This window comes from Streptomyces sp. NPDC001714 (assembly GCF_042892755.1).
Taxonomy (GTDB): Bacteria; Actinomycetota; Actinomycetes; order Streptomycetales; family Streptomycetaceae; genus Streptomyces.
In genome coordinates this window covers 1-57671 of sequence record NZ_JBIAUL010000004.1, presented here as the reverse complement: position 1 = coordinate 57671, position 57671 = coordinate 1, and the positions used below count along the sequence as shown (strand labels likewise).

Here is a 57671-nt window from a genome sequence, read left to right as displayed (position 1 = left end):
CTGGCCCACATGGCCTGTATGGACACCGAACTGGACGTCTGGCAGACGCCGGAGGCGCAGGCCAAGCTGCGTGCGGTCACCGAGGTCTACGAGCCCGGCATGCCGCAGACCTGCCGGGCGCCGGGCATGTTCTGGTTCTTCGCCGTGATGCTGACCGGCGGCATGGACCGGCTGCGCGAGATCCTCGACGCGAGCGTCCGCACCTGCCGGGAGACACCCGGCTACGAGTGGGAGCTGGCCGGCAGCCTCGCCATGCGCGCCAACCTGCTCGCCAACCGCGCCGCCTGGGCGGGCGACGCCACCCGGGACGCCGACGAGGCACTGGAGATCTTCCGGCGCCTCGGGGACGACTGGGGCACCGCCGAGGCCTTCTCCGGGCGCGCCGAGTCCCGGGAGCGCAGAGGCGACTACCTGGCGGCGGCCGTCGACTACGAGGCCGCGATCGAACGGGTCGGCCGGCTCGGCGCCCGCGCCCAGGGCGCCGTGCTCAACGCCCGCCTGGGCAGCGTGCTGATCGAGTCCGGCGACACCGAGCGCGGGGAACGGCTGCTGCGGCAGGTCATCGCCGACAACGAGAGCCTGAGCAACGAGGCGATGCCCGCCGCCCGGCTCTTCCTCACCACCTGGCTCCTGATCAGCGGCCGCATCGCCGAGGCCCGCGAGCAGGTCCGGCTGCTGCGCAGCGAGTTCAAGATCTCCCACTTCGTGGTCTTCGACGCTCTGATCCTCACCCAGGAGGCCTGGGTGGACGCCCTCGACGGCTGCCACGCGGAGGCCCTGGACAAGCTGCGGAACGCGCTGCGGCTCGCCGCCGACCCGCTGAGCGAGGCCATCACCCCGCATCTGCCGTCCGTCTGCCTGACCGTCGCCGCGGTCGCCCTGGCCGGCCTCGACGGGGGCGTGCGCGCCGCGGACGCCGCCCGCTGCCTGGGTGCCGCCGACGCCCTGCTGCCGGCCGGCCACCTCCAGGTCGGCCTGGAGCGCACGGCACGGGACCGGTCGGAGACCCGGGTCCGGGCCGTTCTCGCCGACGACCCGGCCTACGAGTCGGCGTACGCCGAAGGCGGTGGCCTCTCCCGCGCGGAGGCCACCGCCCTGCTCTGAGGTCCGTCGGAGAGCCTCAGCTCTTCGTACGGAACTTGTAGATCGCATACGGTGCCGCGATCGCCGTGATCCCCACCGACCAGGCCAGCGTGATCCACAGGTCGTGGGCGACCGGCCCGCCGACCATCAGTCCGCGCGCCGCGTCGGCGAGCGTGGACAGCGGGTTGTAGTCGGTGAAGGCCTGCAGCCAGCCCGGCATCGAGTTCGTCGGCGCGAAGATCGACGAGCCGAACTGCAGCGGGAACAGCACCAGGAACCCCATGGCCTGCACGGACTGGGCGTTCTTCAGGATCACGCCCAGGGTGAGGAACACCCACATGATCGAGGAGGCGAACACCGCGGACAGCCCCACGGCGGCGAACAGCCCGGCCCAGTGGTTGATGTGGAACCCGACGAGCACGGCGACGATCATCAGTACGGCGGTCGCGAACAGCATCCGCACGAGTTCGACGGAGATCTTCGCGAACAGCACCGAGCCGCGCCCGATCGGCAGTGACCGGAACCGGTCCATCACACCGGAGTTGAAGTCCTGGCTGAACCCGGTGCCGACGCCCTGCGAGAGCGTCATGCTCATCATCGCGATCATGCCCGGGATGACGTACTGGACGTATCCGTCCTGACCGCCGCCGAGCGCCTGGCCGATCGAGCCGCCGAAGACGTACACGAACAGCAGCGTGAAGACGACCGGCATCAGCAGGGCGTCGAACATCGACTCCGGGTCCTGCCTGATCCACAGCAGATTGCGGCGGATCAGGGCCCCGGTGTGCCGCAGGTGCCCGCGCAGCGGGATCCGGACATCGGTGGCGGTGGCGGTGGCGGTCGTGGCGCTCATACGGCGACCTCCTGACGGTCGTCGGCGGTCTTGGTGTCCTGCGGGGCACTGGCGCGGTGGCCGGTGAGGGACAGGAACACCTCGTCCAGGCTGGGCAGTTCGGTGACGATGGAGCTGATGGTGATGCCGCGGGCGGTGACGGCGCCGACCACGGCGGTCAGCTGCTCGTCGCTGAGGATCGGCACCAGCAGCGTGCCGTTCTCGCCGTCCACGGTGGTACCGGCGAGCCCGGTGATCCCCAGCTCGTCGATCATGGCGGCGAGCGGCCGCACCTGCAGCGGGTCGACCGGCCGCACCCGCAGCGTCCGCCCGCCGACCTTCGCCTTCAGCTCCTCCACCTTGCCGCCGGCGATGACCTTCCCGCGGTCCACGACGGTCAGCTCGGAGGCGAGGTACTCGGCCTCCTCCATGTACTGGGTGGTGAGCAGCACGGTCACCCCGTCGCCGACCATGGCCTTGACCTCCTGCCACACCTCGTTGCGGGTGCGCGGGTCGAGACCGGTGGTCGGCTCGTCCAGGAACAGCACCTGGGGGTGCCCGATCATCGAGGCGGCGAGGTCGAGCCGGCGGCGCATACCACCGGAGTAGGTGCTCGCCGGGCGCTTGGCGGCCTCGGTCAGCGAGAACCGCTCCAGCAGCTCGTCGGCCCGGGCCCGCGCGTCCTTCCTCGGCAGGTCGAGCAGCCGCCCGATCATGTACAGGTTCTCCCAGCCCGGCAGCTTCTCGTCCACGGAGGCGTACTGCCCGGTCAGTCCGATCACGCGGCGCAGCTGGCGGGGCTGGCGCAGCACGTCGTACCCCGCGACGGTCGCCTCTCCCGCGTCGGGCTGCAGCAGCGTGGACAGGATCCGCACCAGGGTGGTCTTGCCGGCCCCGTTCGGTCCGAGCACGCCCATCACGGTGCCCTGGCGGACGTCCAGATCAACTCCGTCGAGTGCCTTGGTGTCGCCGTAGTGCTTCACCAGCCCCCGTACGGACACGGCGTTGTTGTCGATTCGCGTCATGGGAAGTACGGTGCCAGGCCCCACCGACAAACCACCGACAGGCCGCCGACACCGGCCGACAGTCCGCCGATAGCCCACCGATAGCTCGCCGAGGGATCGGTGACAGCCGACACGCGGGCAGCCTCGGTACCCGGCCGGCCGTTTCGCCGAGGGCACGGCGAGTCCTGTTCGCGGCCCGGCGGGACGGCCCACCTGGGTCGTCGGTGCGCGGACGTACCGACCCGTTGTCTCCGTCTGGAACCGTCCAGCGCCGGCGCGGGGAGGGGGCACGCGCCCCGCACCGACTCCGTCACCGGGCAGAAGTCCTGGCGTGTCGGGGGCGGCCGTTCTCTTCGCCGGGGTCCGGGGATGTCCATCGGGTCCGGCGGTGTCCTTCACGACGCGGGACAGCCCGCCGACGGGGGAAGATCGGCGGGCTGTCCTTGGTGTTGCGGCAGTGGCTCCGGGGTGTGCGGTGGCGGGCCTAGTGGACGGAGTGCTCCTCCAGCGGGAACGTACCGCCGACGACGTCCTCGGCGTAGGCCTTGGCCGCGTCGCTCATGACCTCGCGCAGGTTCGCGTACTTCTTCACGAACTTCGGGACCCGGCCCGACGTCAGGCCGAGCATGTCCGTCCAGACCAGCACCTGCGCGTCGGTCTCGGGACCGGCGCCGATACCGATGGTCGGGATGTGCAGCACCCGGGTCACCTCGGCCGCGAGCTCCGCCGGGACCAGTTCGAGCACGACCGCGAACGCGCCCGCGTCCTGGACCGACTTGGCGTCGCGCAGCAGTTGCTGGGCCGCCTCCTCGCCGCGGCCCTGCACGCGGTAGCCCATCGCGTTGACGGACTGCGGGGTCAGGCCGATGTGCGCCATCACGGGGATGCCGGACTCGACGAGCAGCCGGATCTGTTCGTGCGACCGCTCGCCGCCCTCCAGCTTGACCGCGCCGACGCCCGCCTCCTTCACCAGCCGGGTCGCCGAGCGCAGCGCCTGCACCGGGCCCTCCTGGTAGGAGCCGAACGGGAGGTCGCCGACGATCAGGGCACGCTGGGTGCCGCGGACCACGGCCGCCGACAGCATGGCGATCTCGTCGAGGGTGACGGGTACCGTCGTCTCGTACCCGAGGTGGCAGTTGCCCGCCGAGTCGCCGACCAGGAGCACCGGGATGCCGGCCTCGTCGAAGACGGACGCGGTCATCGCGTCGTACGCGGTGAGCATGGGCCACTTCTCGCCGCGTTCCTTGGCGAGGGCGAGGTCGCGAACCGTGATGCGGCGGGTGCCCTTCCCCCCGTACAGCGCCTTACTGCCGTCGGAGGGCCTGTTCTGCACAGTCTGGGCAGCCGAAAGCTGCGTCATGACAACGGCTCCTTCAAGTCATCTCGAGGCACCCTGACGGTGTCCCCGGATCCCTCCCATGGTGGCACTTCGTGCCGCCCTCGGCCAGAGGACCCCCGTGTGATCCATCGGTCACCGCCCGTCTGCCGCCGTCCGCCGTCCTCCCCGCCCCTGTCGCGTTGTGTAAGGCCTGAGTAAAGGAATTCAGATACGAGACGGTCTCGTATTGAAATGGCCTTAGGGTCGTTCGTATGACAACTCCTGCCGACCACGCTCCACCCGGCCCGCGCATACCCGAGGCCGTGCACCGGCGCCGCTGGGCGATTCTCGGCGTGCTCATGCTGAGCCTGCTGATCGTGGTGCTCGACAACTCGATCCTGAACGTCGCCGTCAAGACCATCTCCACCCCGGCCCCGGTCGGCCTCGGCGCCACCCAGAGCCAGCTGGAGTGGGCGATCAACGCCTACACCCTTGTCTTCGCCGGCCTGCTCTTCACCGCCGGCCTCGTCGGCGACCGCCTCGGCCGCAAGAAGGTGCTCATCGGAGGCCTCGTGGTCTTCGGTGTCGGCTCGGCCCTCGCCGCCGAGTCCGGCTCCGCGGACCAGCTGATCGCCTTCCGCGCCCTGATGGCCCTCGGCGCCGCCTTCGTGATGCCCGCCACCCTCGCCGTCCTGATGAACGTCTTCGAGCGCCAGGAGCAGCCGAAGGCGATCGGCATCTGGGCCGGCGGCGTCGGCCTCGCCATCGCGATCGGCCCGATCACCGGCGGCGTGCTGCTCGACCACTTCTGGTGGGGCTCGGTCTTCCTCATCAACGTGCCGATCGTGATCATCGCGCTCGCCCTGATGTTCTGGCTGGTCCCCGACTCGCGCGACCCGCGTCCCGGCCGCCTCGACCCCGTCGGCGTGGTGCTCTCCGTCGTCGGCCTCGTCCTGCTGGTCTACGGCATCATCAAGGGCGGCGAACTCGCCGACTTCACGGACGCCAAGGTGCTCGCGACCAGCTTCGCCGGCCTCGCCGTCCTCGCCGGCTTCGTGATCTACGAGAAGCGCAGCGACCACCCGTCCCTGGACGTCACCTACTTCAAGAACAAGGTCTTCTCGGCCGCCATGGCCGCCATCGCGCTGGTCTTCTTCGCGCTGATGGGCGTGACCTTCTTCTCCGTCTTCTACACCCAGAGCGTGCGCGGCTACTCGCCGCTGCAGTCCGGTCTGCTGCTGCTCCCGCTCGCCGCCGCGCAGATGATCTTCGCGCCGCGGGCCCGGCTGGTGGTGGAGCGGTTCGGCAACAAGGCCACCACCGCGGGCGGTCTGGTGCTGATCGCCGCCACCCTGGGCGCCTTCGCCACCTTCGAGGCCGACACGCCGATCTGGATCCTGGAGGTCGTCTTCTTCCTGATGGGCACCGGCATGGCGCACATCATGACGCCGACCTCGGTCGTCATCATGCAGGCCCTGCCCCGCGAGAAGGCCGGTTCCGCCTCCGCGCTCAGCAACACCTTCCGCCAGGTCGGCGGCGCCCTCGGCATCGCCGTGCTCGGCTCGGTGCTGTCGACGTCGTACCGCAACGGCATCGAGGGCAAGCTCGGCGCGCTGCCGCCCGGGCTGCGCGAGACCGCCGGCGAGTCGATCGAGGCCACGCTCGGCGTCGCCTCGAAGCTCGGTGCGCAGGGCAAGGCCCTGGTCGCCCCCGCCAACGACGCCTTCCTGCACGCCATGCACACCACCGCCCTGTGCGGCGCGGGCGTCGCGCTGATCGGCGCCGTGATCGTGGCCCTCTTCCTGCCGGGCAAGCCGCCGGCCGGTCAGCGGGGCGACCGGGAGCAGGAGTTGGTCGTGGCGGCGGAGTGAACATGAACGGCTGAACCACCGAATGGCTGAACGGCTGAATGGCTGAACCACTGAACGGCTGACACGGCTGAACGGACCGGCCGGCACCGGCAGGAACCACGGGGGGACACCGGGGGACACCCCGGAGCCGCGGGGGAAACCTCGTGGGCAACCACGGGGGGAGGCTTCGGCTGCGGGAGAATTCCCGCAGCCAGTGCAGTGAGAGGACGGTACGACGTGACGCTTGCCGACAGCGGACCGCGGTCCATTACCCCGGCCCGCGGCCGCCCCCGCAGCGAGGCGGTGGAGAACGCCATCCTGGAAGGCGTGATGAAGCTCCTGGAGGACGGCGTTCCGCTCGCCGAGCTCTCCATCGAGCGCATCGCCCGGACCGCCGGCGTCGGCAAGGCCACCATCTACCGCCGCTGGAACGGCAAGGAGGAGCTCTTCGTCGACGTCATGCGCGCCGCCGAGCCCCCCGACCCCGAACTCCCCGGCACGTCCATGCGCGACGACCTCGTCGTGCTGCTCGAATCGCTGCGTCAGCGCGGCCTGATGAACCGTTCGTCGGCCATCCTGCACAACGTCTACGCCCAGATGAAGAGCAGCCCCCGCATCTGGAACGCCTACCACGCCAACGTCGTCAACCCCCGGCGTGAACTCGGCAAGGAAGTGCTGCGCCGGGGCCAGCGCAACGGCGAACTCCGCGCCGACGTCGACATCGAGCTGGCCAACGACATGTTCACCGGCCCGATGCTGCTCAGGGCCATACTGCGCCCGGACGCGGAACTCCCCGAGGGCCTCGCCGAACAGCTCGTCGACGAGGTGCTGGCGGGCCTGGGACCCGCCACTTCGCCGTAACCGGTGTTCGCGTTTCGTCACAGACCCCGCCGACCCACCGGTAACCGGAACCCCTCCCCCCGGCTTGTTCGTCATCGTCTTGCGTACGGCCGTCATGTGACGGCGGGAGAGGAGCCGATCATCCCCTAGGGTCGTGTCGGGGGACGACGGTGTGCACGGCAGGTTGTGAGGCAGGCGGTATGGCGCAGCAGGCGTACATGACGGAGACGGACAACGGCGGCTCGGGGCCCGAGCGTCGGGGAGACCGGTTCCGGCGCCTGGTGAACCGCTTGCTGTCCGGTTGGCGCGACGATCCGCGGATCTGGCGCCGGGGCGTCGTCACCGCCGTGGTGGCGCTCCTCCTCGCCGGCGTGATGCTGATGCACTCCCGCATCCCCAACGCCGTCGGCAACCTCGGCAGTCTCACCGAGACGTTCCTGCCCTGGCTGGGCCTGCTGATCCCGTTCCTGCTGCTGGTCGGCATCCTGCGCAAGTCGGCGACCGCGTTGATCGCGGTCCTCCTCCCGGCGATCGTCTGGCTGAACATGTTCGGCGGACTGCTCACCGACAAGCAGGGCACCGGCGGCGACCTCATGGTGGCCACGCACAACGTCAACGCCGACAACCCCGACCCGACCGGCACGGCAGCTCGGCTCGCCTCCTCGGGCGCCGGGGTGCTGGCCCTGGAGGAGCTGACGGCGACGGCCGTACCCACGTACGAGACGGCGCTGGCGTCGACGTACAAGTACCACGCGGTCGAGGGCACCGTCGGGCTGTGGAGCAAGTACCGCCTCACCGGGGTGAAGGCCGTCGACATCAAGCTGGGCTGGACGCGCGCGATGCGGGCCACGGTCGCCACCCCGGACGGCCCCCTCGCCGTCTACGTGGCCCATCTCCCCTCCGTACGCGTCAAGATGAACGCCGGCTTCACCGCCCGGCAGCGCGACAAGAGCGCGGACGCGCTGGGCGAGGCCATCGCCGACGAGACCCTGCCCCGGGTGATCCTCCTCGGCGACCTCAACGGCACGATGAACGACCGCTCCCTCAACGCCGTCACCTCGCAGATGCGCTCCACACAGGGCGCGGCGGGCAGCGGCTTCGGGTTCAGCTGGCCGGCCGCGTTCCCGATGGCCCGCATCGACCAGATCATGGTCAAGGGCGTGGAGCCGGAGAGTTCGTGGACCCTCCCGAGGACCGGCAGCGACCATCTCCCGATCGCCGCACGTGTGAACCTGACCACATCCGGTTCGTAAAACCCCCTGGTCAGCGCAGCCATGCTGGCTTTGTAAGGACAACCGGACACTGCGCCGTAACCTGGCGGAATACTTGGGCTGGGACACTTTGTTCCGTAGCTGAACTTAGAACGCACGGAACCCTGCTCCCCGAAAGGCACAGCCCTTCATGCCTCTGGCCCTGCTCGCCCTGGCCGTCGGCGCTTTCGGTCTCGGCACCACCGAATTCGTGATGATGGGCCTGCTGCCCGACGTCGCCGACGACCTGCACATCTCGATCCCCGCCGCCGGCCACCTGGTCTCGGCGTACGCGCTCGGAGTCGTCGTCGGTGCCCCGCTCCTGGCCGCGCTCACCGCGCGTCTGCCCCGCCGCACGGTCCTCATCTCCCTGATGGCCCTGTTCGTCGCCGGCAACGCGCTCTCGGCCCTGGCCCCCGGCTACGACTCCCTTCTCGCCGCCCGCTTCCTCAGCGGCCTCCCGCACGGCGCCTTCTTCGGCGTCGGCGCGGTGGTCGCCACCAACCTGGTGGCACCGGAGCGCAAGGCCCGCTCGGTCTCCCTGATGTTCATGGGCCTGACCGTCGCCAACATCGCGGGCGTCCCGGTCGCCACCCTCATGGGCCAGCACCTCGGCTGGCGGGCGACCTTCCTGGGCGTGAGCCTGATAGGCATCGCGGCGATGGCCGCGGTGTTCTTCCTGATCCGCCCCGCACACGCCCCGGCCCCCGCCTCCGGCCTGCGCGGCGAACTCTCCGCCCTGCGCTCCCTCCCGGTCTGGCTGGCCCTCGCCACCACGGTCGTCGGCTTCGGCGCGCTCTTCTCCGCGTACAGCTACATCACCCCGATGCTGACGGACGCCGCCGGTTACGCCGATGCGAACGTCACCCTGCTCCTCGCCCTCTTCGGCGTCGGCGCCACGATCGGCAACCTCGTCGGCGGCCGCCTCGCCGACCACGCGATGCGCGGCACGCTCTTCGGCGGCCTGGTGTCGATGGTCGCGGTGCTGCTCCTCTTCCCGGTCCTGATGCGGACGGAGTGGAGCGCGGCCCTCGCCGTCGTCCTGCTCGGCATCGCGGCGTTCATCACCGGCTCGCCGCTCCAGCTGATGGTCATGGAGCGCGCGGTCGCCGGCCCCTCCCTCGCCTCCTCCGCCAACCAGGCGGCCTTCAACCTCGCCAACGCCGGCGGCGCCTGGATCGGCGGCGTGGCCCTGGCCGCGGGCTTCGGCGTCACGTCCCCGGCGCTGGCGGGCGCGGCCCTCGCCGTCCTGGGCCTGGGCGTCGCGAGCGTGGCCTACGCGGTGGACCGGCGCCGGGACGTCCCGGCGCCGACCGGCCACGTACGGGTGGTCGCCTCGCACGTACCCGAGCCGGCGGAGCCGGTCCACTCCTCCTGACCTTCCGTGCCCCGCTGAACGTCGGGGCACTGCTCTATGCAGCGCATCCGGCGGTCAACGGGCGGGCCTGGTGATCACCTTCGGGTGAACCGGTTCAGACGGGGCGTCGGCGATCGGATCTGCCTACGATGATGCTCTCGACACCAGCCCCTGGGAGGCATGCGATGTCCGCCGCAGCCATCGAGCAGCCCTTCGACGACGAGCCGTTCTCGCTCACGGCCATCGCCGACGAGATCATGGAACGGCATCCGGGCTACCGAGTCGAGATCATCGGAGGCCACCTCCTCGTGACCCCACCACCGGATGTCGATCACGCATTCGCTTTGACCGACCTCATGATCCCGTTCATTGCCGCAGGTCTGCACGGAGCGGAAACCAAGGTCGCCCAGAACGTCGGCCTCTGGCTGCCCACCGGAGCCGAGGACTACGCCATCCCCGACCTCGCGATCGTGGACGCCGACATCGGCGACCACCTGGTCGAGAACAACGCCTACGACCCGGTCTGCTTCCGTCTCGTCCTGGAGGTCACCTCCAGCAACTGGAAGGACGACCTGAAGACCAAGGCCGTCGCGTACGCCCAGGCCAAGGTCCCGGTCTACGTCGTCGTCGACCGCAAGCACCAGCGCGTGCACGTGCTCACCGATCCCAGCGGGGAGCAGTACGAGCACCACCGGCCGTACTCGCCCGGCGAGACCGTCACCCTGCCCGGGTCGATCGGCGCCGAGGTCACCCTCGACGTCGACCAGATCCTCAAGGCCGCCCAGAAGAAGGCGAACTGACCGCGTCCGTCTCCCGGTGACGAGCCTCACGTCGTGCACGGGAGCCGCCCCTCCTGTCCCGGAGGGGCGGCTCCGCGCTTGCTGGGATACCAGGACTCGAACCTGAACTAACGGAACCAGAAACCGTCGGGCTGCCAATTACCCCATATCCCATTCGCGCCGAAGACCGCGGGAGCTCGGTCAGCCGGGCGTAGCCCTACCGCGTGTCGCTGTGGGGCCGCGCCCAACCTATCCGCGCTCTCCGCGGTGCGCCGTGAGGTGCGCGGGGTGTGTCGACCAGAGTCTTGGCCGTGCTCTGCTCCCGGACCCGCCGAGGACTTCGGCCGGTCCCGCACGCCGCCGGTCCTCGAAGCCCCCTGCCGTCCGCACCGACAGCGGCGGGGCGAGGTCCGCGCGGCCGTTCGGCGCCTTCGGACAGAAGCTCATCCCGCGGGGCCGGCGCCGGTTCCGGTCACTGGGGCCGATCGGGGGATTCCGTGCACCGATCGGCTCGCCCGAGTGCGGGACGGAGCGGCATGTCCATAAATTCGGCATGTCGGAAATATTCCGACAAGGTAATCAAGGGCTCATGTGTTTACCTTCCCGTGACATCGAACGGAGCATTCATGTCGGTGATGACCGGTACCCCGCCCCTGCAGCAGTTCGGCCAGCAGTTCGCCGGGCCGCAGCAGCAGATCGCGCAGGTCGTCCAGCAGTCCATCCAGCAGGCCTGTCAGCAGGCCGGCCAGCAGATCGCGCAGCGCATGCAGCAGACGCTGCAGCAGCTCCACCAGGTCCAGCAGCAGTTGCAGCAGCAGGGCATCGCCCACCACGCCCACCCCTACCTGGCCGTCGCGCTGCAGCACACCCTGGTGCAGGGCGTGCGCAGCGCCGTGGAGCAGGCCGTGCAGCAGGCGCTGCCGACCGCGATCCTGACGCTGGTTCAGCAGGGCCAGCAGGGCCAGCAGGGTCCGCAGGGCCAGCAGGGCCAGCAGCAGTGGAGCGGCGGGTTCGGCCAGCAGTCGTTCGGCCAGCAGTACCCGCAGCAGTACCAGCAGCCCGGCTTCGGCTTCGGCCCGATGGGTCAGCACTTCGGTATCGGCTGACGCAAGGCAGGTGACCTGTGCGGTGTGCCCGGGACCGGTTCCCGGGCACACCGCACAGCCACGGAAGGCACGAGCCGCCCGTCGTACGGATCAGAAGCGCAGAAACCCACGTAGGCATGGTTGAGGTGGATGTAATGGTCAAGGACAGGCCCGGAAGCAAGCCCAGGAGCAGCCGCCAGAGCGAATCCGAGGGCGCGGGGGCCGGCGGGCCGGGCCCCGAGGAAAGAACGGCGCCGCGCAGGAAGGGCGGACCGTCGCCGATCGCGGTGCAGCCGCGCCGGTCGCGCTACATGGTGACCCCGCTGCCGCAGCAGCTGCTGCCCATGGGAGTGCCCGAACTCGGCATGGACGCGGTGTGCGACCACCTGGAGCGGATGCCCGAGGTCACGGTGGTCCGCAGACTCACCCCGTCGGACAAACTGCAGTCGGCCGGAGTGCAGCCCTCCTGCCCCGAACTCGTGGTCGTCGAGGCCGCCGAAGCCCAGGTACCGGCGATGCGGTCGCTGCATGTGCACATCGAGCCGGATCTGCCGCTGTCCACGGCCGTACCCGTCGCCATGCCGGCCGCGGGGTTGCTGCCGGTGCGCGACCCGGGGCTGGTCATGCCGCTGGCGGAGCCCCTGCAGGTCTCGATCAGTGTCTGCGGTCCGGAGGGCGAACCCCTGGCCGGTGCGGGGGTGTTCCTGATCGGGGCGGCATGGCCGAGCCAGGGTGTCACCGGCCCCGACGGGAGGGTCGCCCTCACGCTGGCGACGGAGACCGCGCAGTCCGTGCAGGCACTGTACGTCCGGCCCGCGGGCGGCTACACGGACCGCTGGATCCACCGCCCCGAACTCTCGGCGACCCAGGACAACCTGGTCACCCTCACCCCGCTGTCCAAGGTCTACCCGGAACTGGAACAGCGGCAGAGTTACGGCTGGGGTCAGCAGGCCATGAGGCTGGACCGGCTGCCCCCCACGTTCCGTGCCTTCGGCACCAAGATCGCCGTCATCGGTACGGGCGTCGGCGTCGACCACCCCGACCTGAAGCAACGGGTGCGATCCGGCGTCGACCTCGTGCGCGGCACGAAGGAGGGCTGGGCCCACGATCCGGTCGGCACCGGCACCCACGCGGCAGGCATCATCGTCGGGGCGGACACGGGCAAGGGTGTCATCGGCATCGCCGTCGACGCCGAACTCGAGGTCTTCGAGATCATGCCCGACGGCCACTTCAGCGACCTGATCGCAGCCCTGGACCACTGCGTGGAGCACGAGGTCGACATCGCCCACATCCAGGTGGCGTCCCCGTACCCCTCGGCGCTGGTCTCCCGCAAACTCGCCGATGCCACCGCGGCGGGCATCGCCTGCATCGCTCCGGTCGGCGACAGCGGCGGACCGGTCTCCTTCCCCGCCTCCCTGCCCACCGTCTTCGCCGTGGGCGCCCTGGGAGCCCTCGGCACCTACCCGCCCGACACCTCCCACGCCACCCACATCGGGCCGCAGTTGAGCCCGGAGGGGCTGTTCGCCGCGCCGTTCAGCTGCCACGGTCCCGGAGTGAACGCGGCCGCCCCCGGCGTCTCGGTTCTGTCCTGTTCCCCGGACGGCGGCTACACCGCCCTCGACGGCACCGGCACCGCGTCCGCCCACATCGCGGGCCTGGCCGCGCTCGTACTGGCCCACCACGAGGACTTCCACGGCCAATCGCTGCCCCGGGGGCCGGGCCGCGTGCAGCACCTCTTCGGGATTCTCGCCGCCAGCTGCCGCCCCCTCGCCGCACCGGGAACACTGGACGCGGCCCGTACCGGGTGCGGCGTGCCCGACGCCCTTGCCGCCCTCGGCCTGGCCCACGGCACCCAGCTCGGCCCGGCCCTGTCTCCCTTCGCCCCGTCCATGACCGGGTAGCTCCCGCTCACGGCCCGTGAGCCGGATACTCCGGGCACTCCGGCCAGGGCGAAAGCCTTCCGCTCGTCGTCATGCGGAGGGGGTGAGGTCACCAGGACCAGGACCCCACGCCCCTCCGCTCGGCGAGTCGGCCGATCAGCGGCTCCCACGACGACCTGTCGGCGTACGCGCACATGAACGGCCTCTGGGCGCACCAGGGTCGGCGTTCAGGTGCGACCACGCGAATCGACCGTTCGTGAAGTGGCCGAGCGGAACGGGGACCGGTCGGTCTTCTTCATCGTCTCATCGTCCTCGATACCGGCCTGCTGTTGCGTGCGGCGAGAGCCGCGACGGGGATTTCTCGCAAAGGACCGGATGACTGACGTCAAAACGGCCCCCACGGTCCCGCCCTCCTCCTCCCGGCCGCCGCGTGGGCGCCGTTCGTCGCCTCCCTCGGACAGGCGCAGCACAAAGGGGCGTGAGGTCTGGAAAGACCTCACGCCCCTTCGTCGGCCGAGCCGCGCAGCGGGTCAGTGCTTGCGGTGTGCCTTCGCCGGCTTGTACGACGCGACGTAGCCGTTCGCCGGGCTGCCGACGCCGGTGACGTCGTCGTAGCCCTTGACCGCGGACAGCGAGCTGTCCTTGCCGAGGCTGCGGACAGAGGTCAGCAGGCCGTTCGTGTTGTCGTAGCCGTTGGCGAAGTCGACGCGGGCGACCGCGAGGTCCTTGCCGGTCGGCTTGTCGGTGACGTCGTGGAAGACGCCCTTCTCGCCGTACTTGGCGTAGATCGACGGGTTGGCGAAGCCGATCGCCTTGCCGCCGGCCGCCTCCTGGGCGAGTGCCTGGACCGCCGCGATGGTCGGCGCGGCCAGCGAGGTGCCGCCGATGCGGTACTCGCTGTACGCCTCGGTGCCGTCCGCCTGGGTCTGCGTCTGGCCGACGAGGAAGCCGGTGTTCGGGTCGGCGATCGCCGAGATGTCCGGGACCACGCGGTTGCCGGTGCTGCTGTTGGCCTTCGCGAGGGAGTCCGGGACGACGCCCTTCTGGTAGTACGGCTCGTTCACCGTCTTGCTGGTGCCGCCGCCCGCGCCCGAGGTGAACGCGCCGGGGAAGTTGGTCCAGCTCTTGCCGTCGGCCGACAGCAAGGCCTTCTCGGTGCCCCAGCCGGTCTCCCACAGGTACTTGTCGCCCTTGCCGACGGCGAGCGAGGTACCGCCGACCGCCGTCACCCAGGCGGAGTTGGCCGGGGTGTCGACCTGCTTCGTCTTGGTGTTGGCGACCTCGTCGCCGTTGTCACCGGAGGAGAAGTAGAAGCCGATGCCCTGCACCGCGCCCAGCTGGAAGACCTGGTCGTAGGCGGCCGCGAGGTCCGGGGTCTGGTTGGCCTCGATGTCGCCCCACGAGTTGGAGACGATGTCGGCGAGATGGTTGTCCACCACCTTGCTGAGCGAGTCCAGCAGATCGTCGTCGTAGCAGGAGGCGGCGCCCACGTAGGTGACGTCGGCGTCCGGCGCGACCGCGTGCACGGCCTCGACGTCCAGAGTCTCCTCGCCGTACCAGCCGGCGGCCTGGCACTCGTCGGTCTTGGTGTAGGTGTCCGGCAGCACCTGGTGCAGCTGGCTGGTCTTCCAGGCCTGGTCGCCGTTCTTCTTGGCGTAGGTGCCGGCGTCGAAGGCGATGGTCGGCGAGGCGTACGCGTCGGTGATCGCGACGCGCACGTGCTTGCCGGTGTACTTGCCGGCGCCGTAGGCCGCGCGCAACTGCTTGCCGGTGTAGCCCTTGATCGCGTACGGGATCTTGGTGCCGTACGCGTCCGGCAGCGTGGTCGCGATGTTCGAGCCGTAGTACGACGAGAACGGCCCGGAGTTCTTGAACACGGAGTCCGGGGGCGGCAGCGTGTCGTCGTGGCTCGCCGTGTGCGGCGCGTTGTCCAGGCCGGTGACGGTCAGGACGGAGCTGCTGACGGCCGCCGGTACCGACGCGGTCTGCGCCGGGGCGCGGTAGGTCTTCGAGCCCTTGGCGAAGTTGTGCAGCTGCGTGCCGAACGCCTTCTCGGCGGCGGACACGTCGCCGGAGACGGCGATGTAGTGCTGCGTGACCTCGGTGACCGTCAGGCCGGACGCGGTCAGCCAGGACTTGACGGCCTTCACCTGGGCCTTGGTGGCGCCATAGCGGGCCTGTACCTGCTTGGCGCTGAGGTACTTGCCGTACAGCGGCGAGCTGGGGTCGGACACCGCCTTCGCGTAGGCCGCGAGGCCCTTGGCGTCCTGGCCGGCCAGGTAGACCCGGGCCTTGACCGTGGCGCTGTTCGAGGTGGCGCCCTTGTCCGCCTTGGCCGTCGCCCAGGTGGGCTTGGTGCCCTTCAGGGTGTCACGGGCCGGGCTGTCCGCGGCGTGCGCCGCGGGTATGCCGAGTGCGAGCGCGCCGGCGATCATCGGCAGTGTCGCTGCCATGCTCACGCTGGCCCGCACCTTGGCACGGTTGGATCTCATACTGCCCCCTGCTATGCGGTTCGACGCATGGAGTGGTCGGTCGTCCGTGGTCACCAGGAGGCCTGCGGCGGAACGGCCCGTGAATGGATCACACGGTGGACGTCACTCTTGCGGTGAACAGTTCATGCCAGGGGAATGAGAAGCCCAAGGAAGTCCCAAGTGGGCGTTGATTAGGGGCTTTTGGTCCACTTTCGGCGGCGCGCAGAACATTACAGATCGGTTGCGATTGTTGTTGAATACTTGCGGTGCCGTTAAGTCGACAAATCCCCCGTCTTGTAAGGCGGCTTGCAAGGATGTTCAGTCGCGCGGCTTCGCGCCCCGCTCCTTCAGCATCTGCTTCATCGTCGTCAGCTCCGACTGCTGCGCGTCCACCATGCCCTGCGCGAGGCTCTTCTCCACCGCGACGGTGCACTTGGCCACGCACCCCTCGGCCATGTGGATGCCGCCCTTGTGATGGTCCGTCATCAGCTGGAGGTAGAAGATCTCCGCCTGCCTGCCGTTCAGGGTCCCCAGCTTCTTCAGCTCGGTGTCGGTCGCCATGCCCGGCATCAGCGAACCGTCCCCGCGCTCGGGCATGTCGCCCATGCCCATCCAGGACATCGGCGGCTTCGCCGACACCTTCGGCAGCTCCCACAGGGTCAGCCAGCCCAGCAGCATGCCGCGCTGGTTGGCCTGCGTCTGTGCGATGTCGTAGGCGAGCCGCCGTACTTCCGTGTTCTTCGTGCGGTCGCGGATGATGTACGACATCTCCACGGCCTGCTGGTGATGGACCGCCATGTCCCGCGCGAACCCGGCGTCCGCACCGTCCGCGCTCGGGACCTCCGGGCCGCCACCACCGCCGTCGCCGTCCTCGGCGACCGCGTAGGTGATCGCGCCGGCCGCGACGAGCACCGCGGCCGTCGTGCCGGCGACCCAGCCGATGTGCTTCCTCACGTCACATCGTCCCGCCGGTGCAGGAGGCCCCCGGCTCCGGGGTCTGCTTGCCCTGCACGTACGTCTCGAAGAACTTGGCGACCTTCGGGTCGTCCGCGCTCGTCACGCTCAGCTGGTGCCCCCACGCCGACAGCTCGATCGGCGAGGTCTGGTCCGCGTACGGGCTCATCAGCGAGTACGGCGTCTGTTTCACCTTCGCCGCCAGCGTGTCCACGTCGGACTTCTTCGCCTTGTCGGTGTACGTCACCCAGACCGCGCCGTGCTCCAGGGCGTGCACGGCGTTCTCGTCCTTCACGGCCTTGGTGTAGACGTTGCCGTTGCAGTTCAGCCACACGGGGTTGTGGTTGCCGCCGACCGGCGGGTGCATCGGGTACTTGACCGTCCCCGCGACGTGGGTGCGGGACAGCTTGCCCGTCCAGGTGCGCACGCCGTCGCTGCCATTGACGAAGTGCCCGGAGTCCCCGGAGTCGCCCTTCGCGTCGCTCGCGCTGTCGCTCTTGCCCGACTGCGAGTTGACGAGCACCACACCGCCGACGACGAGACCGGCCACGACCACCGTGCTGGCGGCGATGGTGAGGATCCGGTTGCGGCGCTCGCGGGCACGCTCCGCCCGCCGCATCTCCTCTATGCGCGCCTTGCGCTCGGCGTTGCTGCTCTTCTTCGCGGAACCCATGGAATGTGTCCTTCTGGGGGAAAGAGACGTGGACGGTGGGGCTCGCTGATCGTAATGGGGGAGATGGGGTCAGCCGTAGGCAGGGCACAGGAAAGTCCTGTAAAGACCCGGGATCCGACAGGAAACCGATAATTTGAATGACGGATGCGTATTACCTACCCTGACCGGTATGCGGCTGCTGCGCTCCACCGACCTGGCTCTACGCCTCCTGATGCGGCTCGCCGTCGCGGGCGACGCCAGCCCCACGACCCGCGAGGTCGCCGCGGACATGGACGTGCCGTACACGCACGCCGCGAAAGTGGTCGCCGAACTGCAGCACCTGGGGCTGGTCGACGCCCGGCGCGGCCGGGGCGGCGGGCTCACGCTGACCGAGAGGGGCCGTACCGCCTCGGTGGGGGCGCTGGTGCGTGCCTTCGAGGGCGACGGCGACGTGGTGGACTGCGAGGGTGCGACACCCTGCCCGCTGAACTCCGGGTGCCGCCTGCGGGGTGCCCTGCGCCGCGCCCAGGAGGCGTTCTTCGCGGCGCTGGACCCCGTGACGGTGACGGACATCGTGGCGGAGCCGACGGGGGCGTTGCTGCTCGGTATCTCCAAGGGGCCGGGGGCGGTCTAGGTCCCCGAGGGGCCGGGGGCGGTCCAGATCCCCGAGGGGCCGGGGGCGGTCCAGATCCCCGAGGGGCCGGGGGTGGTGTAGTGCCACCCGGTCGGCGTGCGATGCCGACAACCAAGCGCGGGCCATGACTTGCCCTCCATAGGTCCCGCTGTGTTCAAACATTCAACAAAGGGATCTCCGCTACCGACAAAGGGCTCTACCCGCATAGATGATCCCGGTGCTGTCATGCCCACGACCGCCCGGAATTCCTGCCGGGCACCCCACCGGGAGATCCCCCATGCCCCGAATATCCCGCTCCCTGGTCACCACCCTCTCCTCCCTCGCCCTCGCCGCCGCCGGGCTCACGGTCGCCACCGGCACCGCGCACGCGCAGAGCTGCAGCCAGGACTACCTCCCCCTCCCCGACCCCAGCTGCCAGCCCGGCGACTTCAACCCGGACGTCACCCAGTCCACCATCGACTCCACCATCTGTGTCTCCGGGTGGACCGCGACCGTCCGGCCCTCCAGCTCCTACACGACCGCGCTGAAGAAGAAGCAGATCGTCGAGTACGGCTACACGGACACCAGCACCTCGGACTACGAGGAGGACCACTTCGTCCCCCTCGAACTCGGCGGCGCCCCCAAGAGTGAGCTCAACCTCTGGCCCGAACCGGAGTACGGCACCAAGACCGCCGCCAACAAGGACACCGTCGAGAACAAGCTCAAGAAGGCCGTCTGCGCCGGTACCGTCACCCTCTCCGACGCCCAGGACGCGATCGTCACGGACTGGACGACCGCGCTGGCGGACCTCGGCCTGAGCTGATCCCGTCCGCCCGACGCGGGGGCCGGTCTCCTCCTCGGGGAGGGACCGGCCCCTCTCGGTGGTGGCAGGGGTGCTCAGGCCGCCGCCAGCCACAGGTCCGGGCCGAACACCTCGTAGTGGATGTCCGCCGGAGCCACGCCCTTCTCGATCAGCTGGCCGCGTACCGCGCGCATGAAGGGGAGCGGTCCGCACAGGTACGCGCGCGTGCCGGGGTGTACCGGGACGTCGGCGAGGTCGACCAGGCCGCTGCGGGTACCCGGCTCCCCGTCCCGCTCGTAGAAGAAGCGCACGGTGGCGTCCGGCAGCTTCGCCGCACAGGTCTCGTGGTCGGCGCGCAGGGCGTGGTCGGCGGGGGAACGGTCGCCGTGTACGACGGTCACCGGGGCCGAGTGGCCGTCGGCCGCGAGTGCGGCCAGCATCGCCACCATCGGGGTCACGCCGATGCCGGCGGAGGCGAGCAGGAGCGGGCGGCCGGCGGTGCCGTCGAGCACGAGGTCGCCGAACGGCTCCGACAGTTCGAGGACGTCGCCCTCGCGCACGCGCGCGTGCAGGTGACGGGAGACCTCGCCGTCACGCTTGACGCTGAACTGGCGGACCGACTCGCCCGGCGCGCCGGAGAGGCTGTACTGGCGTATCTGGCGGGCGCCGTCGGGGAGGGTGACGCCCACGGAGACGTACTGCCCGGCGCGGAACCCGCGCACCGCCGTCCCGTCGTCCACGGGGCGCACCCGGAAGGTCACGACGTCCGCGGTCTCCGTCACCCGCTCGACGACCTCCCACGGCCGCAGCCCCCGGAGGCCGCCGCTCTCCTCGCACAGCCGCTTCTCGATCGCGACGAGCGCGTTCGCCATCAGCCAGTAGACCTCGTCCCAGGCGGCCGCGACCTCGGGGGTGACGGCCTCGCCGAGCACCTCGGCGATGGCGGCGAAGAGGTGCTCGTGGACGACGTCGTACTGCTCGCGCGTGACGCCCAGGGAGGCGTGCTTGTGGGCGATGCGGCTCAGCAGGGCGTCGGGTCGCCGGTCCGGGTGGTCCAGCAGATGCGTGGCGAACGCGGCGATGGAGCCGGCGAGGGCCTGCCGCTGGGTGCCGGCGGCCTGGTTGCCGCGGTTGAAGAGGTTCCTCAGCAACTCGGGGTGGGCGGCGAAGGGGCGGGCGTAGAAGCGCTCGGTGATCTCGCCGATGGCCTCGCCGACGGCGGGCAGGGTGGCGCGGACGGTGGCGGCGGACGGCTCGGACAGCATCGGGGCTCCTTGTGGCTCGGCCGAACGGCTCGGTGCTCCGCACGCTATTAAAACTTGCATCTGAGATTCAAATTTAAAGTCCGTGGCGTCCGTCACCTGCCTGACGGCCGGGAAACCGAATCGGCCATTACGGATGTCGGTGCGAGCAGGCAAGATGGGCGGCAAGGCAGGACACCTGCCGTACGAGAGCCGTTCAGGCCGAGGTCGCTCGGGCGATCAAGGTGCGCAACGCGCATGAAATGCTGTTGTGGTGTGATGCTCAGGTGCCCGACCGCCTCCTGAGGGACCGGGAGCAGGCGGCCTGACCAGCAAGGATGGGGAAGCGGAAGATGGACAAGCAGCAGGAGTTCGTGCTCCGGACCTTGGAGGAGCGCGACATCCGGTTCGTACGCCTGTGGTTCACGGACGTGCTGGGCTTCCTCAAGTCGGTCGCCGTGGCCCCGGCCGAGCTCGAGCAGGCCTTCGACGAGGGCATCGGCTTCGACGGCTCCGCCATCGAGGGCTTCGCCCGCGTCTACGAGTCCGACATGATCGCCAAGCCGGACCCGTCCACCTTCCAGGTCCTCCCGTGGCGCGCGGAGACCCCCGGCACGGCCCGCATGTTCTGCGACATCCTCATGCCGGACGGCTCCCCGTCCTTCGCGGACCCCCGGTACGTCCTGAAGCGGGCCCTGGCCCGCACCTCCGACCTGGGCTTCACCTTCTACACCCACCCGGAGATCGAGTTCTTCCTCCTGAAGGACCGCCCGCTGGACGGCTCCCGCCCCACCCCGGCCGACAACTCCGGCTACTTCGACCACACGCCCACCAACGTCGGCATGGACTTCCGCCGCCAGGCGATCACCATGCTGGAGTCGATGGGCATCTCGGTCGAGTTCTCCCACCACGAGGGCGCCCCCGGCCAGCAGGAGATCGACCTGCGCTACGCCGACGCGCTCTCCACGGCCGACAACATCATGACGTTCCGCCTCGTCATGAAGCAGGTGGCGCTGGAGCAGGGGGTGCAGGCGACCTTCATGCCGAAGCCGTTCTCCGAGCACCCCGGCTCCGGCATGCACACCCACCTCTCCCTCTTCGAGGGCGACCGCAACGCGTTCTACGAGTCGGGCGCGGAGTTCCAGCTCTCCAAGGTGGGCCGTTCCTTCATCGCGGGCCTGCTGAAGCACGCCGCCGAGATCGCCGCGGTCACCAACCAGTGGGTGAACTCCTACAAGCGCATCTGGGGCGGCTCCGAGCGCACGGCCGGCGCGGGCGGCGAGGCCCCGTCCTACATCTGCTGGGGCCACAACAACCGCAGCGCCCTCGTCCGCGTCCCGATGTACAAGCCCGGCAAGACCGGCTCCGCGCGCGTCGAGGTCCGCTCCATCGACTCCGGCGCCAACCCGTACCTGGCCTACGCCGTCCTGCTGGCCGCCGGCCTCAAGGGCATCGAGGAGGGCTACGAGCTCCCGCCGGGCGCCGAGGACGACGTCTGGGCCCTCTCCAACGCCGAGCGCCGCGCCATGGGCATCGAACCGCTCCCGCAGAACCTCGGCGAGGCCCTCACCCTGATGGAGAACAGCGACCTGGTCGCCGACACCCTCGGCGAACACGTCTTCGACTTCTTCCTGCGCAACAAGCGCCAGGAGTGGGAGGAGTACCGCAGCGAGGTGACCGCGTTCGAGCTGCGGAAGAACCTGCCGGTGCTGTAGGCGCACAACGGCCGCGGGCCGGGGCTTTCCCGCTCGTCAGGACGCCGTCCGGTCGCGCTGGAGGACGATCATGGCCAGGTCGTCGTTCAGCCGGCCGCCCGCGTACGCCCGGACGTCCGCGGCGAGCCGTTCGACGAGCGGGCCGGGCGCCTTGTCCGCCCAGGCCGTGGCGCGCTCGGCGAGCGGGTAGAAGTCGCCGTCCGCGTTCCGGGCCTCGCTGACGCCGTCCGTGTACAGGAGCAGTCTGTCGCCGTGCTCGAACGGGAAGGTCGCCGGTGCGTAGCAGCCGGCTGCGCTGTCCGTGCCGTGCGCGTCGGCGGGCCACACGCCGAGGCCGAGCGGGGGCGACGGTTCGGGGACCGTCAGTGCCAGCGCCGTCCTGGCGGGGCCCCGCAGCAGAAGGGGCGGAGGGTGACCGCAGCTGATCAGACGCACCACGGGCTCGTCGTCTGGGATGTCCATGACGGCGGCGGTCACGAAGCGCTCGGCGGCGTCCTCGTTCGGCTCCGAGAACTCGGAGAGTGAGTCCCCACCGGACGGCGTCCTCGATGTAGGCGACCAGTTCCGGCAGCGGGATCCGGCGGTGTGCGGCGGCGCGGAAGGCGCCCAGCACGATCGCTGTGTCGCTGATCGAGGGGAGCCCCTTGCCCCGGACGTCCCCGATGAGCAGCCGCGTGGCGCCGGGGATCCGGGCGGCGGCGTACAGGTCGCCGCCGATCGTCGCGTCCGCTTCGGCGCTGCGGTAGTGCGAGGCGAGAGTGACGGGTCCGGCCTGCTTCGGCAACGGCCGCAGTACGACCCGCTGCGCCGCGTCGGACACCCGGCGCGCCCGGAGGAGTTCCCGTTCGCGGCTGTCCCGCAGCCGGGTGAAGAGGACGAGGAAGACGCAGACGGCGAGGAGGGCGGCGAGTTCGACGAGGACGCTCTCCGTGGCCAGGGTCTGCCGCTCCAGGCCGGCGAAGACCAGTGCGAGGACCGCCAGCGACCCGATCAGCGCGGTGGCGCGCGGCCCGTTGCGGACCGCGGTGACCGCCACGGCGACGACCAGGAGGTGGGCGAGGTGGATGTCCGGCGGCAGGAACCGGTCGGCCACCGGGATCGCGATGATCAGCAGGAGGGGTCCGGCCAGCCACCGAGGCCCCGGCGCGCAACGGCGCCATGCTCGCAGGGTGTCGACCACGGATGCCGTGATCGTGGCAGCGCTCACGTCGTGCTCCGGTGCTCGTCTGCTGCTCGTCCTGCACCCACCAACCCATGGTGACATGCCGCCCATTCCCGGCATTCCCTGCCGGGGTCAGCCCACGTACGCCGGCGACACCGCCGAGACGCTGATCCGCCGCGCCTTCCCGGTGCCGTCCGCCGGGACCTGGTAGAGGTCAGCCCCGTAGTCGCCCGGCAGCGCGTACACGACCGTGTGGGCGTCCTTCCACACCGCCTGGTCGTCCACGCTGCGGGTCTCGGCGAGCGGGGTCTCGCGCATCGTCCGGAGGTCGAGGACGTAGAGGCGCCAGGGCGCGTCCTTCGGGAGGCCCTTCACCCGCTTCTTGTACGCGATGCGGGTGCCGTCGGGGGAGAGGGACGGGCATTCCACGTTCGGGTGGAGGGTGGTGACCGTGCGGGTGCGCAGGTCGCCCCGGACCAGGTAGGTCGAGCCCTTCGTCGCCAGGGTCGCGTAGAAGGTGTTGTCGTCGGACGCGAACGTCACGCCCCAGAAGTTGACGTCCGAGGACCGGTAGGGACGGCCGTCCCTGACGATGTGGAACTCCTCCAGGGAGGGGATCAGGGCGCCGGTGCGGGTGTCGGCGATCGCCGTGCGGGTCGAGAAGTTCGTGCCCGCGTAGGAGTCGCCGCCCACGAACGCGGTCCAGGCCGCGTAGTGGCCGGTGGGGGAGACGCGGGCGCGGGACGGGATGCCCGGGACGTCGTAGTGGGCACGTTCCTTCAGGTGGGCGTCCAGGATCAGGGCCCGGTACGTGTCCGAGACCGGGCCGTGGACCGCCTGGAGGCAGACGCCGGTGCCCGCGGCGGCGTAGAAGCGCAGACATTTCACGCCGGAGGCGGTACGGGGGCCGGCGGGGGCGGCGGCGGGGACCGTGGTCAGCTCGTCGCGGTGCGGGCCCCACGCCATGTTGCGGAAGACCATGCGGCCGGGGGCCGTCAGCGTCACCGTCCCCGGGGTGACCTTCGGGCCGCCGGCCTGGGTGTGGTCGCGCCGCTCCGCCCGGGCGGAGGCGTGCAGGACGGCGGCCAGGGCCACGGCGGCCAGGACCGCGAGCGCCGAGAGGAGGATCAGGAGGCGGGAGCGGAGGGTCATGCGGCGGCCTTCCGGAGGGAGCGGAGGGTCATGCGGCGGCCTTCCGGAGGGGGCGGAGGGTGAGGGCGTATGCCGCGCACACCGCCAGGGCCACCGCCGACACGCTCAGCGCCGTACGGTCGCCCCACAGCGTCCACGCCGCCCCGAACCCCAGTGAGCAGGCGAAACGCGCCCCCGCCTGACCCGTCTGGACGAGGGCCAGGCCCGACGAGCGCAGCGCCTCGGGGACGCTGTCGGACGCGGCCGCCATCAGGACGCCGTCGGTCGCCGCGTAGAACGCGCCGTGCAGGGCCAGCACCGCGTAGGGGAGGGCGGTGCCGTGCCAGGACGTCAGCAGCAGCGCGTACGCGAGCAGCAGGGCCGCGTGGCCGGTCAGGAAGACGTGCCAGCGGCCCCAGCGGTCGGCCAGGCGGCCCAGGGGGACGGCCAGGAGGAGGAACGCGGCAGCCGTGCCGAGGGGGAGAAGGGCGAACCAGCGGTCCGGGACGCCGAGCCGGCGTTGCAGCAGCAGGTAGACGAAGGAGTCGCTCACCGTCGCGAGGCCGAGGAGGAGGGCGCAGACGGTGATGCGGCGCAGGTCGCGGTGGGACAGGAGGCCGAGTGCCGCGCGCAGGGTGGGGCGCTCGCCGGGAGCGGTCGCTTCGGCACGGCCGCCCGGTACGAACAGGACCAGGATCAGCACGCCCAGCACCGCCACGCAGAAGCTCACCGTGAACACCGCGTCGTAGCCGTCCACGGTCGCCCGGAGGATGAGGAACGCGGCCAGGGGGCCGAGCAGGGCGCCCGCCGTGTCCATGGCGCGGTGCACGCCGAAGGCGCGGCCCCGCGTCTCCGGGGTGGAGGAGAGCGAGATCAGGGCGTCGCGGGGGGCCGTGCGCAGGCCCTTGCCCGTGCGGTCCGCCGCCAGGATCAGGCCGATGGGCGTCAGTGAATGCGCCACCAGCAGCAGGGGTTTGCACAGGGCCGAGAGGGCGTAGCCCGCGCCCGCCACCCACTTGTGGCGGCCGCCGCCGCGGTCGGCCAGGTGGCCGCCTACCAGGCGTACGACGGCCGAGAAGCCGTTGTAGACGCCGTCGAGGAGGCCGAAGCCCAGCGGGGACAGGCCGAGGCCCGCCACCAGGTACAGCGGGAGGACCGCCGTGACCATCTCGGAGGACACGTCCGTGACCAGGCTGACCGTGCCGAGGGCGAGGACGGTGGGCGCGATCGTGGTGCGGTACCGCCCGGCCGTTTCGGGCCGGGCGGTACCTTCCACGGACGCCGTCGTCGGAGTGCTCGCGCGGCTGTCCGCTACGTACACGTCAGGACGCCCAGATCCCGGTGATGTCGGACGAGGACGCCGCGTTGCCGGCGTGTGCGCTCAGGCCCTGGCTGTCCTCCAGGGTGCGCAGCAGGTCGTAGTGGTCGTACGTGGTGGACGAGGTCGAGCCCGCCGTGACCGGCTGGCCGTACAGGACCGTCGGGATGCGGTTGCCGGCCAGGCGGTTGTCCTCGTCCATGGTGACGACGAGGAGGCTGTTGTGGGTCTTGGCCCAGGTGGCGTACGCGCCCAGGTTGTTCTTCAGCCAGGTGTCACCGGTGGACACCGAGCAGTCGTGCATGTCGCTGCACAGGTTGGGGGTCACGAAGGACAGCTGGGGGAGGGTCGAGTAGTCGGTCGGGAACTGGGCGAACGTCTTTGCGGTCGAGGTCGGCACGTTGCTGAAGCCGAACCACGGGTTGTGCTTGCGCGCGTAGTTGCCGCTGCTGCACGTGGTCGAGCCCTGGCTGGGCAGGCTCTCGTTGTAGCTGGCCCAGGTGCGGCCGGCCGCGAGCTGCTCGGAGGCCAGGTTGGCCGCCGAGGAGAAGCCCGGGGTGTAGCAGCTGTCGTCGGTGATGCCCTGGGTGGAGCCGGAGAACAGGGCGAAGTAGTTGGGCTGGCTCGGGTGGGTCTCGGCGTACATCTGGGTCAGGTTGGCGCCGCCGGTGGCCAGCGAGTTGATGTACGGGGCGCTGGACGAGCCGATGACCTGGCTGTAGGCGTGGTTCTCGAAGACCACGACGATCACGTGGTCCGGGGTCGGTACGGCACTCGCGGCGTGCGCGGACGTGCCGCCGAGCCCGGTCCACAGGCCGACCGCGGCCGCGGTGAAGGCGGTGGCGGAGGCCACCGCCGTACGGGCACGGCGCAGCTTCCCGGAACGTGCGGAACTGCCGGACACATCAACCTCCGGTACTGGGGAAGGGAGGGGCGGGGGTGGCGGTGCGGACTGAGCATGCACACGCCAATAATCCCCTGTCCCACCGGACCCGGCCAGGGGGATGAAGAGCGGGTGAACTACTGGCCCTGGTGGACTGCTCCACTTCGTCTGGACCAGCGGCTCGCCCTTGCCGAAGCCGAGGGCCCTGCGCGGCCGCACCGCGAGGACCAGGACCCGTCCCGGCCCGTGCCGGAAGTACCCGCCGGGGCCGGTGCCGAAGTGCAGGGCGCCGTCGTGCCACACCGCGAGCAGGGGAGTGACGTGCGGGCGGCCGTCCGGGCGTACCGTCGAGATCCAGGACAGCCCGGACTCCGTCAGGACCTTCTCCGTCTCCGACCAGTGGTGGGCCGAGGTGCCCTCGCTGCCGTACCGGGCCGTCCAGTACGCCCTGGGGTTCACGCATGGCGCCTCCCGTGGTCGTCCGCCCGTACGGACCACGATCCCGCGTGAAACTCGTCGGCGCCGGTGCCGGGCTCTGCGGTTAGGCTCGTCTGGCCAGCATGATCGTGATCCCAAGGGGAGGCCGCACATGACGCCGGGGCGCAGGAGCAGTACCTTCACGCGACTGCTGCGGCACGGCTTCACCGATGCCTCGGCCGCCGAGCGGCTGCTGGACAGCGTCGAGCTGGCCGCCGTACGCGACGACCCGGTGCTCCTCGAAGCCCTGGGCGCCACCGCCGACCCCGACCTCGCCCTGCACGGTCTGGTACGGCTCCTGGAGGCACAGCCAGGACCCACCGCCCGCCAGGAGCTGCTCGACACCCTGATAGCCGCCAAGCCGCTGCGGGACCGTCTGCTGGGCGTCCTCGGCGCCTCCGCCGCCCTCGCCGACCATCTCGCCCGGCACCCGCGCGACTGGGAGGCCCTGGTCACCTACGAGCCTCGCGACCTGCACCCGGGCCTCGCGGAGTTCGAACGCGGGCTCGCCGAGGCCGTCGACCCGGTCTCCCTGCGCGTCGCCTACCGGCGCTGCCTGCTGTCCATCGCCGCCCGGGACGTGTGCGGCACCACGGACGTCGCCCAGACCGCCGCCGAGCTCGCCGACCTGGCCACCGCCACCCTGCGCGCCGCCCTCGGCCTCGCCGAGGCCGCCGCGCCCGGGGACGCCGCCGCCTGCCGGCTCGCGGTGATCGCCATGGGCAAGTGCGGCGGTCACGAGCTGAACTACGTCTCCGACGTCGACGTCATCTTCGTCGGCGAGGCCGCGGACGGCGCCGACGAGGCCAAGGCGCTGCGGTCCGCCACCAAGCTCGCCTCGCACATGATGCGGATCTGCTCCGAGACCACCGTGGAGGGGTCGATCTGGCCCGTCGACGCCAACCTCCGCCCCGAGGGCCGCAACGGCCCCCTCGTGCGCACCCTCAGCAGCCACCTCGCCTACTACCAGCGCTGGGCCAAGACCTGGGAGTTCCAGGCCCTGCTCAAGGCCCGCCCGGTCGCCGGCGACCTCGACCTCGGGCAGGAGTACGTCGCCGCGCTCGAACCCCTGGTCTGGAAGGCCGCCGAGCGCGAGAACTTCGTCGCCGACGTGCAGAAGATGCGCCGCCGCGTGGTGGAGAACATCCCCGTCGCCGAGCTCGACCGCGAGCTGAAACTCGGCCCCGGTGGTCTGCGCGACGTCGAGTTCGCCGTCCAGCTCCTCCAGTTGGTGCACGGCCGCGCCGACGCCTCGCTGCGCTCCGGCACCACCCTCGACGCCCTCCAGGCCCTCGCCGCCGGCGGCTACGTGGGCCGCGCCGACGCCGTCCAGCTCGACGACGCCTACCGCTTCCTGCGCTCCATGGAGCACCGCATCCAGCTCTACCGGCTGCGCCGCACCCACCTGGTCCCCGAGGACGAGGCCGACCTGCGCCGCCTCGGCCGCTCGCTCGGCCTGCGCACCGACCCGGTGACCGAGCTGATCCGTGAGTGGAGGCAGCACACCGGCGTCGTACGGCGCCTGCACGAGAAGCTCTTCTACCGCCCGCTGCTCGACGCCGTCGCCCAACTCGCCCCGGGCGAGGCCAGGTTGAGTGCGGAAGCCGCCCGGGAACGTCTTGAGGCGCTCGGCTACGCCGACCCCGCCGCCGCCCTGCGCCACCTGGAGGCCCTCGCCTCCGGCGTCACCCGCAAGGCCGCCATCCAGCGCACCCTGCTGCCCGTCCTGCTGGGCTGGTTCGCCGACTCCGCCGACCCGGACGCGGGCCTGCTGAACTTCCGCAAGGTCTCCGACGCCCTCGGCAAGACACCCTGGTACCTGCGGTTGCTCAGGGACGAGGGCGCCGCCGCCGAGAACCTCGCGCGCGTGCTGTCCGCCGGCCGCCTCGCCCCCGACCTGCTGATGCGCGCCCCGGAGGCGGTGGCCCTGCTGGGCGACGGCGACGGGGGAGGCCTGGAGCCGCGCGGCCGCGCCCAGCTGGAGCAGGAGATCCTCGCCGCCGTCGGCCGCGCCGACAACGCCGAGGACGGGGTGCGGGCGGCGCGCGGCGTGCGCCGCCGCGAGCTGTTCCGTACGGCCGCCGCCGACATCGTGGACTCCTACGGCACCGAGACCAAGCCCGTCGAGGCCGACCAGGGCGCCCTGGTCGACCGGGTGGGCGGCGCGGTCTCCGACCTGACGGCGGCGACGCTGGCGGGGACCCTGCGCGCGGTGGTACGGGACGGCTGGGGGGACACCCTGCCGACCCGGTTCGCCATGATCGGCATGGGCCGGTTCGGGGGCCACGAGCTGGGCTACGGCTCCGACGCCGACGTCGTCTTCGTGCACGAGCCGCGGGACGGCGTGGCCGAGCGGGAGGCCGCCGACGCGGCCAACAAGGTCGTCGCCGAGATGCGCAGGCTGCTCCAGATCCCCAGCGCCGACCCGCCGTTGCTCATCGACGCGGACCTGCGCCCCGAGGGCAAGTCCGGGCCGCTGGTGCGGACGCTCAAGTCCTACGAGGCGTACTACCGCCGCTGGTCGCTGGTGTGGGAGTCGCACGCCCTGCTGCGCGCCGAACCGGTCGCCGGGGACGAGGAGCTGGGGCGCAGGTTCATCGAGCTGGTCGACCCGCTGCGGTATCCGGCGGAGGGGCTCGGTGAGGACGCGGTGCGCGAGATCCGGCGGCTGAAGGCCCGGATGGAGTCCGAGCGGCTGCCGCGCGGCGCCGACCCGAAGCTGCACACCAAGCTGGGGCCGGGCGGACTGTCCGACGTGGAGTGGACCGTGCAGCTGCTGCAGCTGCGGCACGGCTGGGCCGAGCCCGGGCTGCGCACCACCCGGACCCGTCAGGCGCTGGCCGCGGCGCAGGCGGCCGGGCTGCTGGGGACCGAGGAGGCCGCGATACTCGACGAGGCCTGGGTGCTGGCGACACGGGTGCGCAACGCCGTGATGCTGGTGCGGGGGCGGGCCGGCGACACGTTCCCCACCGAGAGCCGGGAGCTGGCCGCCGTGGGGCGGTACCTGGGGTACGGGGACGGGCACGCCGGGGACATGCTCGACGCGTACCGGCGTACCACGCGCAGGGCCCGGGCCGTCGTGGAGGAGCTCTTCTACGGGGCCTGACGGGGCTTGGCGGCCGTTCCGCAGGGGGCGGGAAGCCGGACGGTGACGAGGAGGCCCCCGGCGGGGCGGGGCACGAGGTCGAGGGTGCCGTCGTGCGCCCGGACGACGCTGTGCACGATGGCCAGCCCGAGGCCGACGCCGGCGTGCTCGTCGGTGCGCACGCGTTCCGCTCCGCGCTGGAAGGGTTCGGTGAGGGTCGGCACCAGTTCCGGCGGGAGCGGACGGCCCGTGTTCTCGACCCGCAGCACGCTCGCGCCGTGCTGCCGTTCGGTGTGGACCGTCACGGTGCCGCCGGCGGGGAGGTTGTGGACGAGGGCGTTCTGGACCAGGTTCGTCACCATCCGCAGGATGAGCGCCGCGGAGCCGACGGCATGGGCTGTCCCGCCGGTGACGTCGAGCGCGATCCCGCGCTTCTCGGCGAGGGGCAGCAGCGTCTCGGCGGCCTCCTCGGCGACGAGGGAGAGGTCGACGGGCTCGCGGGCGAAGCTCCGGCCGTCGGCGCGGCTGAGCAGCAGGAGGGCCTCGGTGAGGTCGATCGCCCGCGTGTTGACGGTGCGCAGGCGTTCGATGAGTTCGTCCTGGTCCCGCGTGGGGTCGTTGCGGGCGGCGTCGAGGAGCGTCCGGGAGACGGCCAGCGGCGTGCGCAGTTCGTGGGAGGCGTTGGCGGCGAACCTCTGCTGTTCGGCGACGTGGGATTCGAGTCGTTCGAGCATGGTGTCGAAGGCGTCGGCGAGTTCGCGGAACTCGTCCCTGGGGCCCGTCATGCGGATCCGGTGGGAGAGCGAGCCGTTCGAGGCCATCCGCGCCGCGGACGCGATCCGGGTGAGCGGCGCGAGCATCCGGCCGGCGAGGATCCATCCGCCCAGCAGGCCGAAGACGAGGAGGAAGGCCAGTGCCGTGGCGGCGGCCGGGGCGAAGCCGCGCAGCAGGTCGGAGCGTCTGGGCCCGATGATGATCACGGCGCCGAACGTCTTCTGGATGGACCTCGCGTCGTCGTTCGGCAGCCAGCGCAGCACGAACACCCACATCACGGCCAGCAGGAGGACGCCGGCGACGAGGAGGAAGCCGGCGTAGCTGATCGTGAGCTTCAGTCGGGCGCTGAGGTCGGGGCGTCTGTTCACGGTGTCCCCAGCGTAGGCAGCACGACAGGTCGCCGACGTGTGCGAGGGCGCGTGCGGACCGGCACGTGAGTCAGCCCGCCGGTGTCAGCGCGGGGGGCTGCCGGTCCGACGGCGCCGGTGCCGTGGTGCGCCACCAGCGGCGCGACGCCAGCCCGGCCAGCAGGGCGCCGACGGTGTTGACCAGTACGTCGTCCACGGAGGACACCCGGTCGAGGCGCAGGACGTACTGTGCGGTCTCGACCAGGACCGAGCAGCCCGCCCCGAGCGCCAGGATCCGCGGCACGGACGCCAGCGCCGCGAACCGCATGGGCGCGAAGAACCCCAGCGACGCGAAGACCAGCAGGTTGCCGACGATCCCGAGCGTCCCCATCGTGACCAGGTCCCGCAGCGGCACGAGGCTCACCCGGGCGGGGGCGGTACCGGCCGCCGCGCCCGGCATCATGGTCAGCCACACGAACGGCACCGTCCCGTGCACCATGCCCACCTCGGCCAGCGACGTCCGCCACGCCGACGTGTCACCGGCGCCCCGCCGACGGTGCGCCAGCGCCCACGCCACCAGCGCGGCCGGCGGCAGCGTGACCAGCGTCATGAGCACCACACCGTTGAACGTGTCGAAGCAGCCGTGCCAGTGCCCGGCCATGCACCTCGGAGCGGACATCATGAGCGGCCGCCGTACGACGAACGCGGCGCTCGCCAGGCAGAGGACAGCCAGGCCGGGGAGCACCATCCGGCGCGCGCGGCGCGGAGGCGCTGACAGGGTTGTGTCGTGGTTCACGCCCTCCATGGGACCCGGAGGGCCGTTGCGGCGGCGTATGCGTTTTTCGATACGCCCGCGATACACGGAATCTGCTACGGGAAGGGTCAGCGCGGGAGCAGGCTCCGGGCGTGGTTCATGAGGCCCGTCAGGCCCACCTCGAACGCGCGGTCCGCCCTGCCGTCACCCACCGCCGCCAGGGCCTCGGCCAGGCGCGGGGTCGGGGCCCGGTCCGTCAGCTCCCACATCGTCTCCGGGGCCGCCAGGTCCAGCGCCGAGCCGAGCACCAGGTTCTCCAGGGCGATCAGCAGGGGCATCACGTCCGCCGGGGCGAAGCCCGCCGTCAGCAGCACCGTGACCGCGCGCTCGTACTGCGCCAGGACCCGGGGCGCCCGCACCGGCGAGGTCATCAGGAGCGGGATCGCCCTCGGGTGGGTGGCGAACGCGGCCCGGTAGGAGCGGGCCCAGGACTCCACGGCGGTGTCCCAGGGGGACAGGTCCAGGGTCGCGGGGTCGATCGCGGCCGCGACCCGTTCGCGCAGCAGCTCGACGATGCCGTCCCGGCCGTCCACGTGGTGATACAGCGAACCGGCCTGGGTGCCGAGCCGCTTCGCGATCTGCGGGACGCTGAAGTCGCCCTGCTCGTCCACGAGTTGCAGCGCGGTCGTGGTGATCCGCTCCCGGTCCAGGAGCGGGGTGCGCGGCCGTCCCATGCGTGTGTTCTCCCCCCGGAGGTGTGAAACGGGTCTTCCCGGATGTCCAGGAGGAGGCTACATTGCCAAAACCGAAAGGCTTTAGATTTACGGGTCCGGGGCAGCTCCTGCCCTGGTAGCGCCGGTCATCCCGCACGCCCGGAACCCTCCCCGTCCGTCGCGCTCGAAGGGCTCCCTCCCCATGTCCGTCACCGCTCGCGAGGAGAGCACGCCACCCGCCGTGGCCACGCTCCGCTCCGGCTCGCTCGGCACCGCCGACATCGCCTTCTTCGTCATCTCAGCCGCCGCCCCGCTCACCGTCATGGCCGGCGTCGCCCCGCTCGCCGTCCTGCTCGGCGGCATCGGCGCCCCCGCCGGCTACCTCATCGCCGGCATCACCCTCGCCGTCTTCGCCGTCGGCTTCACCACCATGAGCCGGCACGTCCGGAGCGGCGGCGCCTTCTACGCGTACATCACCCGCGGCCTCGGCCGCCCCGTCGGCATCGGCGCGGCCCTCCTCGCCCTCGTCGGCTACAACGGCATGGAGATCGGCGTCTACGGCCTGCTCGGCAGCGCCGGCCGGGACACCGCCAAGGCCCTCTTCGGCGTCGACGTCCCCTGGCTGCCGATCGCCCTCGCCGGCCTCGTCCTCATCGGCTACGGCGGCTACCGCTCCATCGAGTTCGGCGCCAAGCTGCTCGGCGTGCTGCTGGTCGCCGAGACCGGCATCCTCGTGCTGCTCGCCGGCGGTGTGCTGGTGAAGGGGGGCGCGCACGGCCTGTCCGGCGCCTCCTTCGCCCCGCACCACGTGTTCGTCTCCGGCACGGCCGTCGTCCTGGCCTTCGCCTTCGCCGCCTTCACCGGCTTCGAGTCGACCGTCATCTACCGCCGCGAGGCCCGCGACCCCGACCGCACGGTCCCGCGCGCCACCTACGTGGCCGTCGCGTTCCTCGGCCTCTTCTACGCCTTCATGGTGTGGATCATCATCCAGGCCTTCGGGAACCAGGACGTCATCGCGGCCGCCGCCAAGGACCCCGGCGGGCTCTTCTTCACCGCCATCACCACCTACGTGGGCGGCTGGGCGGCCGACCTGATGCACGTCTTCATCGTGACCAGCATCATCGCCTCGCTCCTCGCCTTCCACAACGCGATCAACCGCTACGCCCTCGCCCTCGCCGAAGAAGGCGTCCTGCCCAGGTCGCTCGGCACGATCCACCCGCGGCACCGCTCCCCGTACCTGGCCGGTGTCGCACAGACCGTCCTCGGCCTGGCGGTCGTGCTCGCCTTCTGGGCAGCGGGCGCCGACCCGTACGACCAGCTGCTGCTGTGGGTCAACACCCCCGGAATGATCGGCCTGTTCGCGCTCCAGCTGCTCGCCGCGATCGCGGTGCCCTGCTACTTCCGGCGGGTACGGCACGAGGAGGGCACCCTGCGCACCGTGGTCGCCCCGACCGTCGCCGCCGTCCTGCTCGCCACCGCGATAGGGCTCGTCATCAGCCACATCGACCTGTTCACCGGGGCGTCGAGCACGGTGAACACCCTCCTGATCGTCATCGCCCCGGCTGTCTTCGCCGCGGGCCTCGGCCTCGCGTGGTGGCTGCGCCGCGAACGGCCCGCGGTGTACGCGGACTTCGCGTCCGAGCCGACCGAATAGCCACACCGAACAAAGGAGTTTCACCGCACCATGACCGCCACCGCCGCCCCCGACCTGATCCTGACCGGCGCCGAGGTCCGCACCCTCGACCCCGCCCGGCCGTACGCCACCGCCGTCGCCGTGCGCGACGGGGTGATCGCCGCCGTCGGCGACGAGCGGGACGTACGCGACTGGCGGGGGCCCGGCACCGAGGTCGTGGCGCTGGACGGCGCGTACCTGGTGCCCGGCCTGGTGGACGCGCACAGCCACCCGGTGTGGGGCCTGGACATGGCGACCGGGACCGACCTGTCGGGCGTCCGCGACCTGGCGGGCCTGCGGGCGGCGCTGGCCGGGGCCGAACGGACCGAGGGCTGGGCGATCGGCTTCGGCCTCGACCACAACGCGTTCGAGGGCCGGCCGGTCGACCGCGCGCTCGTCGAGGACGTACTCGGCGGCGCGCCCGCCTTCCTCCGGCTCTACGACGGTCACTCCGCCCTCGCGTCTGGCGCGGCGCTGGCCGCGGCGGGGGTCACGGGCGCGCGGGCCTTCTCCCAGCGGTCGCAGGTCGTCTGCGACCCGTCCGGCCGCCCCACCGGGCACCTCGTGGAGCACGCGGCGATGCAGCTGGTCGAGCGGGCGATGCCCCGCCCCTCGTACGCGGCCCGCCGGGCCCGCCTCGTCGAGCTGCTCGCCGCGATGGCGGCCACCGGGCTGACCGGGGCGCACGTCATGGACGCGGGGGACGCGGAGCTGGTCGGGGCGGTGGCCGAGGAGACCGTGCTGCCGGTGCGGCTGCGCTTCGCGCCCTGGTGCATGCCGGGCGTGACCGAGGCGGGCCTCCGGGAGCTGGTCGCCGCGCAGGGACGGGGCGGACGGCACTGGGTGGTCGACGGGGTCAAGTTCTTCATGGACGGGACCGTGGAGGGCGGCACCGCCTGGCTGGAGCACGCGGACTGCCACGGGCAGGGCACGGAGGCGTTCTGGCCGGACCCCGAGGCGTACGCGGCCGCCGTGCGGCAGCTGCACGCGGCCGGGGTGCGCACGGCCACGCACGCGATCGGGGACGCGGCGGTACGGCACGTCCTGGACGTGGTGGCGGGGCTGGGGCCCGGCGCCGCGGGCCGGCACCGCGTCGAGCACATCGAGACGGCGCCGGACGCGCTGCTCCCGCGGTTCGCGGAGCTGGGGGTGGCCGCGTCGATGCAGCCGCCGCACACGGCGTACACGCGGGCCGACGGCACGGACGAGTGGTCGCGCCGCCTGGGCGCCGGCCGCGCCGGACACGCCTGGCGCCTGCGCGACCTCCGCGACGCGGGCGCGACGGTCGCCCTCGGCTCGGACTGGCCGATCGCCCACTACGACGTCCGCGCCGTCCTGGCAACGGCCCGCACACCGCGCGGCGCCGCGTCGACGGGCCCGGGCCTGACCGCCCTGGAGGCCCTGGAGGGCTGCACGAGCCACGCGGCCCGAGCAGCGGGCGAGGCGGCCGTCGCAGGCCGCATCGCGGTGGGTTACCGCGCCGACCTGACGGTGCTGGGCCTGGACCCCGTGGCCGCCCCGGCGGACGAACTGACCGAGGCGCCGGTACGACTGACGGTGACCGGGGGGCACGTGGTGCACCGGGGAGAGTGAGCCGTCGGCGGGCATCGCCGGTCACCACCGTGGTGGCCGAGCGCCGTTGCGGCGGGTGGAGGGGGGGCGGCGGGGTTTCTGAGGCGGGGGTGGTGAGACTTGGCTGGGCTGAGCGGGGTCCGGCACCGCCGGTCACCGACGTGGTGGCTGAGCGCCGTTGCGGCGGGTGGAGGGGGCTCGCAGTCGCTCTGCGCCGACAGTAGTGCTGGGCCGGAGGTGGTCCTGCGTCGAGGCCGCTTGTGAGGTGTCGGTTCTTCTTGAGCCGACGGCTCTCTTTTCTCCGCCGCAGCGGCGCTCAGCAACCGCCGTGGAGGTCGGCGGTGCCGAACCGGCCATGCGCCCCGGACCCAAGTCGGCCCCGCCTCAGCCGCCCGTGGGGCTCCGCAGCAAGGTCACCCCCGTCGGCTGTCGGGGCAGGGCGTAGGGGAGGGCGCCGTACCACAGCCCTACCACCGTGAAGCCGAAGGCCAGGCACAGCGCGCCGCCCACCGCGTCGAGCCAGAAGTGGTTGGCGGTGGCGACGATGACGAGGAGGGTGGCCGTGGGGTAGAGGAGGCCCAGGAGCCGGGCCCAGGGGACCGAGGCCAGGGCGAAGATCGTCAGGCCGCACCACAGGGACCAGCCGATGTGCATGGACGGCATCGCCGCGTACTGGTTGGACATGTGTTTGAGGTCGCCGGAGGCCATCGAGCCCCAGGTGTGGTGGACCGCCACCGTGTCGACGAAGTCGCCGCCGTTCATCAGGCGGGGTGGGGCGAGCGGGAACAGGTAGTAGCCGAGGAGAGCCACGCCCGTCGTCGCGAAGAGGGCGAGGCGGGCCGCCGCGTAGCGGCCGGGGTGGTTGCGGTAGAGCCACACCAGAACGCCCAGCGTCACCACGAAGTGCAGCGTCGCGTAGTAGTAGTTCATGCCGACGATCAGCCAAGTCGCCGAGTTCACGGCGTGGTTGACCGACTCCTCGACAGCGATCCCCAGGTGGTGCTCGGCCTTCCAGATCCAGTCGGCGTTGCGCAGCGCCTGCGTCCTCTGCTCCGGGACCGCGTTGCGGATCAGCGAGTAGGTCCAGTAACTCACCGCGATCAGCAGGATCTCGAACCAGAGCCGGGGCCGCCGCGGCGTCCGCAGCCGGCCCAGGAACCCCTGCTCTCCCTCGCCCGTGACGGTCCGCGGAAGGGTCTGTTGTGCGCGACCTTCCGGCTCTGTCACGGTCGAGTCACTCATAGGCACAGAGTCTGCCAGAAAAGGCGTCTCCGACAGATCATCCCAAGGTTGGGTTCACGGCGCATGTTCTACGCCACGGCGACTACTACCCAGGTACCGGACAGCCCGCACCCGGGTACTCAGGCGTCGTCAGGGGCGGTTGGTGCGGTTGGTGCGGTCGCCCGGCGCCGACGCCGTAGAACCGCGTACCACCAATTCCGGCATGAAAACGAACTCGCTGTGCGGAGCGGGGGTACCGCCGATCTCCTCCAGCAGGGTGCGCACCGCGGCCTGGCCCATCGCCGGGACCGGCTTGCGGATGGTGGTGAGCGGCGGGTCGGTGAACGCGATCAGCGGGGAGTCGTCGAAGCCGACCACGGAGATGTCCCGGGGGACGTCGAGGCCGCGCTGGCGTGCGGCCCGTATCGCGCCGAGGGCCATCATGTCGCTGGCGCACACGATCGCCGTGCAGTTGCGGTCGATGAGCGCCGTGGTCGCCGCCTGACCGCCCTCCAGGGTGTAGAGGGAGTGCTGGACGAGCTCGGACTCGATCGTGTCCGCCGGCAGGCCCAACTGGTCCTGCATGGCCCGCACGAACCCCTCGATCTTGCGCTGCACCGGGACGAACCGCTTCGGGCCGAGGGCGAGCCCGATCCGGGTGTGGCCGAGGGAGGCGAGGTGGGTGACGGCCAGCGTCATCGCCGCCCGGTCGTCGGGGGAGATGAACGGCGCCTGCACCTTCGGCGAGAAACCGTCCACGAGGACGTACGGCACGCCCTGCGCCCGCAGCCGCTCGTAGCGCTGCATGTCGGCGGTGGTGTCCGCGTGCAGTCCTGAGACGTAGATGATCCCGGCGACCCCGCGGTCCACCAGCATCTCGGTCAGCTCGTCCTCCGTGGACCCGCCCGGGGTCTGGGTGGCGAGCACGGGGGTGTAGCCCTGCCGGGTCAGCGCCTGCCCGATGACCTGCGCCAGGGCCGGGAATATCGGGTTCTCCAGCTCAGGCGTGATCAGGCCCACCAGGCCCTCGCTGCGCTGCCGCAGCCGTACCGGACGCTCGTAGCCTAGGACGTCCAGGGCGGCGAGCACGGACTGGCGGGTGGTGGCGGCGACGCCCGGTTTCCCGTTCAGGACCCGGCTCACCGTCGCCTCGCTCACCCCCGCCTGCGCTGCGATGTCGGCAAGCCGTGTGGTCACGGCACTGGACTGTACCGGCCGTATGTCCCCTTGCACACCGATCGGGCGCCTGATGCGGCTTGGGGGGCGGCCCGTTCTGGGCTGCTGCGTCATCGCACTCCCTACTGAAACATGACGGCAAGAGCTTGCAGAGTCTTGCACAAGCCGCCGCCATAGCGCTCTACCCCCGTAAACAAGCGTCTCACGGCGGTCGCCGACAGGTCACGCCCGGATAACTTCGGAGATCTCTTGCACTTTTTTGCTGCAAGGTCTTTCGCGTGGCTTACATCGCTGTTACGTTCCCAGTCGCCCGGCCGCCGCAGCAACGGCGCAGTCGGCACGACAGCGGGACGGTGGACGGGACCACCCCCGCATCACTCGGGCTTAACCCTCAAGGAGAACTCATGCGGCGTGGCATAGCGGCCTCCGCGCTGGTGGCGTCCCTCGCCCTCACGGCGACGGCGTGCGGCGGGAGCGACAGCGACAGCAAGTCGGACGGGCCGGTCACCATCACCTGGTGGGACACCTCCAACGCCACCAATGAGGCACCGACGTACCAGGCCTTGATCAAGGAGTTCGAGGCCGCCAACAAGGACGTCAAGGTCAAGTACGTCAACGTCCAGTTCGACCAGGCGCAGAACAAGTTCGACACGGCCGCCCAGTCCGGCAAGGGCGCCCCCGACGTGCTGCGCTCCGAGGTCGGCTGGACCCCCGCCTTCGCCAAGGCCGGCTACTTCGTGCCGCTGGACGGCACCGCCGCCCTCGCCGACAAGGACAAGTTCCAGCCCAGCCTGATCACCCAGGCCCAGTACGAGGGCAAGACCTACGGCGTCCCGCTGGTCACCGACACCCTCGCCCTCGTATACAACAAGGCCCTGCTCAAGAAGGCCGGCATCACCGCCGCCCCCACCACCTGGGACGAGGTCAAGGCGGACGCCGCCAAGATCCAGGACAAGGCCAAGACCACCGGATACTGGGGCCCCGAGGCCGCGTACTACACCCAGCCCTTCCTCTACGGCGAGGGCACCGACATGGTCGACGCCTCCGCCAAGAAGATCACCATCACCTCGGCGGCGGCCAAGAAGGGCTACCAGACCTGGCTCGACCTGTACTCCGGGAAGGGCCTGCACAAGGCGGACACCACCGCCGACGCCTACGCCCACCGCCAGGACGCCTTCGTCAACGGCAAGGTCGCCATGACCATCGAGGGCCCGTGGGAGATCACCAACTTCTACAAGGGCTCCGCGTTCAGCGACAAGTCCAACCTCGGCATCGCCACCGTCCCGGCCGGTTCCACCGGCAAGGCGGGCGCCCCGACCGGCGGCCACAACCTCTCGGTCTACGCCGGCTCGGACAAGGCCCACCAGGAGGCGTCCGAGAAGTTCGTCGCCTTCATGACCTCCGCGAAGTCCCAGACGGAGATCGCACTGAAGAACTCCACCCTGCCGACCCGCTCCGACGCCTACACCGCCGAGGTCAAGGCCGACCCGGGCATCGCCGGCTACCAGGCCGTCCTCTCCTCCGCCCAGCCGCGCCCCGCGCTCGCCGAGTACTCCTCGCTGTGGGGTCCGGTCGGCACCGAGCTGACCAAGATCGCCGGCGGCAAGGAGTCCCTGGACAAGGGCCTGAGCAACGCCGAACTCGGGATCGAGAAGCTCGTCCCCGACTTCAGCAAGTAAGTGCCGGCCGGCCGCCGGAGCGCCTCGTTCAGGGGGGAGTGCTCCGGCGGCCACCGGCCTGTGCCCAGCCCGATCCCGGAAGAACCAGAAGGTGTCGAACTCATGACAGTCGCCATCGACCGCGCGACCGGCCAGCGCCACGGTGACCGCGCGCCCCGCCCCGGGCTGGGCCAGCGGCTGAAGAACAGCTACCAGAAGTACTGGTACGCCTACGCGATGATCGCCCCCGTGGCCGTCGTCCTCGGGGCGCTCGTCATCTACCCGCTGGTGTACGGCTTCTACCTGACGCTGACGGACGCCAACAGCCTCAACACCGCCCGCACCATCGGCGTCAACCACATCGACGCCACCTATAAGTTCATCGGCCTGGACAACTACAAGGACATCCTGTTCGGACCGACGTCCTACGACCGTTTCTGGTCCCACTTCCTCTGGACGATCGTCTGGACCGCGCTCTGCGTCGCCCTGCACTACACCATCGGTCTCGGCCTCGCCCTGCTGCTCAACGAGAAGTTCCGCGGCCGCACCTTCTACCGCATGGTCCTGGTCCTGCCCTGGGCGGTGCCCACCTTCGTCACCGTCTTCGGCTGGCGGTTCATGCTCGCCGACGGCGGCATCATCAACAGCGCCCTGCACTTCCTCCATCTGCCGCAACCGGACTGGCTGGAGGACACGTTCTGGCAGCGGGCCGCGGCCATCCTCGTCAACACCTGGTGCGGTGTGCCGTTCATGATGCTCTCGCTGCTCGGCGGCCTCCAGGCCATCGACGGCACGCTCTACGAGGCCGCCGAGATGGACGGCGCGAGCGCCTGGCAGCGCTTCCGGTACGTCACCCTGCCGGGTCTGAGGTCGGTCAGCTCCACCGTCGTCCTCCTCGGCATCATCTGGACGTTCAACCAGTTCGCCGTCATCTTCCTGCTCTTCGGCAACACCGCCCCCGACGCGCAGATCCTCGTGACCTGGGCCTACTTCCTCGGCTTCGGACAGCAGCCGCGTGACTTCGCCCAGTCCGCCGCCTACGGCATGCTGCTGCTGGCCATCCTGATCGTCTTCACCTCCTTCTACCGCCGCTGGCTCAACCGCAACGACCAGCAGCTCGCGATCTGAGACAGGAGTTTCCATGAGTACGACCACTGTCCAGACCTCCGCCCAGGTCGCCGAGGAGGCCCCCGTGACCGGCAGCCCGCGCCGCGCCCGCGGCCGGAGCGAGCGCGGCCCGCTCGCCACCACCCTCACCCACGGCATCCTGGGTGTCGCGAGCCTCGTCGCCTTCTTCCCGGTCGGCTGGCTGATCTTCCTCTCCCTCGGCCCGGACAAGGACGACTACCTGCACCCGAGCGGCATCTGGCACAAGATGACGCTGGACAACTACTCCTTCGTCCTGCAGCACACCGGGTTCTGGGACTGGTTCAGGACCACGATGATCGTCGTCGGCGGTACGACGGTCATCGGCCTGATCCTCGCCTCCACCACCGGCTACGCGGTCTCCCGCATGCGCTTCCCGGGCTACCGGAAGTTCATGTGGCTGCTGCTGGTGACCCAGATGTTCCCGATCGCCGTGCTGATCGTGCCGATGTACCAGATCATGTCGCGGCTCGGCCTCATCGACAGCTACCTCGGCCTGATCCTCGTCTACTGCACCACCGTCGTGCCGTACACGGCCTGGCTGCTCAAGGGCTACTTCGACACGATCCCCTTCGAGATCGACGAGGCCGGCCGCGTCGACGGGCTCTCGCCCTTCGGCACCTTCGCCCGGCTGATCCTGCCCCTCGCCAAGCCCGGCCTCGCGGTCGCCGCGTTCTACAACTTCCTCACGGCCTTCGGCGAGGTCGCGTTCGCGTCCACGTTCATGCTCAGCGACGACAAGTACACGTTCGCGGTGGGGCTGCAGAGCTTCATCAGCGAGCACGACGCGCAGCGGAACCTGATGACCGCGACGGCGGTGCTGATCGCGATACCGGTGGCCGTGTTCTTCTACCTCGTGCAGAAGAACCTGGTGACCGGCCTCACCGCCGGCGGTACCAAGGGCTGACCGTTGGTCGGGCCACGAGGGTCGTCGTTCGTCTGCGGCGCCGTCGTGGCCGGTCGCGCAGTTCCCCGCGCCCCTTCGGGGCGCTGCCCTCGGGGCGCGGGGTAGGCGGCCGCGGTCTCCATCCGACCCCGCTGTGACCGCGGCCGCCTCGTCACCACCCCACCGCTGTATCCCTCTCTGACCCGATGACCCTGTTACGACGCATCAAGGACGCCATGAGCCAGCAGCACTCCGCCGCCGACCCGGCCCCGACTACCGCCACCATCGCCCGTCGCCGCGACTGGTGGCGGGACGCGGTGATCTACCAGGTCTATCCGCGCAGCTTCGCCGACAGCAACGGCGACGGGATGGGGGACCTGGAGGGCGTGCGTTCCAGACTCCCGTACCTGCGTGACCTCGGTGTCGACGCCGTGTGGCTCAGCCCGTTCTACGCCTCCCCGCAGGCCGACGCCGGCTACGACGTCGCCGACTACCGGGCCGTGGACCCCATGTTCGGCAACCTGCTGGACGCGGACGCGCTGATCAGGGACGCGCACGGGCTGGGGCTGCGGATCATCGTCGACCTGGTGCCCAACCACTCCTCGGACCGGCACGAGTGGTTCAAGCGGGCGCTGGCGGAGGGCCCCGGCTCGCCGTCGCGCGACCGCTACCACTTCCGGCCTGGCAAGGGCGAGAACGGCGAACTCCCGCCCAACGACTGGGAGTCCATCTTCGGCGGGCCGGCGTGGACGCGGGTGGCCGACGGGGAGTGGTACCTCCACCTCTTCGCCCCGGAGCAGCCCGACTTCAACTGGGACCACCCGGCCGTCGGCGACGAGTTCCGCTCCATCCTGCGGTTCTGGCTGGACATGGGGGTGGACGGTTTCCGCATCGACGTCGCCCACGGCCTGGTGAAGGCGGAGGGGCTGCCGGACATCGGCGGTGCCGAACAGCTGAAGCTGCTGGGCAACGATGTCATGCCGTTCTTCGACCAGGACGGCGTCCACGAGGTCTACCGGCAGTGGCGGCGCGTGCTGGACGAGTACGCCGGTGAGCGGATTTTCGTGGCCGAGGCCTGGACGCCGACCGTCGAGCGCACCGCGAACTACGTCCGCCCGGACGAGCTGCACCAGGCCTTCAACTTCCAGTACCTGAGCACCGACTGGGACGCGAAGGAGCTGCGGGCCGTCATCGACCGCACCCTGGAGGCGATGCGCCCGGTCGGGGCCCCGGCCACCTGGGTGCTGTCCAACCACGACGTCACCCGGCACGCCACCCGCTTCGCCAACCCGCCCGGCCTCGGCACCCAGATCCGCACGGCCGGCGACCGGGAACTGGGCCTGCGCAGGGCGCGGGCGGCCACCCTCCTCATGCTCGCGCTGCCCGGCTCGGCCTACGTCTACCAGGGCGAGGAGCTGGGCCTCCCGGACGTCGTGGACCTCCCCGACGAGGTCCGCCAGGACCCCGCGTACTTCCGGGGCGCGGGCCAGGACGGCTTCCGGGACGGGTGCCGGGTGCCGATCCCGTGGGAGCGGGAGGGCTCGTCGTACGGCTTCGGGTCCGGGGGCAGCTGGCTGCCGCAGCCCGCGAGTTGGGGTGAGCTGAGCGTCGAGGCGCAGACCGGGGTGGCCGGGTCCACCCTGGAGCTCTACCGCAGCGCACTGCGCGTTCGCCGTGAGCAGGCCGACCTCGGCGCGGGCGACGCGGTGGAGTGGCTGCGCGCCCCGGAGGGCGTACTCGCCTTCCGGCGCGGGGAGTTCGTGTGTGTCGCGAACACGACCGGGGAGTCGGTGACGACTCCGGCGTACGGCAGGGTGCTGCTCGCCAGCGGTGAGGTGACCGAGGCGGACGGCGAGGCGAAGCTGCCGGCCGACACCACCGTGTGGTGGACCACCGCCTGATCACCGCGTGACCGGCACCTGACGGGGCGTCATTCGGTAACTTCTTGCAGCAACTTCACAGGGCCCGCTACCCATCCGGGGAGCGGGCCCTTAACATCTGCGCAACCACAAGGTTTCCGCAAGGTTTCTGCAAGAGCCTTCAATGGTGAAGGAACCCCACATGGCACGTAAGACCCTCTCCGCCGCACTGGCGCTGGCCGCCTGTAGCGTTGTCATGACCCCGTCCGTCGCGTCGGCCTCCCCGCCCGGCACGAAGGACGTCACCGCCGTCCTCTTCGAGTGGAACTACGGCTCGGTCGCCAAGGAGTGCACCAGCACCCTCGGTCCCGCGGGCTACGGATACGTTCAGGTCTCCCCGCCCGCCGAGCACATACAGGGCTCGCAGTGGTGGACGTCGTACCAGCCGGTGTCGTACAAGATCGCGGGCAGACTCGGCGACCGGACCTCCTTCCAGAACATGGTGAACACCTGCCACGCGGCCGGTGTGAAGGTGGTCGTCGACACCGTCGTCAACCACATGTCGGCGGGCAGCGGCACCGGCACCGGCGGCTCGTCGTACACGAAGTACAACTACCCCGGTCTGTACTCCTCCTACGACTTCGACGACTGCACCTCCCTCGTCTCGAACTACTCCGACCGCTGGAACGTCCAGCACTGCGAACTCGTCGGCCTCGCCGACCTGGACACCGGCGAGGAGTACGTCCGCAAGACCATCGCCGGTTACATGAACGACCTGCTCAGCCTGGGCGTCGACGGCTTCCGGATCGACGCGGCCAAGCACATCCCGGCCGAGGACCTCGCCAACATCAAGACCCGGCTGACCAACCCGTCGGTGTACTGGAAGCAGGAGGTCATCTACGGTGCCGGCGAGGCCGTCCAGCCGACCGAGTACACCGGCAACGGGGACGTCCAGGAGTTCCGGTACGCCTACGACCTCAAGCGCGTCTTCAACGACGAGAACCTCGCCTACCTGAAGAACTACGGCGAGGGCTGGGGGTACCTGAGCAGCTCGGTCGCCGGGGTCTTCGTCGACAACCACGACACCGAGCGCAACGGCTCCACGCTGAACTACAAGGACGGCGCCAACTACACCCTGGCCAACGTCTTCATGCTCGCCTACCCGTACGGCGCCCCGGACATCAACTCCGGCTACGAGTGGTCGGACGCCGACGCCGGACCGCCCGACAACGGCGTCGTCAATGCCTGCTGGCAGGACGGCTGGAAGTGCCAGCACGCCTGGCCCGAGATCATCCGCATGGTCGCCTTCCGCAACGCGGTGCGCGGCGAGTCGGTGACGAACTGGTGGGACGACGGCGCCGACGCGATCGCCTTCGGGCGGGGCGCCAAGGGGTACGTCGCCATCAACCACGAGTCGAGCTCCCTGACCCGGACCTACCAGACGTCGCTGCCGGCCGGGACGTACTGCAACGTGCAGGCGAACACGTCGGTGACGGTCAACTTGAGCGGCCAGTTCACCGCCACCCTGGGCTCGAACACCGCCCTCGCGATCTACGCGGGGAAGTCCACCTGCTGAGAGGCCATCCGCTGCGTCCCGATCACCGACAGCAGCCGCAGCGCCTCCTCGGCCCGTGAGCCCGGGGTCGCGGTGTAGATCACGACCTGCTGGTCCCGGTCGGTGATGTCGAGGGCGTCGCAGTTGACGGTGACCGGGCCCACCACCGGGTGCCGGAAGGTCTTGACCAGGGTGGGCTCGGCGGACACGTCGTGCGATTCCCACAGCCGCCCGAACTCCTCGCTCCCGGCGAGGAGTTCGGCCACCAGGCCGGTCACCTCCGGCGAGTCGGGGTACCGGCCGGCCGCGGCCCGCAGCCGCTGCGCCGAGAGCCGGGCGAAGGCGTCCACGTCCGACACCCCGTACAGCCTGCTGCCCGCCGGGCGCGGGGTGAGGAAGGCGCGGCGCATCAGGTTGCGGTCGCGCGGGTGCAGCGCGGAGAAGTCCTCCATGAGGGCGGCCGCCAGATCGTTCCAGGCCAGCACCTCGAAGGTCGCGGACGTCACGAACGCGGCGGCCTGCGGCAGCCGGTGCAGCAGGTCGAGGAGGCTCTGCCGGACCTCGCGCGGGGGGCCGGGCGGCGGCCCCGGCGGAGCCCCGGCCAGATGGTGCAGATGCCCGCGCTCGGCGTCCGTCAGCCGCAGCGCCCGCGCCAGCCCGCCCAGCACCTCACGCGACGGCCGCGGCCCCCGCGCCTGCTCGAGACGCGTGTAGTACTCCGTCGAGATGAACGCCAGCTGCGCCACCTCCTCGCGCCGCAGCCCGGGCGTCCGACGGCGCGGGCCGCGCGGAAGCCCCACCTCGGCGGGGGAGATCCGCTCACGTCGGCTGCGCAGGAAAGCCGCGAGTTCTTGCCTGTCCACGCGTCCAGTGTGCGCCGGGCACCCGACCTCATCCAGGTACCGCCGGTGCCTGGATGGGCCCCGGGCCCGGACGCAGGCTCGAAGCCATGGAGAACACAGCCGATACAGCGAACACGGGCCTTCTGGCCGGCAAGGTCGCCTTCATCAGCGGAGCCGGGCGCGGGATCGGCGCGGCCGCCGCCCGGCTGTTCGCCCGCGAGGGCGCCCGGGTGCTGCTCGCGGCCCGCACGGAGGACCAGCTCAAGACGGTGGCCGAGGAGATCCGCGCGGCCGGCGGCACCGCCGACCACACGGTCTGCGACCTGGCCGACGCGGCGAGCGTCCGCGCGGCCGTCGACCGCACGGTGGAGGTCTACGGCCGCCTGGACATCGCCTTCAACAACGGCGCCACGATCCAGCACCCCGGCCCCATGGACGAACTCCCCGAGGCCGACTTCGACCGGATCACCGCGGTGAACCTCAAGGGCGTCTGGCTGGCCATGGCCGAGGAGGTCAGGGCCATCCGCGCCACCGCCTCCGGCGGCGCCATCGTCAACAACTCGTCCGTCGGCAGCCTGGGCGCCAACCCGGTCCTGCCGGTCTACGGGGCCCTGAAACGGGCCGTCAACAGCCTCACCGAGTCGGCCGCCGTCACCTACGGCCCCGAGGGCATCCGCGTCAACGCGATCGCCCCCGGCGGCACGCTCACCGAGATGGTCCGCACCTGGGAGGAGGCCACCCCCGGCGTCATCGACCGCATGAGGTCCACGACCCCGCTGGGCCGCACGGCCGACCCCGCCGAGATCGCCGAGGCCGCCGCCTGGCTGCTCAGCGACCGGGCCTCCTACGTGACGGGCACGGTGCTGCGGGTGGACGGCGGGGCACGGGCCTAGGTCAGTCAGTGACGTTGATGTGCCTGGCCAGCGCCGTGACGGAGAGGTCGGCGTGGTCGACCCACTGGGGGAACGCCAGGGTCTTGTGCTTGGTCGAGGCGGGCGGCGTGATCTCCAGGTAGGAGGCGTGCACCGCGCCCGAGGTGCCGGTGTTGGCGTGGGTCCAGGCGACGACGGCCTCGGCGCTCTGGCCGTCCTTGAGGACCAGGGTCTTCTTGCCGGGGTCCTTGGCGTACCAGGTGTCGCCCCAGTGCGTGTGGGTCGTGATCGCCTTGTGTGCGGAGTTCTCCAGGCCGAGGCCGGGGTAGCCGCGCAGCGCACAGGTCTTCCCGCTGAGGTTGCGCAGCGTGATGACGACACCCTCGTGGTTCATGCCGCCCGCGAGCTGCCGGCCGAAGGTGGCCTTGAGCGCGGCGGCGGAGCAGGTCGGCGTGGCCTTGGCGGTGCTCGGGGCCGCGGCCTCGGCGGTACCGGCCCAGGCGAGCCCCAGGGCGGCGACGGCCCCAGCGGCGAGCACCGTACGGCCGAGCCTGCGGTCGGTGCGGTGCCGGGTGGTGGTGGACAGGTCGGTGGTCTTCCGGTGTGCGTTCACGGTGACAGTGCTCCACTCGCGCTCTGAGGCCCGGGCCGCGGCATGCGGCCCGCGCCGTCTTCGTGTGCCGTACACAAGGTCAGATGCGCGGTACTCCGGATTTGTTCACGAACACCGACAGGAAGTTTCCGCACCCGTCCACGACCGCTCGGCTACTTCCAGGTGTCGCTGGTGGTGTAGCCCGACGACGTGCCGGTCGTGAAGGAGCGGTTGGTGCCCGACTCCCACGTCACAGTCCCGGAACTGTCCTTTTTGATGAACTTGTAAGCAAATGTGGTGCTCTTCGGGACGATCGCCAGCTTGCTCCACGTCGGGTACGACTCCGCCGACAGCGGGATCGCGTCGCCGGTGTTCCAGGAGCCCAGGGAGGCGATGGAGCCGACGACGTAGACGTTGGTGCCGTAGTCGGTGGTGGCGTACTCGTTGAACGTGACGTCCGTGGCGTCGGCGTTCGCCACGTTCCAGGAGTTGCTGAGGGAGAGCGCCGACGTCGAGGTCGTGGCCGACCTGTTGGCGTTGGACTCCCAGGTGACGTTCCCGGACGCGTCCTTCTTTATGTACTTGTACGTGAAGGACGTGTTGATCGGCACGCTCACCGCGCCCGACCAGATCGGGTACCCGGAGGACGAGAGCTGGATCGCCTTCGAGGTGTCCCAGCCGCCCAGGGCGTCGACGGAGCCGACCACGTAGACGTGGGTGCCGGTCGTGGTGGACGCGTACTCGTTGAAGGTCGCGGTCACCGTGGAGGTGGAGCCGCCGCCGCTGCCGCCGTCGCAGCCGACCGTGCAGGTGTAGGAGGAGTTGTAGAAGGCGACGGCGTCCTTCGCGGGGATCGTGATGCTCGCGTTGCCGCCGGAGACGGTGACCGTGGTCGCGCCGCCGTCGATGACGTTGGAGTACGTGCCGTCGGCCATGCCCGTCGCGAAGGTGTAGGTGGCCGACGACGAGCCGTTGTTGACGGCGAAGAACCCGGCGCCGCTGCGGCCGAAGCCGATGACGTTCGAGGACATCGTCTGCCAGTCGGAGACGGCCGCGCTGCCGGCCGCGTTGTGCCAGGCGACCATGCCGACGACGGCGGTGTCGCGGTCGAGGCAGTTCCAGCCGTTGGAGCAGTCCGTGTCGGTGACGAAGCCGGACGAGTTCGGCGGCGCCTGGTCGCTCTGGGTCCACTGCCAGCTGGAGTAGATGGTCGGTGTCGACCACTTGTAGGCCAGCTCGAAGAGGTTGGCGAGCTTGTAGCTGTCGCCGTCCTTGTAGCTCATGTGCAGGCCGTTGCGCTCGGTGTCGTGGTTGGTCACGAAGGACACCGAGTCGGCGGCCGGCAGGATGCCGCTGCCGGAGAGGGAGGAGAGGTCGCTGACGTTGCCCTGGAAGGCCGACTTCATCCTGCTCGCGTACGTGAAGTCGAGGACGTCACCGGAGCCGTAGTAGTCGCTGGGCTGCGGGGTGGAGCCCGGGTAGACCTCGTCGAAGACGTACGGCGCCGCGCCGGACGTGGTGGTGTTCAGCTTGGCGACGACGGCCGCCAGGTCGGTCGCCGGGATGTGTTTGGCCGAGTCCACCCGGAAACCGTCGACGCCCAGCGCGATCTGCTTGTTGAGGAAGGCGGCGAGGCCCGAGCGGACGTTGTCGGCGCTGGTCTTGAGGTCGGGCAGGCCCAGCAGTTCACAGTTCTGGACCTGGGTGAGGTTCGAGTAGTCCTGGATGGTCAGGTCGGAGGTGGGGCAGTCGGCGGAGGTGTGGTAGTCGCTCGGGTCCCAGTCCGGGGTGTCGTACTTGTTGGTGATCGTGGTGCCGTCGTAGCCGGTGCCGGTCTGCGCGGCCGTGTGGTTGATGACCGCGTCGGTGTAGACCTTCACACCCGCGCTGTGGCAGGCGGTGACCATCGCGGCGAACTGCGTCGCCGTCCCGAAGCGGCTGTTCAGGGTGTACGAGTAGGGCTGGTAGGCGTCCCACCAGTAGTAGCTGGACTGCTTGAGGGATTCGGACGGCGGGGCGACCTGCACCGCGCCGTACCCGGCCGGCCCCAGCACGTTCGTGCACTCGGACGCGATCGAGTTCCAGTTCCATTCCCAGAGGTTGGCGATCACATCGCCCTTGGTGGTGGTGTCCGCCTGCGCGGCGGTGGCCGGCAGGGCGACGACGCCCGCGAGTGCCAGGGCGCCCGCGGCGATCGCGACGGCCGTGCGTCTGAAGACAGCCGGGGGTCGGTGTCCGGTCATGTGCGGCTCCGAAACAAGAGGGACAGGCTTCAACAACCCCGGAGCGTGGGCCAGTTGAGACAGTGCGTCAATACGCCTCGTGAAAGTTCTTGCTGTGAGTTTCAAGCCTCTTGCTGTAAACCTTTCGTTAGCGGTACGGTCGCGCGGGGTCGGACCCAAGAGAGCCGCTATCGCTAGGAGTTCATGCCGGTGATACATGTCAGACGGGTCGCGGCCGTCGCCGTCGCCGCCCTCGCCGCCGCGCTCGTGCAGCCAGTCGCCGCACACGCCGCCGCCCCGCCCGCCCCGCCCTCCGATGCGAAGCTCGCCGCCGCGCCCGCCCGGTACGACGACACCCGCGAGCAGTTCTACTTCGTCATGCCGGACCGTTTCGCCAACGGCGACACCGGCAACGACAAGGGCGGCCTCACCGGCTCCCGGCTCTCCACCGGTTACGACCCCACCGACAAGGGCTTCTACCAGGGCGGTGACCTCAAGGGCCTGACCAAGCGGCTCGACTACATCAAGGGGCTCGGCACCACCGCCATCTGGATGGCCCCGATCTTCAAGAACAAGCCCGTGCAGGGGACCGGGAGCAACGCCTCGGCCGGCTACCACGGGTACTGGATCACCGACTTCACCCAGGTCGACCCGCACTTCGGGACCAACAAGGACCTTCAGACCCTCATCTCCAAGGCGCACGCCAAGGGCATGAAGGTCTTCTTCGACGTCATCACCAACCACACCGCCGACGTCGTCGACTACGCGGAGAAGTCCTACGACTACCTCTCCAAGGGCGCCTTCCCCTACCTGACCAAGGACGGGCAGCCCTTCGACGACGCCGACTACGCGGACGGCAAGAAGAAGTTCCCGGCCGTCTCCGGCGCCTCCTTCCCGCGGACGCCGACCGTGACGAGCGACAGCAAGGTGCCGTCGTGGCTCAACGACCCGACGATGTACCACAACCGGGGCGACTCGACTTTCGCCGGCGAGTCCGCGACCTACGGGGACTTCTCCGGCCTGGACGACCTGTGGACCGAGCGGCCCGAGGTCGTCAGCGGCATGGAGAAGATCTACGAGCGGTGGGTGAAGGACTTCGCCATCGACGGCTTCCGGATCGACACCGTCAAGAACGTCGACATGGAGTTCTGGACCCAGTGGGCGACCGCGCTGGACACGTACGCGGCGCGGCACGGCCGTAGGAACTTCTTCATGTTCGGCGAGACGTACTCCGCCGACACGTCCGTCACCTCGCCGTACGTGACCCAGGGCCGCCTCGACGCGACCCTCGACTTCCCCTTCCAGGACGCGGCCCGCTCCTACGCCTCCCAGGGCGGCAGTGCACAGAAGCTGTCGAGCGTCTTCGGCGACGACTACAAGTACACGACCGACAAGGCGAACGCCTACGAGCAGGTGACCTTCCTCGGCAACCACGACATGGGCCGGATCGGGTACTTCCTGGAGCAGGACAACCCGAAGGCCTCGGACGCCGAACTGCTCGCCAAGGACAAGCTCGCCAACGAGGTGATGTTCCTCAGCCGGGGCAACCCGGTCGTCTACTACGGCGACGAGCAGGGCTTCACCGGCTCCGGTGGTGACAAGGACGCCCGGCAGACGATGTTCGCGTCGAAGGTCGCCGACTACCTGGACGACGACGAGATCGGCACCGACCGGACCGCCGCCGACGACTCGTACGACACGAGTGCACCGCTCTACAAGCAGGTCAGTGCTCTCGGAAAGCTCCGCAAGGACAATCCCGCCCTCGCCGACGGCGTCCAGACCGAGCGCTACGCGGCCGACGGCGCCGGCGTCTACGCGTTCACCCGGACGGACGCGAAGACCGGCCAGGAGTACGTCGTCGCCCTCAACAACGCCGGCACGGCGAAGACCGCGAGCTTCGCCACCGGCTCCGCCGGCATGCGCTACCGGGCGCTCTACGGCACGGACGGCACCCTCACCTCCGACGGCTCGGCCGAGCTGACCGTCACCGTCCCCGCGGAGTCCGCCGTCGTCTACAAGGCGGCCGGCCCCCTCGCCGAGCCCGCCACCGCACCGACGGTCACCCTCCGGGCCCCGGCCGCCGGCGCCACCGGCACCGTCGACCTCACCGCGGACGTCACCGGCGGACAGCTGAACCGCGTCGTCTTCGCCGCCCAGGTCGGCAACGGCAAGTGGACCACGCTCGGCTCCGCCGACCACGCCCCGTACAAGGTCACCCAGACCCTCGCCGAGGACGTCCCGGCCGGCACCGCCCTGCGCTACAAGGCGGTCGTCGTCGACTCCGCCGGGCACACCTCCAGTGCCCTGGCCGAGAGCAGCAGCGGCACCCCGCCCGCCGCCGAGACGCCCACCGCATCCTCCCGCGACTACGCCGTCGTCCACTACAAGCGCACCGACGGTGACTACGACAACTGGGGACTGTACGCCTGGGGCGACCTCGCCGACGGCGAGGCGACCACCTGGCCCGCCGGTCACCCCTTCACCGGCCGGGACGCGTACGGCGCCTTCGCCTACGTCAAGCTGAAGCCCGGCGCCACGAACGTCGGCTTCCTCGTCGTCGACAAGGACGGCGACAAGGACGTCTCCGCCGACCGCTCCATCGACGTCACCAAGACGGGCGAGGTGTGGCTCGAGCAGGGGAAGGCGGACGTCCTCACGACGAAACCGGCCGATGCCTACCCCGCGCAGGACACCACCAAGGCGATCATCCACTACCACCGCGCCGACGGGGACTACGACGGCTGGGGCCTGCACGTCTGGACGGGCGCCGCGAACCCCACCGACTGGTCGAACCCCCTGAAGCCGGTGAAGACCGATGCCTATGGCGCGGTCTTCGAGGTACCGCTCACCGACGGTGCCACCAGCCTCAGCTACATCATCCACAAGGGCGACGAGAAGGATCTCTCCGCCGACCAGTCACTCGACCTCAAGGCCGACGGCTACGAGGTGTGGCTGTTGAACGGCCAGGAGAAGCACCTGCTCCCGCAGCCCGCCGGCAGCGCGGCCGCCCTCGACCTGACCACCTCCAAGGCGGTCTGGATCGACCGGGACACGGTCGCCTGGGACGGCGTCGACGGCGCGGTCTCCACCCAGCTGGTCTACTCCCACGACGGTTCGATCGCCGTCAAGGACGGGACCCTGACCAGCGACGACGAGCGGTGGCTGCGGCTGACGAGGACCACCCTCACCGACGCCCAGAAGGCGAAGTTCCCGTACCTGAAGGACTACACGGCCTGGTCGGTCGACCCGCGCGACCGCGGCCGGGTGCGCGAGGCGCTCGGCGGACAGCTCGTCGCCTCCCAGCGCGCCGCCAACGGCGCGGTGCTGGCCGCGACCGGTGTGCAGATCGCGGGCGTGCTGGACGACGTGTACGCCAGGGCCACGACGGCGGACCTCGGCCCGGTCTTCCATCACGGCAAGCCCACGCTCTCCGTCTGGGCGCCGACCGCGCAGAGCGTCGCCCTCGAACTCGACGGCTCGTCGAAGACGATGCACCGCGACTCCGCGACCGGCGTCTGGTCCGTGACCGGGCCCGCGTCCTGGAAGAACAAGCCCTACCGGTACGTCGTGAAGGTCTGGGCGCCCAGTGTCCGGAAGGTCGTCACCAACAAGGTCACCGACCCCTACTCGGTGGCCCTCACCGCCGACTCCGAGCGCAGCCTCGTCGTCGACCTGAACGACAAGTCCCTGGCCCCCGGCGGCTGGTCGACCTACACCAAGCCCAAGGCCGTCCCGATGAAGGACGCGCAGATCCAGGAGCTGCACGTCCGGGACTTCTCGGTGGCGGACTCCACGGTCCCGGCCGCGGAGAGGGGCACGTACCTGGCCTTCACCGACAAGAACAGCGACGGCTCCAAGCACCTCAAGGAGCTTGCCAAGAGCGGGACTTCGTACGTCCATCTGCTCCCGGCCTTCGACTTCGCGACCGTGCCCGAGAAGAAGGCCGACCAGAAGAGCCCCGACTGCGATCTCGCCTCCTATCCGGCCGACTCGGAGAAGCAGCAGGAGTGCGTCTCCGCGGTGGCCGCGAAAGACGCCTACAACTGGGGCTACGACCCGTACCACTTCACGGTCCCCGAGGGCTCGTACGCCACCGACCCGGACGGCACCGCGCGTACCGTGCAGTTCCGGAAGATGGTCAAGTCGCTCAACGACGACGGGCTGCGGGTCGTCATGGACGTCGTCTACAACCACACGGCGGCCAGCGGGGAGGCGGACACCAGCGTCCTCGACCGGATCGTGCCCGGCTACTACCAGCGGCTGCTCGCCGACGGCAGCGTCGCCAACAGCACCTGCTGCGCCAACACCGCGCCCGAGAACGCCATGATGGGCAAGCTGGTGGTGGACTCGATCGTCACCTGGGCGAAGGAGTACAAGGTCGACGGGTTCCGCTTCGACCTGATGGGCCACCACCCGAAGGCCAACATCCTGGCCGTCCGCAAGGCGCTCGACGCGCTGACCCTGAGGAAGGACGGCGTCGACGGCAAGAAGATCATCCTGTACGGGGAGGGCTGGAACTTCGGCGAGGTCGCCAACGACGCCCGGTTCGTGCAGGCCACGCAGCAGAACATGGCCGGCACCGGCATCGCCACCTTCTCCGACCGGGCCCGGGACGCCGTACGCGGCGGCAGCCCCTTCGACGACGACCCCGGCATCCAGGGCTTCGCCTCCGGCCTCTACACCGACCCCAACTCCTCCACCGCCAACGGCACTCCGGCCGAGCAGAAGGCCCGGCTGCTGCACTACCAGGACCTGATCAAGGTCGGCCTGACCGGCAACCTCGCCAAGTACGAGTTCACCGACAGCGACGGCAAGGAGGTCACCGGCGCCGGGATCGACTACAACGGCTCGCCCGCCGGATACGCCGACGCGCCCGGCGACGCCCTCGCCTATGTGGACGCCCACGACAACGAGTCGTTGTTCGACGCGCTGACGTACAAACTGCCGGCCGGCACCTCCGCGTCCGACCGGGCCCGGATGCAGGTCCTGGCGATGGCCACGGCCGCCCTCTCGCAGGGACCTTCGCTCTCCCAGGCCGGCACCGACCTGCTGCGCTCCAAGTCCCTGGACCGCAACTCCTTCGACAGCGGCGACTGGTTCAACGCCGTCCACTGGAACTGCGCCGACGGCAACGGCTTCGGCCGCGGGCTGCCCATGGCCGCCGACAACCAGTCCAAGTGGTCCTACGCCAAGCCGCTGCTGACCTCGGTGAAGGTCGGGTGCGCGCAGATCGACGGGGCCTCGGCCGCCTACCAGGACCTGTTGCACATCCGTACGACCGACAAGGCGTTCTCGCTCGGCACGGCCGCGCAGGTGCAGTCGAAGCTCTCCTTCCCGCTGTCCGGGAAGGACGAGACACCCGGCGTGATCACCATGGAGCTCGGTGACCTCGTCGTCGTCTTCAACGCGAGCCCCGAGCGGCAGGAGCAGCGGGTGGGCGCACTGGCCGGAACCGGCTACCGGCTGCACCCGGTGCAGGCGTCGGGCGCGGACTCCGTCGTCAAGTCGGCATCGTACGAGCGGGAAACGGGTACGTTCGTGGTTCCGGGGCGCACGGTGGCGGTGTTCTCCCGGACGAGGTGACCGAGGCCTTACGTCGGTGGGGCAGGCCCGGCTCCCCCAGCTACCGCTGGGGTACCCCGAGGTACTGCCCCACCGGTGTTGTCCAGGGGCTGGGAGAATGGACGTCAACGGCAAGCTGACAGACACGACCGTGCTGGTCGTGGACGACGAACCCGCGAGCCGGTACGCGCTGGGCACCGTCCTGCGCCGGGCCGGCCACCAGGTCGTCGCGGTCGCCGACGGCCGGCAGGCGCTCGCCGAACTCGACGTGCGGCTGCGCAAGGGTTCCCTGCCCGACGTGGCCCTCGTCGACGTGAACCTGCCGGACATGAGCGGCTTCGAGCTGTGCCGCCGGCTCAAGGAGCGGCCGCACATGGCCGCCCTGCCCGTCGTGCACTTCTCGGCCCTCCGGGTCCCCCCGGCGGACCGCTGCCCGGGGCTGGACACGGGGGCCGAGGCCTATCTGACGGTGCCCGCCGAGCCGGAGGAGATCGAGGCGGCGGTGCGGGCCGCGGTGCGCGCCGCCCGGCTGCGCGCCGACGACCAGGCGCTGGTACGGCGGCTGAAACTGCTGTCGGAGACGATCGTCACCATCCAGGCGGCGCGCTCGCTGCACGAGCTGGCCGACGCCGCCGCGGACGGCGCCGCACGCCTCCTCGGCACCCCCGCCGCCGTCTTCGTCCTCGACCAGGACGACGAGCTGTACCGCGGCCTGTACCGGGAGCGCACCTCCCTCGCCCTGCCGGACGAGGGCGCCCACCGGGACGTGGCGGGTCTGCTGCGGCGGCTCACCCGCGGGCAGTCCGGGGTCCGGATCACCACCGTGCCGACGCCGCTGTGGCCCGCCGGGTTCTTCCGGCCCGGGGTGGAGCACGACGCCCGGCTGACGCTGGTCCTCACCCAGGACGGCAAGGTGCCGGTGTGCGTGGCCACCCCCACCCGCGGGCAGCGCAGGGTCGACCCCGAGAACGAGGCGCTGCTGGCCCAGCTGGCCCAGGCCACCGCGCTCGCCGCCGAGCCGCTGCTCATGTACCAGGTGGAGCGGCATGTCGCGCTCACCCTCCAGCACAGCTTCCTGCCCCGCCCGCACCAGCTGCCCGAGCTGCCGGGCGTCGACATAGCGGTACGGTACGAGCCAGCCTCCCAGGAGACCGAGATCGGCGGCGACTTCTATGCCGCGCTGCGGGTCGGCGACGGCGTGCTCACCGCGGTGGGGGACGTCGTGGGGCACTCGCTGGACGCGGCCACCGTCATGGTCGAACTGCGGCACGCGCTGCGCGCCTACTGCCTCACCGAGAGCGACCCGGCCGCCCTCGCCGAACGGCTCGACCAGCTGCTCCAGCACTACCACGCCGAGGTCACCGCCACCGTCTGCCTGGCCCTCATCGATCCGGGGACCGGGCGCACCCGCATCGCCAACGCCGGCCACATCCCGCCGCTGATACTGGGCGACGACGGCAGCGCCGAGTACGTCAAGGCGTCCGGTCCGCTGCTCGGGGTGGGCCTGCCCCACCCGCCGCCCACCGAGCTGGTCCTCGAACCCACCGACCGGCTCCTCATGGTCACCGACGGCCTGATCGAGACCCGCGGCACCGACCTCACGGTCTCCATGGAACACCTCCGGGCCGCCGCCGGCGGCGCCCTGCCCGGCCTGGAGGCCCTGTGCGACACCCTCCTCGCCTGCTTCGGCCAGGACCGCGAGGACGACATCGCACTGCTGGCGCTGAGCCTGGCGAACTAGCGGCTGTCTCACCGCGGCCGTCCGCCGACGGCGCCTTCTGGGCATTCCCCCCGGCATCCGTCGGGCTCTCCAACATGCCTTGTGCGCACCGTCTTTGACGTGGCCGATCAAGGCAGGTCGGCGGGTGCCCTGACGGAATCGAGCAGAACCGGGCGGAAGTGAGCGGATTCGAAAATCGGGCAGGAAGCGGCACCTGGTATTCCGAGCACGGCCCGCCGCTTCGGTCGCCCCGAATGAGACCTAGGCTGGACCCAGTCGCCGCAGAACAGGAGTGCTCATGCCGCAGATCACCGTCGACTACACCGCCAGCGCGGGACCCGCCTTCGACCGCCGGGGCTTCGCCACGGCCCTGCACCGCGCCGTGGTCGAGATCGCGGCGGCCAAGCCGGAGGCCTGCAAGACGCTGTTCCGCGCCGCCGACGAGACCGCCTTCGGCTACGACACCGACGGGGCGCACGTCATCGTCCACGTGACCTTCGGCCTGCTGGCCGGCCGCACCGACGACACGAAGGCGAAGCTGACCGAGACGACCCTGGAGCTGCTGCGCGAGCACCTGAAGCCGGAGGGGGCCGTGCTGCATGCGTCGGCCGAGGTGCGGGACCTGGACCCGTCGTACCGGAAGTACGAGGGCTAGGCCGTTTCGTTTGGATCAGTCGGTCGTTGGTCTGGGTGTGCCGTTAACTGATGCGCAGTGGTCGCGGATCGAGCCGTTGCTCCCTGACCGG

At 70.7% G+C, this 57671-nt stretch carries 42 protein-coding genes, 1 tRNA gene and 2 pseudogenes (1 of these 45 running past the window's edge); 23 read left to right on the top strand and 22 right to left on the bottom strand.

Features of this window, described 5'->3' with window-relative positions:
- Positions 1 to 1104: the final stretch of a BTAD domain-containing putative transcriptional regulator gene (locus ACFY0P_RS11895; RefSeq protein WP_388910239.1), read on the top strand. It extends 2172 nt beyond the left edge of the window; the window shows 1104 of its 3276 coding nt (coding positions 2173-3276); its start codon lies beyond the left edge, outside the window; the stop codon is at positions 1102 to 1104.
- Between the two features lie 16 nt (positions 1105 to 1120).
- Here ACFY0P_RS11895 and ACFY0P_RS11890 read toward each other — a convergent pair whose 3' ends face one another.
- From ACFY0P_RS11890 to panB, 3 genes are all read right to left on the bottom strand, one after another.
- Positions 1121 to 1936: an ABC transporter permease gene (locus ACFY0P_RS11890; RefSeq protein ID WP_388910236.1), complete on the bottom strand. Its 816-nt coding sequence runs from the start codon at positions 1934 to 1936 to the stop codon at positions 1121 to 1123.
- A complete protein-coding gene (locus tag ACFY0P_RS11885; protein ID WP_388910233.1) occupies positions 1933 to 2940 on the bottom strand; it encodes an ATP-binding cassette domain-containing protein in 1008 nt (335 codons plus the stop codon). Before ACFY0P_RS11885 ends, ACFY0P_RS11890 begins: the two co-directional genes overlap by 4 nt.
- Before the next feature lie 463 nt (positions 2941 to 3403).
- A complete protein-coding gene (gene panB / locus ACFY0P_RS11880) occupies positions 3404 to 4279 on the bottom strand; it encodes a 3-methyl-2-oxobutanoate hydroxymethyltransferase (RefSeq protein ID WP_388910230.1) in 876 nt (291 codons plus the stop codon).
- 230 nt (positions 4280 to 4509) lie between these two features.
- Between panB and ACFY0P_RS11875 the strand changes: the two genes are divergently transcribed.
- From ACFY0P_RS11875 to ACFY0P_RS11855, 5 genes are all read left to right on the top strand, one after another.
- Positions 4510 to 6108, top strand: a complete 1599-nt coding sequence (locus tag ACFY0P_RS11875; protein WP_388910227.1) for an MFS transporter — start codon at positions 4510 to 4512, stop codon at positions 6106 to 6108.
- Positions 6109 to 6324: 216 nt separating this feature from the next.
- Complete coding sequence (locus ACFY0P_RS11870) at positions 6325 to 6948, top strand: TetR/AcrR family transcriptional regulator (protein ID WP_388910224.1); 624 nt, start codon at positions 6325 to 6327, stop codon at positions 6946 to 6948.
- Between the two features lie 179 nt (positions 6949 to 7127).
- Positions 7128 to 8180 (top strand): endonuclease/exonuclease/phosphatase family protein, encoded by a 1053-nt coding sequence (locus tag ACFY0P_RS11865; protein ID WP_388910221.1) that lies wholly within the window; start codon positions 7128 to 7130, stop codon positions 8178 to 8180.
- A 148-nt stretch (positions 8181 to 8328) separates the two neighbouring features.
- Positions 8329 to 9555 (top strand): MFS transporter, encoded by a 1227-nt coding sequence (locus ACFY0P_RS11860; RefSeq protein ID WP_388910218.1) that lies wholly within the window; start codon positions 8329 to 8331, stop codon positions 9553 to 9555.
- 164 nt (positions 9556 to 9719) lie between these two features.
- Positions 9720 to 10334 carry a Uma2 family endonuclease gene (locus ACFY0P_RS11855; protein WP_388910215.1) on the top strand — a complete coding sequence of 205 codons (615 nt, stop codon included), beginning with the start codon at positions 9720 to 9722 and terminating at the stop codon, positions 10332 to 10334.
- Positions 10335 to 10415: 81 nt separating this feature from the next.
- On the opposite strand, the gene ACFY0P_RS11850 is transcribed toward ACFY0P_RS11855, so the two are convergent.
- Positions 10416 to 10487: transfer RNA gene (locus tag ACFY0P_RS11850), tRNA-Gln, on the bottom strand.
- 452 nt (positions 10488 to 10939) lie between these two features.
- Here ACFY0P_RS11850 and ACFY0P_RS11845 point away from each other — a divergent pair.
- Together ACFY0P_RS11845 and ACFY0P_RS11840 are read left to right on the top strand one after the other, a co-directional pair.
- The gene (locus ACFY0P_RS11845) at positions 10940 to 11419 is read left to right on the top strand and encodes a hypothetical protein (protein WP_388910213.1); all 480 of its coding nucleotides are present in this window, start codon (positions 10940 to 10942) and stop codon (positions 11417 to 11419) included.
- A gap of 134 nt (positions 11420 to 11553) precedes the next feature.
- Positions 11554 to 13299, top strand: coding sequence for a S8 family serine peptidase (locus ACFY0P_RS11840; protein ID WP_388910211.1), 1746 nt, complete (start codon positions 11554 to 11556; stop codon positions 13297 to 13299).
- Between the two features lie 509 nt (positions 13300 to 13808).
- On the opposite strand, the gene ACFY0P_RS11835 is transcribed toward ACFY0P_RS11840, so the two are convergent.
- The 3 genes from ACFY0P_RS11835 to ACFY0P_RS11825 form a co-directional block, all read right to left on the bottom strand.
- Positions 13809 to 15731 carry a protease pro-enzyme activation domain-containing protein gene (locus tag ACFY0P_RS11835; RefSeq protein WP_388911428.1) on the bottom strand — a complete coding sequence of 641 codons (1923 nt, stop codon included), beginning with the start codon at positions 15729 to 15731 and terminating at the stop codon, positions 13809 to 13811.
- Between the two features lie 336 nt (positions 15732 to 16067).
- Positions 16068 to 16703 carry a DUF305 domain-containing protein gene (locus ACFY0P_RS11830; protein ID WP_388910208.1) on the bottom strand — a complete coding sequence of 212 codons (636 nt, stop codon included), beginning with the start codon at positions 16701 to 16703 and terminating at the stop codon, positions 16068 to 16070.
- A gap of 1 nt (position 16704) precedes the next feature.
- Positions 16705 to 17376 (bottom strand): DUF3105 domain-containing protein, encoded by a 672-nt coding sequence (locus ACFY0P_RS11825; RefSeq protein WP_388910205.1) that lies wholly within the window; start codon positions 17374 to 17376, stop codon positions 16705 to 16707.
- A 169-nt stretch (positions 17377 to 17545) separates the two neighbouring features.
- Here ACFY0P_RS11825 and ACFY0P_RS11820 point away from each other — a divergent pair, with 169 nt between their 5' ends.
- Together ACFY0P_RS11820 and ACFY0P_RS11815 are read left to right on the top strand one after the other, a co-directional pair.
- A complete protein-coding gene (locus ACFY0P_RS11820) occupies positions 17546 to 17989 on the top strand; it encodes an Rrf2 family transcriptional regulator (RefSeq protein ID WP_388910202.1) in 444 nt (147 codons plus the stop codon).
- A 277-nt stretch (positions 17990 to 18266) separates the two neighbouring features.
- Entirely contained in the window at positions 18267 to 18791 is a 525-nt protein-coding gene (locus tag ACFY0P_RS11815; RefSeq protein WP_388910199.1) for a hypothetical protein, read from the top strand.
- Positions 18792 to 18865: 74 nt separating this feature from the next.
- Here the strand turns inward: ACFY0P_RS11815 and ACFY0P_RS11810 are convergent, their stop codons facing one another.
- On the bottom strand, positions 18866 to 20035 hold the full coding sequence (locus ACFY0P_RS11810) for a globin domain-containing protein (RefSeq protein WP_388910196.1): 1170 nt from the start codon (positions 20033 to 20035) through the stop codon (positions 18866 to 18868).
- 329 nt (positions 20036 to 20364) lie between these two features.
- Between ACFY0P_RS11810 and glnA the strand changes: the two genes are divergently transcribed.
- A complete protein-coding gene (gene glnA, locus ACFY0P_RS11805; protein WP_089101251.1) occupies positions 20365 to 21726 on the top strand; it encodes a type I glutamate--ammonia ligase in 1362 nt (453 codons plus the stop codon).
- Positions 21727 to 21762: 36 nt separating this feature from the next.
- Here the strand turns inward: glnA and ACFY0P_RS11800 are convergent, their stop codons facing one another.
- The 6 genes and pseudogenes from ACFY0P_RS11800 to ACFY0P_RS11775 all read right to left on the bottom strand — a co-directional run.
- Positions 21763 to 22188 (bottom strand): PP2C family protein-serine/threonine phosphatase, encoded by a 426-nt coding sequence (locus ACFY0P_RS11800; protein WP_388910193.1) that lies wholly within the window; start codon positions 22186 to 22188, stop codon positions 21763 to 21765.
- A gap of 133 nt (positions 22189 to 22321) precedes the next feature.
- A pseudogene (locus tag ACFY0P_RS11795) lies at positions 22322 to 22990 on the bottom strand (serine/threonine-protein phosphatase); the annotation flags it as partial.
- Between the two features lie 30 nt (positions 22991 to 23020).
- Positions 23021 to 24040, bottom strand: a complete 1020-nt coding sequence (locus ACFY0P_RS11790; protein ID WP_388910190.1) for a TolB family protein — start codon at positions 24038 to 24040, stop codon at positions 23021 to 23023.
- Between the two features lie 28 nt (positions 24041 to 24068).
- Positions 24069 to 25340 (bottom strand): MFS transporter, encoded by a 1272-nt coding sequence (locus ACFY0P_RS11785; RefSeq protein ID WP_388910187.1) that lies wholly within the window; start codon positions 25338 to 25340, stop codon positions 24069 to 24071.
- Between the two features lies 1 nt (position 25341).
- Positions 25342 to 26241, bottom strand: a complete 900-nt coding sequence (locus ACFY0P_RS11780) for an alkaline phosphatase family protein (protein WP_388911425.1) — start codon at positions 26239 to 26241, stop codon at positions 25342 to 25344.
- Positions 26242 to 26502: 261 nt separating this feature from the next.
- A pseudogene (locus ACFY0P_RS11775) lies at positions 26503 to 26811 on the bottom strand (pyridoxamine 5'-phosphate oxidase family protein); the annotation flags it as partial.
- Here ACFY0P_RS11775 and ACFY0P_RS11770 point away from each other — a divergent pair.
- A complete protein-coding gene (locus ACFY0P_RS11770) occupies positions 26810 to 29803 on the top strand; it encodes a bifunctional [glutamine synthetase] adenylyltransferase/[glutamine synthetase]-adenylyl-L-tyrosine phosphorylase (RefSeq protein WP_388910184.1) in 2994 nt (997 codons plus the stop codon). The pseudogene ACFY0P_RS11775 and the gene ACFY0P_RS11770 overlap by 2 nt on opposite strands.
- Here ACFY0P_RS11770 and ACFY0P_RS11765 read toward each other — a convergent pair.
- From ACFY0P_RS11765 to ACFY0P_RS11755, 3 genes are all read right to left on the bottom strand, one after another.
- Entirely contained in the window at positions 29791 to 30924 is a 1134-nt protein-coding gene (locus ACFY0P_RS11765; RefSeq protein ID WP_388910181.1) for a sensor histidine kinase, read from the bottom strand. The two genes, ACFY0P_RS11770 and ACFY0P_RS11765, sit on opposite strands and share 13 nt — an antisense overlap.
- A 70-nt stretch (positions 30925 to 30994) precedes the next feature.
- Positions 30995 to 31708, bottom strand: coding sequence for a VanZ family protein (locus ACFY0P_RS11760; protein ID WP_388910178.1), 714 nt, complete (start codon positions 31706 to 31708; stop codon positions 30995 to 30997).
- 77 nt (positions 31709 to 31785) lie between these two features.
- Positions 31786 to 32391, bottom strand: coding sequence for a TetR/AcrR family transcriptional regulator (locus ACFY0P_RS11755; RefSeq protein WP_388910176.1), 606 nt, complete (start codon positions 32389 to 32391; stop codon positions 31786 to 31788).
- Positions 32392 to 32572: 181 nt separating this feature from the next.
- Between ACFY0P_RS11755 and ACFY0P_RS11750 the strand changes: the two genes are divergently transcribed.
- Both ACFY0P_RS11750 and ACFY0P_RS11745 read left to right on the top strand, forming a co-directional pair.
- Positions 32573 to 34024 (top strand): APC family permease, encoded by a 1452-nt coding sequence (locus ACFY0P_RS11750; RefSeq protein ID WP_388910173.1) that lies wholly within the window; start codon positions 32573 to 32575, stop codon positions 34022 to 34024.
- Positions 34025 to 34054: 30 nt separating this feature from the next.
- Positions 34055 to 35635 (top strand): amidohydrolase, encoded by a 1581-nt coding sequence (locus tag ACFY0P_RS11745; RefSeq protein WP_388910170.1) that lies wholly within the window; start codon positions 34055 to 34057, stop codon positions 35633 to 35635.
- Positions 35636 to 35998: 363 nt separating this feature from the next.
- Here the strand turns inward: ACFY0P_RS11745 and ACFY0P_RS11740 are convergent, their stop codons facing one another.
- Both ACFY0P_RS11740 and ACFY0P_RS11735 read right to left on the bottom strand, forming a co-directional pair.
- Positions 35999 to 36856, bottom strand: a complete 858-nt coding sequence (locus tag ACFY0P_RS11740; protein ID WP_388910167.1) for a phosphatase PAP2 family protein — start codon at positions 36854 to 36856, stop codon at positions 35999 to 36001.
- Between the two features lie 129 nt (positions 36857 to 36985).
- Positions 36986 to 38032 (bottom strand): LacI family DNA-binding transcriptional regulator, encoded by a 1047-nt coding sequence (locus tag ACFY0P_RS11735; protein WP_388910164.1) that lies wholly within the window; start codon positions 38030 to 38032, stop codon positions 36986 to 36988.
- A gap of 383 nt (positions 38033 to 38415) precedes the next feature.
- Between ACFY0P_RS11735 and ACFY0P_RS11730 the strand changes: the two genes are divergently transcribed.
- From ACFY0P_RS11730 to ACFY0P_RS11710, 5 genes are all read left to right on the top strand, one after another.
- Positions 38416 to 39690, top strand: coding sequence for an extracellular solute-binding protein (locus ACFY0P_RS11730; RefSeq protein WP_388910161.1), 1275 nt, complete (start codon positions 38416 to 38418; stop codon positions 39688 to 39690).
- A gap of 102 nt (positions 39691 to 39792) precedes the next feature.
- A complete protein-coding gene (locus ACFY0P_RS11725; RefSeq protein ID WP_388910158.1) occupies positions 39793 to 40797 on the top strand; it encodes a carbohydrate ABC transporter permease in 1005 nt (334 codons plus the stop codon).
- Positions 40798 to 40810: 13 nt separating this feature from the next.
- Positions 40811 to 41722 (top strand): sugar ABC transporter permease, encoded by a 912-nt coding sequence (locus ACFY0P_RS11720; RefSeq protein WP_388910155.1) that lies wholly within the window; start codon positions 40811 to 40813, stop codon positions 41720 to 41722.
- A gap of 215 nt (positions 41723 to 41937) precedes the next feature.
- The gene (locus tag ACFY0P_RS11715) at positions 41938 to 43602 is read left to right on the top strand and encodes a glycoside hydrolase family 13 protein (RefSeq protein WP_388911422.1); all 1665 of its coding nucleotides are present in this window, start codon (positions 41938 to 41940) and stop codon (positions 43600 to 43602) included.
- Between the two features lie 160 nt (positions 43603 to 43762).
- On the top strand, positions 43763 to 45136 hold the full coding sequence (locus ACFY0P_RS11710) for an alpha-amylase family protein (RefSeq protein ID WP_388910152.1): 1374 nt from the start codon (positions 43763 to 43765) through the stop codon (positions 45134 to 45136).
- Here ACFY0P_RS11710 and ACFY0P_RS11705 read toward each other — a convergent pair.
- The gene (locus ACFY0P_RS11705; protein ID WP_388910149.1) at positions 45112 to 45978 is read right to left on the bottom strand and encodes a helix-turn-helix transcriptional regulator; all 867 of its coding nucleotides are present in this window, start codon (positions 45976 to 45978) and stop codon (positions 45112 to 45114) included. The genes ACFY0P_RS11710 and ACFY0P_RS11705 overlap by 25 nt on opposite strands.
- A gap of 86 nt (positions 45979 to 46064) precedes the next feature.
- On the opposite strand from ACFY0P_RS11705, the gene ACFY0P_RS11700 reads away from it, so the two are divergent.
- Complete coding sequence (locus tag ACFY0P_RS11700; protein WP_388910146.1) at positions 46065 to 46850, top strand: SDR family NAD(P)-dependent oxidoreductase; 786 nt, start codon at positions 46065 to 46067, stop codon at positions 46848 to 46850.
- A gap of 1 nt (position 46851) precedes the next feature.
- Here ACFY0P_RS11700 and ACFY0P_RS11695 read toward each other — a convergent pair whose 3' ends face one another.
- Positions 46852 to 47442 carry a DUF4232 domain-containing protein gene (locus ACFY0P_RS11695; protein ID WP_388910143.1) on the bottom strand — a complete coding sequence of 197 codons (591 nt, stop codon included), beginning with the start codon at positions 47440 to 47442 and terminating at the stop codon, positions 46852 to 46854.
- 152 nt (positions 47443 to 47594) lie between these two features.
- On the bottom strand, positions 47595 to 49664 hold the full coding sequence (locus tag ACFY0P_RS11690) for a carbohydrate-binding module family 20 domain-containing protein (protein ID WP_388910140.1): 2070 nt from the start codon (positions 49662 to 49664) through the stop codon (positions 47595 to 47597).
- A gap of 189 nt (positions 49665 to 49853) precedes the next feature.
- Here ACFY0P_RS11690 and pulA point away from each other — a divergent pair, with 189 nt between their 5' ends.
- The 3 genes from pulA (at position 49854) to ACFY0P_RS11675 (ending at position 57580) form a co-directional block, all read left to right on the top strand.
- On the top strand, positions 49854 to 55226 hold the full coding sequence (pulA, locus tag ACFY0P_RS11685; protein ID WP_388910137.1) for a pullulanase-type alpha-1,6-glucosidase: 5373 nt from the start codon (positions 49854 to 49856) through the stop codon (positions 55224 to 55226).
- Positions 55227 to 55323: 97 nt separating this feature from the next.
- Complete coding sequence (locus tag ACFY0P_RS11680) at positions 55324 to 56946, top strand: SpoIIE family protein phosphatase (protein ID WP_388910134.1); 1623 nt, start codon at positions 55324 to 55326, stop codon at positions 56944 to 56946.
- 277 nt (positions 56947 to 57223) lie between these two features.
- Positions 57224 to 57580 carry a 5-carboxymethyl-2-hydroxymuconate Delta-isomerase gene (locus ACFY0P_RS11675; protein WP_388910131.1) on the top strand — a complete coding sequence of 119 codons (357 nt, stop codon included), beginning with the start codon at positions 57224 to 57226 and terminating at the stop codon, positions 57578 to 57580.
- The last annotated feature ends 91 nt before the right edge of the window (positions 57581 to 57671 follow it).

Coding starts and splice junctions, on each gene's coding strand:
- ACFY0P_RS11890 (WP_388910236.1), bottom strand. CDS start 1,936: ATGAGCGCCACGACCGCCACCGCCACCGCCACCGATGTCCGGATCCCG.
- ACFY0P_RS11885 (WP_388910233.1), bottom strand. CDS start 2,940: ATGACGCGAATCGACAACAACGCCGTGTCCGTACGGGGGCTGGTGAAG.
- panB (WP_388910230.1), bottom strand. CDS start 4,279: ATGACGCAGCTTTCGGCTGCCCAGACTGTGCAGAACAGGCCCTCCGAC.
- ACFY0P_RS11875 (WP_388910227.1), top strand. CDS start 4,510: ATGACAACTCCTGCCGACCACGCTCCACCCGGCCCGCGCATACCCGAG.
- ACFY0P_RS11865 (WP_388910221.1), top strand. CDS start 7,128: ATGGCGCAGCAGGCGTACATGACGGAGACGGACAACGGCGGCTCGGGG.
- ACFY0P_RS11860 (WP_388910218.1), top strand. CDS start 8,329: ATGCCTCTGGCCCTGCTCGCCCTGGCCGTCGGCGCTTTCGGTCTCGGC.
- ACFY0P_RS11855 (WP_388910215.1), top strand. CDS start 9,720: ATGTCCGCCGCAGCCATCGAGCAGCCCTTCGACGACGAGCCGTTCTCG.
- ACFY0P_RS11845 (WP_388910213.1), top strand. CDS start 10,940: ATGTCGGTGATGACCGGTACCCCGCCCCTGCAGCAGTTCGGCCAGCAG.
- ACFY0P_RS11840 (WP_388910211.1), top strand. CDS start 11,554: ATGGTCAAGGACAGGCCCGGAAGCAAGCCCAGGAGCAGCCGCCAGAGC.
- ACFY0P_RS11835 (WP_388911428.1), bottom strand. CDS start 15,731: ATGGCAGCGACACTGCCGATGATCGCCGGCGCGCTCGCACTCGGCATA.
- ACFY0P_RS11825 (WP_388910205.1), bottom strand. CDS start 17,376: ATGGGTTCCGCGAAGAAGAGCAGCAACGCCGAGCGCAAGGCGCGCATA.
- ACFY0P_RS11820 (WP_388910202.1), top strand. CDS start 17,546: ATGCGGCTGCTGCGCTCCACCGACCTGGCTCTACGCCTCCTGATGCGG.
- ACFY0P_RS11815 (WP_388910199.1), top strand. CDS start 18,267: ATGCCCCGAATATCCCGCTCCCTGGTCACCACCCTCTCCTCCCTCGCC.
- ACFY0P_RS11810 (WP_388910196.1), bottom strand. CDS start 20,035: ATGCTGTCCGAGCCGTCCGCCGCCACCGTCCGCGCCACCCTGCCCGCC.
- glnA (WP_089101251.1), top strand. CDS start 20,365: ATGGACAAGCAGCAGGAGTTCGTGCTCCGGACCTTGGAGGAGCGCGAC.
- ACFY0P_RS11800 (WP_388910193.1), bottom strand. CDS start 22,188: ATGGACATCCCAGACGACGAGCCCGTGGTGCGTCTGATCAGCTGCGGT.
- ACFY0P_RS11790 (WP_388910190.1), bottom strand. CDS start 24,040: ATGACCCTCCGCTCCCGCCTCCTGATCCTCCTCTCGGCGCTCGCGGTC.
- ACFY0P_RS11770 (WP_388910184.1), top strand. CDS start 26,810: ATGACGCCGGGGCGCAGGAGCAGTACCTTCACGCGACTGCTGCGGCAC.
- ACFY0P_RS11760 (WP_388910178.1), bottom strand. CDS start 31,708: ATGGAGGGCGTGAACCACGACACAACCCTGTCAGCGCCTCCGCGCCGC.
- ACFY0P_RS11755 (WP_388910176.1), bottom strand. CDS start 32,391: ATGGGACGGCCGCGCACCCCGCTCCTGGACCGGGAGCGGATCACCACG.
- ACFY0P_RS11750 (WP_388910173.1), top strand. CDS start 32,573: ATGTCCGTCACCGCTCGCGAGGAGAGCACGCCACCCGCCGTGGCCACG.
- ACFY0P_RS11745 (WP_388910170.1), top strand. CDS start 34,055: ATGACCGCCACCGCCGCCCCCGACCTGATCCTGACCGGCGCCGAGGTC.
- ACFY0P_RS11740 (WP_388910167.1), bottom strand. CDS start 36,856: ATGAGTGACTCGACCGTGACAGAGCCGGAAGGTCGCGCACAACAGACC.
- ACFY0P_RS11730 (WP_388910161.1), top strand. CDS start 38,416: ATGCGGCGTGGCATAGCGGCCTCCGCGCTGGTGGCGTCCCTCGCCCTC.
- ACFY0P_RS11725 (WP_388910158.1), top strand. CDS start 39,793: ATGACAGTCGCCATCGACCGCGCGACCGGCCAGCGCCACGGTGACCGC.
- ACFY0P_RS11720 (WP_388910155.1), top strand. CDS start 40,811: ATGAGTACGACCACTGTCCAGACCTCCGCCCAGGTCGCCGAGGAGGCC.
- ACFY0P_RS11715 (WP_388911422.1), top strand. CDS start 41,938: ATGAGCCAGCAGCACTCCGCCGCCGACCCGGCCCCGACTACCGCCACC.
- ACFY0P_RS11710 (WP_388910152.1), top strand. CDS start 43,763: ATGGCACGTAAGACCCTCTCCGCCGCACTGGCGCTGGCCGCCTGTAGC.
- ACFY0P_RS11700 (WP_388910146.1), top strand. CDS start 46,065: ATGGAGAACACAGCCGATACAGCGAACACGGGCCTTCTGGCCGGCAAG.
- ACFY0P_RS11690 (WP_388910140.1), bottom strand. CDS start 49,664: ATGACCGGACACCGACCCCCGGCTGTCTTCAGACGCACGGCCGTCGCG.
- ACFY0P_RS11680 (WP_388910134.1), top strand. CDS start 55,324: ATGGACGTCAACGGCAAGCTGACAGACACGACCGTGCTGGTCGTGGAC.
- ACFY0P_RS11675 (WP_388910131.1), top strand. CDS start 57,224: ATGCCGCAGATCACCGTCGACTACACCGCCAGCGCGGGACCCGCCTTC.